Source organism: Mesorhizobium sp. WSM4819 (assembly GCF_055811215.1).
Genome location: NZ_JBVVQO010000032.1, coordinates 1 through 56,992 on the forward strand (window position 1 = coordinate 1; position 56,992 = coordinate 56,992).

A 56,992-nucleotide genomic window follows, 5' to 3' on the forward strand; every position below is an offset into this window, starting at 1 on the left:
TGCCCTAATTCCATACTTCCATAATGACCTAATGCCCTACTGCCATACTCCCCTATTCCCCTATTCCCCTATTCCCCTACTCCCCTACTCGAGCATCATGCCCTACCAATCCCCAATCTCCCCCGGCCGGTCCTGGTATGAGGACACGGCCGGTCCACGGCCCGAATACAAGGCGCTCGACGGTGACCTGAGCTGCGACGTCGTCGTCGTTGGCGGCGGTTTTACCGGCCTGTCGGCGGCGGTGCACCTCGCCAGGGCCGGCAGCAATGTCGTGCTGGTCGAAGCGCATCGTTTCGGCGACGGCGCATCGGGCCGCAATGGCGGCCAGCTCGGCACCGGTCAGCGCGCCTGGGCCGAGGAGCTCGAAGCGGAATACGGCTTTTCCCGGGCCAAGGCGCTGTTCGAACTCGCCGAAGAGGCCAAGGCGCATCTCCTCGAATTCGCCGCCGTCAACAAGATCGAGATCGACTACATGCAAGGCCAGATGTCGGTGGCGCACAAGCAGCGCTATGTCGACGACTACAAGGCGCATGCCGAGATCATGGCGAACCGCTTCGGCTATCCTCACATCAGCTTCATGGACGCCAGGGAGACGGCGGAGCGGTTGGGCTCGGCGCGCTATTTCGGCGGCACCCGCGACACCGGCACCGGGCACATCCATCCGCTGAAGCTGGTGATCGGCACGGCAAAAGTGGCGGCGCAGGCAGGCGCGCAGCTGTTCGAGCAGACGCCGGCGACCGCCATCGCGTCCGTTGGCGGCAAGGTCAGGGTCACGACGCCGAAAGGCACGATATCAGCCGAGAAATGTCTGATCGGCGTCAACGCCCATGGCGGCACGCTCGAGCCGATCAGTGCCGCGCATATCATGCCGATCGGCTCCTTCATCGGCGCGACGGTGCCGCTTGGGGATTCAAACGTGTTGCCGGGCGGTGAGGCGGTCGACGATTCCCGCTTCGTCGTGCGCTACTTCCGCAAATCGACGGATGGGCGGCTGCTGTTCGGCGGGCGCGAGATCTACGCGGTCAACGATCCGAAAGACATCCATGTCCACATCTGCCGGCAGATCGCCGAGCTTTACCCTGACCTCAGGGATGTCGAGATCACTCATGGCTGGGGCGGCTATGTCGGCATCACGATGCCGAGAAAACCGTTCGTGCGCGAGGTGATGCCCAATGTGATCTCGGTCGGCGGCTATTCCGGCCACGGCGTCATGCTGTCGAACTTTTTCGGCAAGCTCTATGCCGAAACCGTCGCCGGCAACCGGGACCGGCTGAGGCTGATCGAGGACCTGAACATCCCGGCCTTTCCCGGTGGCCGGCGCTTGCGCGCGCCTCTGCTGTTTCTTGCGCTCAACTGGTATGCCTTGAGGGACCGCATATAACCACAGGTTGCAAAATCCCTTGCAAGTTGCAGAATCGATCGTAAAGGTGCAGAATCCGCACCGCAAGGGCGCAGTGATGCCACAATCGCCGGCAAAGGATGCCGGTTCTGGGCAGTCGAAGGGGGATTTTGCGGGCCTGCCCGCGTTGGATTGGGACCGATGCCGACCAGATGCCGGTTTCCCGGCACAGGTCGTAAGAACGTTGGCCCGCAAATGGAGGTTGTAAGAGTGAGAGAGCCCTTCAGTTTCGGCGCGCCGGAACGACGGCGCTTTGCGATGCAGTTTGGCTACGACATGCAGCCCAGGTTCTGGCGGCAAATCCGGTCGAACCTGCATCTGGTCATCGCCGCGTTTGGAACAGCAGCGCTACTTGGCGTGGCAGCGATGGCGCTATGGCTGGCATTGCCGGCCACTGAGAGACAAGCGGTCGCGAGTCCCGAGCAGATCGTTTCCAGCATTCCGGTGAAAACAACAAGGATCGTGCCGGCCGCGGCCGCGGCCGCGAGGATAGAAGCGGCGCAGCAGGCTGCGAGCAAGACCGATGCGATTTCGTCGGCGGTGGTTGCAGCGAAGGCCGAGATAGCGGCGCTGGCGCCCAATGATCCCCGCTGGACAGGATCGGGACCGAAGACCACATCCGGCCAGACGGGGGGCGGCCAGACGGCGGGCCAGGCTGAAAAAGCAGACAAGCCGTCCACCGCGGCGGCATTCGCCGATCCGGCAGCGAAAACCAAAGTGGCAGCATTGATTGCCAAAGTCGCTGCTCCCGCCAAGGCGGCGACGGACGGTGCGCCAACCGCCGCCATCTCGACCCCGAAGCCGCTGCCGGCCGCGACACAGAAGGATGGCGCCCAGGCCAAAGTCGAGGCCAAGCCAGCGAGCGCGGCAGGACGTATCCTCAGGGGCGTCACCATGCGCACCGGTCCGAAGAACAGTGCGGCCGCCATCGTCACCATTCCCGCCAAGACCTCGGTTCAGGTGATGGGCTGCAAGAAATGGTGCCAGATCGTCTACAACGGCAAACGCGGCTGGATCTACAAGAGCTTCGTCAAGACCGGCGCGTAGCATCGGCCGTTCTTTGACGTTGCCCACGGCTCATTTGGCTGCCGCAATCAACCGCCCGCGAGCGAGGGACGGTCAGGTCAAACTTGAAACCGACAGGGCCGGACAGCTCAGATGCACCGTCCGCCGTCGACCTCCAGCGCCACGCCAGTGACGAAGGCCGCCTCGTCCGAAGCCAGCCAGAGCGCCGCGTTGGCTATGTCGAGCGGCGTCGAAAGCCGGCCAAGCGGGATCGACGCGCGGAATTTCTCGCGGATTTCGGGTGTGTCGGCGCCCATGAATTTCTCCAGCATGCCGGTCTCGCCGGCAACCGGGCACAGGCAGTTGACGCGGATGTTCTTCGGCGCGAGCTCCACCGCCATGGATTTGGTCGCGGTGATCGCCCAGCCCTTCGACGCATTGTACCAGGTGAGGCCGGGTCGCGGCCTGATGCCGGCGGTCGAGGCCGTGGTCAGGATGACGCCGCCGCCTTGCCTATCCATCACCGGCACGACCGCCAGAGCAGCGTGGTAGATCGCCTTCATGTTGACGGCCGTGATCAGATCGAAGGTCGTCTCGTCGACCTCGAGCATATCGCCGTTGCGATGGGTGTAGCCGGCATTGTTGACCATGATGTCGATGCGGCCAAAGGCACTCTTTGCGGCATAGACCATCTCGTCGAACTCGGAACGGGTCGAGACGTCCGTCTGGGTCCAGATCGCCGCCCGGCCGATCTCGTTGGCGACGCGTTCGGCGCCCTTGGCGTTGAGGTCGGCGACAACAACCTTGGCGCCCTCCTCGGCAAAACGCTTGGCCATGCCCTCGCCGAAGCCTGACGCGGCACCGGTGATGATGGCAACTTTGCTTTCCAGGCGCATGGCTTTCTCACTCATGATTGAAGACTCCCCGCTCCGGCAGCCTCCGGCAATGGCCGCCGAAAGATCAACATACTCTCGATTTCTCCTTTGGCTTTCGCCTCGATCCCGCTCTATGCTGCACCTGCGAAGGCCTCCCGGAACCACCTCGCCGACAAGCGTCCGGGTTGCGCCAGTGTCAAGGGCACACCTCAGGACAATCGGCACGCATCCGATTGGCCCCGGGGATGTGACGCCGTGTCACTGGAAAATCTAAATCGATTAGATTATATCCACGCGTACACCAGCGAGCGGCGTCAGAGCGGACAGACCATGACCAGCCAGATCATTCCCGTCGACCCTTTCGACTTCATCATCTTCGGCGGCACCGGCGATCTGTCGGAACGCAAGCTTTTGCCGTCACTCTATCATCGCCAGCGCGGCCATCAGTTTTCCGAACCGACGCGCATCATCGGCACGTCGCGCTCGAAAATGACCGACGAGGAATTCCAGGCTTTCGCCAGGCAGGCGATTTCCGACCATGTGAAACCGGCCGATATCGACGCCGCGGAATTGGAGACGTTCCTTGCCCGGCTTTCCTACGTCTCGGCTGACGCGACGACCGGCGCGGGCTTCGACAAATTGAAGACGGCGATCGGCGACAGCGAATGCATCCGTGCCTTCTACCTGGCGGTTGCGCCGGCGCTGTTCGGCGACATCTCACACAAGCTGAAAGAGAATGGGCTGATCACGCCGAACTCGCGCATCGTGCTGGAAAAACCGATCGGGCGCGATCTCGCCTCGGCGCGCCAGCTCAACGATGTGGTCGGCGACGACTTCCATGAAAGCCAGATTTTCCGCATCGATCACTATCTCGGCAAGGAAACGGTGCAGAACCTGATGGCGCTTCGCTTTGCCAATGCGCTCTACGAGCCGCTGTGGAATTCCGCCAATGTCGATCATGTGCAGATCACCGTGGCCGAGACCGTCGGCCTCGAAGACCGCGTCACCTATTACGACAAGGCGGGCGCGCTGCGCGACATGGTGCAGAACCATATGCTGCAGCTTCTCTGCCTCGTCGCCATGGAGGCGCCGTCGTCGATGGACGCCGACGCGGTACGCGACGAAAAGCTGAAGGTTCTGCGCGCGCTGAAACGCATCAACGGCAATGAAGCGCCCAAGCACACGGTACGCGGCCAATACCGTGCCGGGGCCTCGGCCGGCGGGCCGGTGAAAGGCTATGTCGAGGAGCTCGGCAAGAACAGCAACACCGAGACCTTCGTTGCGCTCAAGGCCGAAATCGGCAACTGGCGCTGGGCGGGCGTGCCGTTCTATCTCAGGACGGGCAAGCGGCTGGCGACACGCGTTTCGGAGATCGTCATCGAATTCAAGCCGATCCCGCATTCGATCTTCGGCGACAGTGCCGGGCCGATCTCGGCCAACCAGCTGGTCATCCGGCTGCAGCCCGACGAAGGCGTCAAGCAGTTCATCATGATCAAGGATCCGGGGCCTGGCGGCATGCGGCTGCGCCAGATCCCGCTCGATATGAGCTTCGCGCAATCCTTCGACGGCCGCGCCCCCGACGCCTATGAAAGACTGATCATGGACGTCATCCGTGGCAACCAGACGCTGTTCATGCGCCGCGACGAGGTCGAGGCGGCGTGGAAATGGATCGACCCGATCCAGGACGCATGGGAAGGCGCCAGGCAGGAGGCGCAGGGCTATACCGCCGGTACATGGGGCCCCTCTGCCTCGATTGCGCTGATCGAACGCGACGGGCGGACATGGCACGAGAGCAATTGAACAGCGACGCCTACAACTGGCACGCATTTGCCGAACGCCAGGATCTGGCGGCTGCACTTGCCGGCCACGTCGCAGGCCGCCTGACCACTGCGATTGATGAGCGCGGCACGGCATTGCTCGCCGTTTCCGGCGGCACGACGCCGGCGAAATTTTTCGCATCGCTTTCGAGCATCCCGATCGCCTGGAACAAGGTCACGGTGACGCTGGTTGACGAGCGTTGCGTGCCGGTCTCCTCGCCGCGCTCCAATGCGGGGCTGGTCGCCGCCAATCTTCTGCAACACGCCGCCGCAGCCGCACGTTTCGTGCCGCTCTACCAAGAGGCAGAAAGCGTCGGCAATACGTCGGAGGCCGATAGCAGGATGTTGCGGTCGCTGCCCTGGCCGCTCGATGTGGTCGTGCTTGGCATGGGAACCGATGGCCATACCGCGTCGTTTTTTCCTGACGCCGACAATCTGGAAACACTGCTCGACCCGTCCTCGGAAAGGGTCGTGCTCCCGGTTCACGCGACAAGCGCCGGCGAGCCGCGGCTGACGCTGTCGCTGGCGCGGATCGTCAGGGCCGGCTTCGTCGCGCTGCACATCGAGGGTGAGGACAAGCGCACGGCATTCGAATGCGCGATGGCATCGGAAACGCGAAAGCCCATTCGCGCCGTGCTCGACGCAGCCGAGAGACCCGTACAGGTTTTCTGGGCACCCTGATTTCAACTTGCCAAGGGGTCCCGCACGGACCGTGTTTGCGGAACTCGCCTGAAAGGACCGACGCCATGACCGCGAGACGCGACATCGAAGCCATCACCGAGCGCATCCGCCAACGCTCCAGACCGGGGCGCGAGGCCTATCTCGGCCGCATCGCCGAGGCATCGAGCCGCACCGCCAACCGGGCCGTGCTGTCCTGCGGCAACCTCGCCCACGGCTTTGCCGTGTGCAGCCCTTCGGAAAAGCTGGCATTGGGCGGCGACCGCGTGCCGAACCTCGGCATCATCACCTCCTATAACGACATGCTGTCGGCGCATCAGCCTTTCGAGACATTTCCGGCGCTGATCAAGGACGCGGCGCGCGAGGCCGGCGGCATTGCCCAGGTCGCCGGCGGCGTGCCGGCGATGTGCGACGGCGTCACCCAGGGCCAGCCCGGCATGGAGCTGTCGCTGTTCTCGCGCGACGTGATCGCCATGGCGGCGGCGATCGGCCTGTCGCACAACATGTTCGACGCCGCCGTCCATCTCGGCGTCTGCGACAAGATCGTGCCGGGGCTGGTGATCGCGGCGCTGACCTTCGGCCATCTGCCGGCGGTGTTCATCCCGGCCGGGCCGATGACGACGGGCCTGCCCAATGACGAGAAAGCCAAGGTCCGCCAACTCTATGCCGAAGGCAAGGCAGGACGGGCCGAACTGCTCGAGGCCGAGTCCAAATCCTATCACGGGCCGGGAACCTGCACCTTCTACGGCACGGCGAACTCCAACCAGATGCTGATGGAGATCATGGGCCTGCACACGCCGGGCGCCTCCTTCGTCAACCCCGGCACGCCGTTGCGCGACGCGCTGACCCGGGAGGCCACGAAGCGGGCGCTGGCCATCACCGCGCTCGGCAACGCCTACACGCCGGTCGGCCGGATGATCGACGAGCGCTCGTTCGTCAACGGCATCGTCGGCCTGCACGCCACCGGCGGATCGACCAATCACACCATCCACCTGATCGCCATGGCGGCCGCGGCCGGCATCGCCATCAGCTGGCAGGATATTTCGGACCTTTCGGAAGCCGTGCCGCTGCTGGCGCGGGTCTATCCGAACGGCCTTGCCGACGTGAACCATTTCCACGCAGCCGGCGGGCTCGGCTTCCTGATCCGCGAACTGCTCGACGAGGGAATATTGCACGAGGACGTCCAGACGGTTTGGGGCGAAGGGCTGCGGCCTTATGCGGTCGAGGCCAAGCTCGGCGCCGATGGCGGCGTGGTGCGCGAGGCCTCGCCCCGCGAAAGCGGCGACGAGAAGGTGCTGGCGCCGTTCAAGAAGGCGTTCCAGCCGACGGGCGGGCTGAAAATGCTGTCAGGCAATCTCGGCCACGCCGTCATCAAGACTTCCGCCGTGAAACCGGAACGGCGCATCATCGAGGCGCCGGCCAAGGTTTTCGACAGCCAGCAAGGGCTCAACGAGGCGTTCAAGGCCGGCACGTTGACCGGCGATTTCATCGCCGTCATCCGCTTCCAGGGCCCGAAAGCCAACGGCATGCCGGAGTTGCACAAGCTGACCACCGTGCTCGGCGTGCTGCAGGATCGCGGCCAGCATGTGGCGCTGGTCACCGACGGGCGCATGTCGGGCGCCAGCGGCAAGGTGCCGGCGGCGATCCATGTGACGCCGGAGGCGGTCGAGGACGGGCCGATCGCCAGGATCCATGACGGCGACATCATCAGGCTCGACGCCGACGCCGGTACGCTGGAAGTCTTGGTGCCGGCAGGCGATTTCGCGCTGCGCCGGGCGGCGGACAGCGATCTTGTCGGCAATGAATTCGGTTTTGGCCGCGAGCTTTTCGCCGGGTTGCGGCAAATGGTCGGCCGTGCCGACCACGGCGCCAGCGCATTCGGAAACAACGTGGCGGAATTCGCACTTCAGTGAAAAAGGGCGGCTCGCGGCCGTCTGACGCTGGCCGTCGATTGCTACGCTATTTTGCCTTTCGTAGCCGATGCAGGCGGGGGAGCGGGATCGAGGGCTTCTGCGTCTTCAGAAACGGCAAAGTCCGACCTAAAGCGGAAGCTCGTTCGCCCCGGCCGAATTCACGCCCATGGCCCTTTCGGGACATTCCGAGGCCTACTTTCCTTCACGGAACCGGACGTTAAGCGCACCTGTATTGATGACCCGTTCCAGACATAGTCGAATAGTGCCCCAGGCCAAGGTGGATGTGCAGGGCACGGTCACTTGGCGATCGAGAACGACCACGGATTGATGTCGTTGATCCAAAGGAACTCGTTCTCTCCGGCTGCGGTGCCGTTCGGATTGCGAAAGATGGCGGCGCATTCGGGGCCGAAGCTTTGCCATGAGATGCAGATGGCGCGATCGTCCACGGCGGAAGCCCATTCCTTGACATAGATCCCCGACTGCACACCGTCGGGGCGCGACAGGGCAGCGACGCCGTCATTAGAAAAGGCGGTCGAGGCCTTCATGCCCGGCTCCTCACCGATGTTGCGGTAGTTGAGCGTGTGCCCAAGGACGAGTGACCGGATCTCGTCTCCAGACAGCCGATCGCCCGACGCCGGATCGTAGGGCTCCGGCAGCTCCGCGACCCCGGCCTTCTGAAGACCTTCGCGGAGGCGACGGGCGTCGTCCGGCATCTTGAACGGAAACTTCTGGCCTGCCCACATGATGGTCCACGGCTCGCCCGCGCGGACCTTGACGTAGTGCGGCGCCGCCTCGGCCGGGCGGCCAAGATGCCCGTAGGTCGCGACCAGGAGAAGCCTGGCATCCGAATCGTAGGGATGGTCGGCGGCGCACTTTTCGAGTGTTGTGGCAGCTTCGTCGAGGCGATCTCCGGCAAATCGCAGAAGCCCCGCTACAACGCAGTTCGCTGCCTCCGAGCCGGGATCGAGCCCGATCGCAGTATCGATGCGCGCTTGCGCATCCGGCGCTCGGTCCGCGAGGATCAGCCATTTGGCAGCGCTCCACAGGTCCCCGCTGTTCTTCGGCTCGATCTCGACTGCGCGCTCCAGGTTGGCGATCGCCTCGTCGTGGAGCAGCGCGCCGCCGTGCGCGACCTCGGCGGCCGACCTGTAGGCCTGCGCCGGGGATTCCTCGCCTGCTCCCTTCACGACGGAGAACTCGAAGCGGCGCGACTGGTTGAACAGCAGGTACTCGTTCTTTTGAGCCGGGGTGCCCCCTGGGTTGCGGAATATCGCTGAACAGCTTCGTTGCCCGTGGGTCGGGATCTGGTTGAGACAGATGGTGTCACCCTCGATCGTGTTGGGCGCGTCGATTGTGTCCGGGCCGATCCTGATGTGGGCGAAGCCGTGGGCATCTGTCGTCCTCGAATATCGCTCCCCAGTGTTGAGCAGGCGTCCTTCAAACTGGTGGCCGAAGGTGAGCCTCCGGATCTCTTCGCCGGTGAGCCGGTCCTTCGACTTCGGTTCGAACCCGAAGGAGAGCTCGGGCACACCCGCCTTCCGCAGCCCCTCGAGCAGCCGCTTGGTATCGGCATCGTTCCTGTACACAAAGAATACCTGTGCCAGCAGACCGGTGAGCTGGCCATTGTCGGATTCCTTCAACATGGGATCGAGGCGCGCTCTGAGGGTGGCGACCTTGTCGGTCTGCCCAAGGTGACCGTAGGCCGATATCCCCAGCATCAGGCCATAGACGTTGCTCCAGAACCAGCCGTACTCGCCCGACCGCGGTTCGATCTTCTCGAGCGACGCAACGGCTTCGTCGAAGCGATCCATCGAGAAGTAAGCGAGGGCCACCAGGTAATGGCGCCAGCCGTTCCACGCCGGGTCGACACGCGCCGCTGCGTCGATGTAGCCACGCCCTTCCGCAGGCCGCCCGTTAAACGTCAACGCCGCGCTCATCGACTCGTAGTTCCAGGCGTCGCTCGAATCGAGCGCGATGGCCTTCTCCAACGCCACGATCGCCTCGTCCGATTTCTGCTGCCGAACGAGGTGCTCCGCCAGTATCTGATAGTAGGTTGGGGAGGGACGCTTTTCGGCCTCCCGCAAGGCTTCGTCGAGTTTGCGCTGGTTTTCGACCCAGGTGATGCCAAGCGCCGTTAGCTGCTCGGGGCCGGGGGTGCTCCAATGCAGCCAAGCGAGCGAAGCCCAGGCCCGCCCATAATCGGGGTCGAGGGCGACTGCCTGCTGGTAGTAGGTCGCCGCCTTCGCGACGTCTTCCGTCCCACGGCTTTCGAGCTCCAATCCCCGCAACCAAGCCTCATAGGCGGCGGGATTGCTCGTGCCGCCGGCGATCTGGGCGGCGCGCTGGCTTTCGACCAGCCGCAGCTTGAGCGCGGTCGCGATCTGCCCGACCAACTCGTCCTGCAGCATGAAAACATCGCCCCACGCGCCGTCGAAGCGTTCCGCCCACATGTGTCCGCTGCTCTCGCCGTCGATGAGCTGCGCGTTGATGCGAATGTCGTCGCCGACCCGGCGGATGGAACCCTCGAGCAGGTAGCGAACGCCGAGCTCCTTGGCGATGACGGTCGGCTGTACTGCCTTGCCCTTGTAGGTGAAGGCGGCATTGCGCGAGATGACGAAGAGCCCAGGGATGCGCGCCAGCTCGGTCGTGAGATCCTCGGTGATGCCGTCGGCGACGTAGCCCTGCTCCTTGTCGTCGGAAAGATTGTCGAACGGGAGCACCACGAGCGACGGTTTTTCCGAGGCCGTTGCGGCGGCGGGCGACGCAGACGCGGCGGCCGGGCCGGCTTGCTCCGCCGCAACGGGGGCGACCTCCGCAGCCGGCGGCGGCGGAAGGGAGAGCGCCCATGGCCGCCACCAGGCCGCTCCGCCCGCAAGCGCAATCACGAGGGCCGTCGCGACGGCCGGCCACAACCATCGGCGCGTCGCCACTTTCCCCGCGTGCGGGGCAGCGGCCGGCGCAGGGGAAGTCAAGCCGGTCAGAACGCCATAGACCCTAACCGGCTCGACGATGTTCTTCATCCGCTGCTCGCCGAGGTACTCGTAGCCCACGTCGAGCCGGTTGGTGACCTGGTCGTAGGCGGTCCCGGAAATCACGACACCGCCCGGCCGCGCCAAGGCCTGCAGGCGGTCGGCGATGTTGACGCCATTGCCGTGGATATCGTCGCCCTCGACGATTACGTCACCGAGATTGATGGCGATGCGGAACTCCAGCCGCTCATCGGCGGGCGCGCCGGCGTTTAGGTCGCCTTCCGCGCGCTGGATGTCGACCGCGCAGCGCAAGGCATTGATGACGCTTTGGAATTCCACCAGGATGCCGTCGCCCATCGTCTTGACGAGGCGGCCGTGATGGGCGGCAATCTTGGGCTCGAAAATGTCTTTGAGATTGGCCTGGAAGCGGGCGCGCGTACCCTCCTCGTCGACTTGGCTCAGACGGCCATAGCCAACGACGTCGGCGATCATCACGGCGGCTAGGCGACGGTCCATCCACCTGTGCAGCGCAAGCTGCCTCCGGGGCCAAGCCTACACGAGATCACTCGGGCGCGCCATCCGCCGGCCGAGCGTGGGGGATAGGGGCTGCCGAATTGGAGGTCGCTCAACCGGTCACCGCAATAGCGTCGTGCCGATGGGGAGCTCCTGGTGCGCGTGGCTCGTCCGACTGTCGGCGGTGTCGTGGGGGCGTAGGTCTTGCTTCCGCGACCTTCGCGCGATCTGAACCGGATAAGCCGAAGGGCGCATGGCCGGCGTGGCTGCATGTCACACTGATAGCACGAGGGTCACGGGCTAAGGGGATGTCCCCTGTTGGCGCGACCTGCTCGTTCTGGCAGAGGAGCCGAACAGCAGCGTCGCCGCGCGACATTCGCATCGCGGCCGCCTCAAACGGCTTGATGTCGCCTTATTTGGTGTTGGAGCAAGCTATCGTGCTAAGATCGCTGGTCGGCACCGTGCTACCTCTAAGGCAACGCGGCTGCAAGTGCCGGTTCGTACGCATGAGTATACTGCCAAGCTGACCGCAGAAGACAATGCATAGATTTTCTTGCCGCAGATTCTCGCAAAAGCAAGGAGACGTTCATGAGCGCAAGTGGCCGATATCTCCGGAGCCTGATGGCCTGCATGCTTGCCTGTGTCTTCTGGGTGGATACCGCTTCAGCGCAGTCGAATAACGCCGGCTGTACGTTCCGACTGGTAGCAGGGACGTCCCGACAAATTCTGAGATGCCGGCAAGGCCTTACCATCATTGCGGAAGACGGCGCTCGTTTTGCACTGGTGGACCGTGATCGAAATGGTAGTGCCGATGCGGTCAGATTACGGCGCAAGGCGCTGTTGCTCGATGCTCCAGCCGGCAGGGTCCGGGGTGGCTTCGCTGTCGTCACCCCGCAGGCGATCGCCGCGGTGCGAGGTACAAAATGGGCAGTCGACGTTGCCCGAGGCAAGACTTCTGTCTTCGTCGTCAAAGGTCGCGTCGCCGTGCAAAGGCCGGCGTCCAATGCTGGCGTAGTCCTCGGGCCGGGTGAAGGCGTCGATGTGGAGGCCGGAACAGGCACACTGACGGTCAAGCGCTGGCCCGCCGCACGTGTTTCGGCATTGATGGCGCGTTTCGGTCAGTAAGCTAAATGAGCGGGCGAGCGCTTCAGACGCTGATCGCGCTCGTCCTGGCGTGTCTTTGGGGGGCCGGGCTTGGCTTTGCGCACTGGCGCGGCAACATGTGGGGCCTCGATCGCGTCGAAGCAACGATGACGGATCTTCGAACGCTTGTTCGGGGAACCACAACGCCGCCGGAGCTGATTACCATTGTCGCGATAGACGACGAAGCGGTCCGAAACGAGGGCCGCTATCCGCTCAGCCGCGCCACGCTTGCCCGGATTGTCGACACGATAGCTCGCTTTGGGCCGAAAGCCATTGCGGTCGACCTGCTGCTGGTCGATCCCGGGACAAAAGATGATGATGAGGCGCTCGCGCGTTCGCTGCGTGGAACTTCAAGCGTAATCGCTGCTGCAGCGGTCTACTCGGGAGGTAAACAATCGATTGCAGTCGAGGGCGATGGCCCTCTCGCCCGAGTGCCGAATGCCAAGCAGTTTTTGTGGCCCCTGAAAGCGTTCTCGGATATCGCCGCGGTCGGCGTCGTGAACGTGGTTACCGACTGGACGGGAACGCCTCGGTTCGTCCCGTTGCTGTTTCGGGCCGGAGATCGGACGGAAGCGTCTTTCTCCCTGCGCGTTGCCGCCATGGCGGTGGGAGAGGATCCGGGAATAGCGCCCGGCTATCTATCTCTGGGCGGACAGCGGATTCGGACGGACATTGGTCACATACTCCCTCTGACATTCTATGGCCCCCGCGGCACGATCCGCACGATCAGCGCCACGACGGTGCTGGGCGGCCAAGTCGATGGCGGCGTTATTCGGGATCGAATTGTTGTGATCGGAGCAACTGCAACCGGCGCCGGCGATGTTTTCCCGACACCGTTTGATCCCGTGCTCCCAGGCGTCGAGGTCATGTCGACGGCCATTGCCCATCTGATGACCGGCGACGGCATAGTGCGAGATCAGTACGTTCGCCTTGCAGATGCCGGCTTTGCGGTGGTGCTGCCGGTGGTTCTTGTGGGGCTGTTGGCATGGCGTCGCAACGCCATCGGCCTTGCAGCGATCGTCGGCGTGGTTGTGATCTGGTTCGTGGTCAATATGACCGCATTCTCACACCATATCTGGCTGAGCGCGGCGTTGCCGATGGCCGCCGCCGTTCCACCGGCTATTTTGTTCGGGGCCGCGCAGCTTTGGTTGGGCCGGAACCAGGCCCAGTATTTCGCCACGCAGAGCGAATTGCTTCAACGAGTTCAGGCCCCGGGCTTTGAGGCGTGGCTCGCGAAGCATGGCGACTTTCTCCTGGAACCTCTCCGGAGGGACGCCGCCATCATATTCATTGACCTGTCCGGTTTCACCGGACTGAGCGAAACATTGGGGCCGAACGCCACACGCGAACTTTTGAACACGTTCCATGCGTTGGTGGACGAAGAGGTGACAAGCTGCGGTGGCGTTGTCACGAATTTCATGGGTGACGGAGCCATGATCCTGTTCGGTCTACCGGAAGCAGCGACAGATGATGCCTTCAATGCTGCCCGTTGCTGCGCGGCGCTCTCCAGCCGTACCAACAACTGGCTCGTCTCGTTGCCCGCATCAACTGCATCCAGGCTCGGCTTCAAGATCGGAGCGCATTACGGAACAATCGTTGCGTCGAGACTCGGTGGCAAAGGCCGTCAGCACATCGCGACTACGGGTGATACGGTTAACGTCGCCAGTCGCTTGATGGAGATCGCGGCCGGCCAAAATGCCGAAGTCGCAGTGAGCGACGAAATGCTGCAAGTCGCCGGCCGCGACTGCGAGTTGTTCAAATCTGGTGCTTTAAGAGGACCTGTGGAAGCACAGGTCCGCGGGCGTTCAGGCTCGCTCGCAATCTGGCTGTGGCAGAGTTCGCAGACGCTGCAGGATACCAGGCCCCGTGAACAATGATGGTACGGAATGTCTGAATGGCGCCCATTTGACCGCGACACTTCGAATCCTGCCTGAGGCCTCGGCCAACCCGAACGGGAGATTCTGAAAAGAAAAAATCCGCATTGACGGAAGGCAGCTTCGGGTCATGGGCGTGAATTCGGCCGGGGCGAACGAGCTTCCGCTTAGGGTCGCGAACGGCAGGTTTGGAGAAACGCAATGAAGGTCGTCAAATGGCGCTCCTAAGCCAAGCCGTTCGGCCGATCCCCGCCGAATGGCGATCTCCCCACCCGCAGCCGTCGTCTAGGCTGAACCGAAAGGGGGATTTCGATGCATCGCCTTCTCATCGGCTGGTCTGTAGTCAGGCAGGAACGTAGGTCAACCTGATGACTTCCCCGCCGATTCGCTCGCTGGCCACAAGGCGGAGCGGTGGCCGAGAGCCGGCGAAGAAGGGCTTGCCGCGACCAAGCACCACGGGGTGAAGGTAGAGGCGGTATTCGTCGATCAGACCCATTTCGGTCAGGCTTTGCGCCAACTCTGGTCCGGAAGCGGAAATCTCTCCTGTTAGCTTGGCCTTTAGCCTGCGTATCACTACCTCGACGTCATCCGCGAAAAGCGTGGCATTGGGACCGACCGACTTCAACGAGCGCGATACAACCCATTTCGGCTGGCGCCGCCACGCCGCCGCGAACTCGTGTTGCTCCGCACTCCACTCAGGACGGTCTTCGTCCCAATAGCGCATGGCCTCGTACATGCGGCGACCGTACACACTGCCGGTCAGGTCGCGCACGTGCTCTATCCAGTGACGAAAGGGCGCGGGACTTGGCGCAGGTAATTCCTCGTGGTCGACATAGCCGTCGAGGGACTGGTTCATTCCGAATACGATCTTCGCCATGCTGCAAGATCTCCCCGTCGCGTCAGGTATACAAGACGAACGACAGCCAAGCGCCCCGACACATGCCCGAAATTTTTTCTTGTGGGGTCGTTATCCGGTTCTTGTCGCAAAATTCCCGAGTTTTGAATCGGTTTCGCGACTGATATTTGCCACGTCGCAAAACCGGATGTTCTGCGACGATCCGGCGAACAGAATGTTTTTGCGGAAATTCTTACAGCAAGCTAAACCGCGCGAAACGTCCGCGCTGCAAGCGAATATTGCGCTGTAAGATACTTGGGTTCCACATTTGGGTCAGGGGCTGGGCTTCGCGCCCCCCCCTTTTTAGACGTCGAAATGTCCCTACTGCACCGTCAGCTCGGCTCGCTCGCCGGCTGTGATGGTCACCGTGCTTTCCTTCGAGCTGTTGTCCAGCTTTTCAGAGACGACGGCATAGTCGCCGGCCGGTAGCGCCGCCTGATATTTCTCGTCATAGGCGTAGCCGAGCGATTTGCGGTTGCCGTTGATGTCCTTCTTCGCATCGAAAATCTCGATCTTCGAAGCCCCTGGCGCGGTGATCGCCAGCACGCCGGCATTGATGGCGATCTTCAGATCCTGGTGCTCACCGGCCTTGACGCTGAACGGCTGCTCGACGACGGCAAGGTCGACCGTCGCCGTCAGCACATAGTCGTCGGGCGGCAGATCGAACTTGCTATCGGGGCCATAGGCATAAGCCACCTCTTGCCTCGTTCCGTCGATCTTCTTTTTTGCCTTGAACACCTTGAAGCCAATGCCCGAGCCGTCGGCCTTGTCGCCGCCGGCAATGTAGTAGGCGTTGGCCACGACACGGCCGACGCCGACGACGATATCCTTGTCGACGACCTTGCCGGCAGTGAGCGGGATGGTTTCGGTAACCTCGCCCTGCCCGATCCTGACCGTGACTTTCTGATCGCCGGCCGGCAACACCACCTTGGTGTCGCCATAATAGGTCGCAGGCATTTCAACGCCCGGAAAGGCGATCACGACAGCCGCGCCATCGGCCACATCCGCTCCCTCGCTTGGCCGCGGATGAATGATGAGCGTGCCGGCATCGAGCACGAACAGGGGTTTGTAGACCTGGCCCGCCTCGACCGTGATCTTCTGTTCGGTCCTGGCCTCGCCATGGCGCGCCACGACTGCGTAATCGCCCGGCTCCAGACTGCCTTTGTAGGCGCCGTATTCGGTGGCGACGTAATCGCCGCGCGTGCCGTCGGACTTTGCCTTGAATATCTCCCAGGAATTGCCGTCGGTGACGGGATCGCCGCCATCGGCGAGCACCACGGCGGGCATGAAGTTGAACTCCGGTTTTTCCGGCGCGGCCGGCGGCGGCGCAGGCGCTGGTTCGGGCGCCGGTGCAGGTGCGGCGGCGATGGTCTCGACCAGCGCGTCCTGCAGCGCCTTCTCATCCGACGCCTGGATGTATTTGCCGCCGGTGTTGTCGGCGAGGCAAGCAACCTGCTTGCCCTCGTCCGCGGTCAGGCCGAAGCCGACGACGTTTACGGTGAAGTCGACACCGGCAGCCCTCAGTTCCTTGCCGAGCGCGCAGGGGTCGCCTTTGCAGGTCTCGAGCCCGTCGGTGATCAGGATGACGGTGGCCTTGTCCTCGGTGTATTTCAGCGCCTCGGCCGCCCGCCTGACGGCTGATGTCAGCGGCGTCTTGCCGATGAATTTCAGGCTGTCGGCGGCAGTGGAAACAGCGCCTGCCGTGCCGGCTTGCGGCGGCACGATGAGCTCGATGTCCTCGCAACTGCCCTTCTCGCGATGGCCATAGGCCATGAAGCCGATTTCCTTGTCGGCGGGGACCGATTGCAGCACCGTTCGCAGCGATTCGCGGGCGATTTCGAGCTTCGGCTTGCCGTCGATCTGCGCCCACATCGAACCGGAGGCGTCGAGAACGATGACGACACGGTCGGCGGCAAGGCCGAGCGTCGTCATCCACAACAGGAGCGCCGCCGCAACGATGCTCCGTGCAAGTCCCGCCATGAAATCTCCCCCCAGTCAGTGGTCGCCAGTTCGTCGCAGCCAGTCAGCTTCTGCCAGCCAGTCCACGCGCCAGTCCGTGCCGCCGGGGGAAGCTATTTGACGTCGCGTCAGGATACAAGCCCGGGCGCGCCGGGGCACGTGAGGGGTTGGCGTGACTGCGCCAGACCCCTCAATATGTCGTGCGCCGCTCTTCGGAAGGCGGCCGGCCAAACTGCAGCCGGTAGCTCTGGGCAAAATAGGAGTGTGAGGTGAAGCCGGTGGCGATCGCCACGTCGAGGATCGGCATGTTGGTCTGACGCAGCAATTCGCGCGCCCGCTCAAGCCTGAGCCGCATGTAATAGCGGCCGGGCGTCACACTGAGGTGGCGAAGGAACAGCCGCTCGACCTGGCGCACCGACAGGCCCGCCGACTTGGCGAGCTGCACCGCCGACAGCGGCTCGTCGAGATGGTCGGCCATCAGCTCGACGATGCGGCGCAGTTTTTCCGATTTGCCGGTCAGGTCGCGCTCAGGGCCGACGCGCTGGCGGTCGCCGGCGGAGCGGATGCGCTCGTGCTGAAACTGGTTGGCGACGCCGTTGGCGAGGCTCGAGCCGAAATCGCCGCGCACGATCTCCAGCATCAGGTCGATCGAGGTGGTGCCGCCGGCGCAGGTATAACGCTTGCGATCGATCTCGAAGACATTGCCGGTGCAGTTGATGTCGGGAAACCGTTCGACGAAGCCGGCGCGGTTTTCCCAGTGGATGGTGCAGCGATAGCCTTCGAGCTGGCCTGCCTCGGCGAGCAGGTAGGAGCCGACCGACAGTGCGCCGAGCGCGTTGCCGCGCCGGCCCCAGCTGCGCAGCGCCGCCAGCACCTTGCTCTTGCCGGGAAACTCGGTGGTCAGCCCGACCGAGACGAAAAGAATATCGATCGGCGGCAGATCGGCGACAGCGTAGTCGATCTTGAGCGGCAGGCCGTTGGAGGCCATGACGGCATCGCCGTCGGCCGACACCGTCGTCCAGCCATAGAAGTCGTGGCCGAGCAGCCGGTTCGCCGACCGGAACGTGTCGATTGCGGCGGCCAGCGAGAACATGGAAAACTTGTCGACCAGCAGGAAGCCGAACTGCCGGCCGCCGTGAATGGGATCATTGGTGACCGGCCGCTCTGGGGGAACAGTGAGGTTCGGCAAAGCTTTGGGCTTTCCAGGTTCAGAAAGACGGCCGTTTCAATCCGGCCGCGAGATAGGCGGAAGCTAGCGTGTTGGCCATCAGCATGGCAATGGTCATCGGCCCGACGCCGCCGGGCACCGGCGTGATGGCGCCGGCCGTCCTGGCCGCTTCCGCAAAGGCGACGTCACCGACGAGACGGGTCTTTCCTTCACCCTTTTCTGGCGCCGCGATGCGGTTGATGCCGACGTCGATGATGGTGGCGCCCGGTTTGACCCAGTCACCCCTGACCATTTCAGCTCTGCCGACAGCGGCAACGAGAATGTCGGCGGTGCGCGCAAGTTCAGCCAGGTCCTTCGTACGGCTGTGCGCGATGGTGACGGTGCAGTTGGCGGCAAGCAGAAGATTGGCCATCGGCTTGCCGACAATATTGGAGCGGCCGACGACCACCGCATTGAGCCCGGAAAGATCCTTGCCGCGCACACGCTCGATGAGCAGCATCGAGCCGGCCGGCGTGCAAGGCACGAACGCCGTCTCCAGTTCGCCGGTGCCGAGCTTGCCGACATTGATGAAGTGGAAGCCGTCGACATCCTTTTGCGGCGCTATTGCCTGGATGACCTTGCCCGCATCGATATGGCCAGGCAGCGGCAGCTGCACCAGGATGCCGTTGATGCCGGGATCGGCGTTGAGTTCGCCGATGATAGCAAGCAGTTCCAGTTCGGACATCTCGGCCGGCAGCGTGTGCTGGACCGAATGAAAGCCGCATTCCTTGGCGGTGCGGGATTTGGAGGCGACGTAAACCTGGCTCGCCGGATCCTCGCCGACGATGACCACGGCGAGACCGGGTTTGTGCGCGCCCTTTTCCATCAGTTCGATCGTCAGGCCCTTGACGCGCCGCACCACGCTTTCGGCAACGCTTTTTCCGTCAATCAACTCGGCCATCAACCATCCTCGACATCGCTCTGCTTCGGGCGGCATTCTCACGAAAATCCGACCGGGCAATCCCGTCAAAGCGCCGTCTTATGCCGCTAACTCGAAACCGATGGCTTTTATTCTATTCGGCGCTCAGAAATAGCGCCGCGATCGGCTTTCGGTGAGTTCGCGAACCGCTTCGCGGAATTTGCGCAAGCTGGCTCGGATTTCCTCGATGGAGGCTTGCTGTTCAGCGGCTTTCGAAGCCTGATCTGCCTCCTCCGACGAGGCTCGCCGATACTGCTGCTGCGGATGAGGCACTTGTCCGGCATGGGGCGGAACGGGCGGCGACGCCTTGTATGCTTTGTCTTCAATGAGTGTCCGGCGCTCTTCTGTCCGGCGGCGCGGCCGCGAATCGGCAGTTTCGCGCAGGCTCGCATAAGCGCCGCGCATGGCGCCGAGGCCGACACCGGAAGCAAGCCCCGCCAGCAGGCCGGCAAGCACCGTCATGGCGCGCGACGGTCCGTTTGGCTCGAGCGGGGCGAACGCCCTGGAGATCACGTTGATGTTGGCGGTGTTGATGTCCTTCTGCTCGCCGGTCTCCCTGGCGCGGAGAAGATATTGCTCATAGACGGAGCGTTTGGCGGCGGCCTCGCGCTCCAGTTCGCGCAGCGTGACCAGGTCGCTGTTGACGTCGCCGCTACGGACCTTCAACTGTGCCAGCCGGGAGGCCAGATCCTGTTCGAGCTGCACGGCGCGCCTCAAGTCGACCTGCAGCGACGAGGCGATGCGGCGCAGTTCCCCGGCGATACGCTCGCGCGATCCGGCAAGCTGGGCATTGAGCGCCTGGAGTTCGGGATGGCGCGGGCCGAGCCGGATCGCGGCGCGGTCGGCCTCCTGCTTGAGCGTCGCATACTGCGAGCGCAGCTCGCTCATGGTGTTGGAGTTGATCTCCTCCGGCAAGGTGCCGCTCAGAACCGAATTCACGTCGATCGAGCGCGCCGACGCCGCGCGGGCGTTAAGTTCCAGCGTGCGCGCGCGGGCGATGGCCAGCTGCTGGTTGAGCTTGAGCATCTCGTCGTCGCTGATCAGGTGGCCTTGCGCGTCGACGAGGTCGTGCGCGGCCCTGAAATCCTCGACCTTGCGCTCGGCCACTTCCACGCCCTTGCGCAGCTCGTCGAGCCTGCCCGTCAGCTCGTTGGTCGCGCGGCCAGCGGTGTCGGACTGGATCTGACCGAAGGTCTGCAGAAAAACATCCGTCATCGTGTTGGCGATGAGCGCCGACTTCTCGCCATTTTGCGTGGTGGCGCTGACGGAGATGACAAAGGTCTTGCCGCCGCGCTCGACCGCAAGGCTCTCGGCCAGATTGGCGACGGCCAGCGCACGGCGGCGACCTTCACCGGCAGCCGGCCCGTCATTGCGCGACAGGACCGACCGGATGACCGTCATCATCCCCAGCCCATCGGAACCTTGCCCGTTGAACTCCGGATCATTGACGAGATTGAGTTTGTCCACGACCTTGTTCAGAACGGTACCGGAGGTGAGCACGCGAACCTGGTTCTCGACAATGGCCAGCGTCGCGTCGGACGCAACCACGGATTGCGTGAGGTCGCGGTCGGTGAGCTTCAGGTCGCGCGGGTCGACGATCAGCTCTGCGGTGGCTTCGTATTTCTTCGGCGTCGACAGCGCGATCCCGACGCCAAGCGTGGCGCCCAGTATCGTCATGGCGACGATCAGCAGCTTCGAGCGGGCAATGCCGCGGACGACCTGCATCGGATCGATCAACGGCTTCCATTCTTGTCTGTCGTCATCCTGACGGGAAGACCGCCGCCCGTCATCTGCATATCCGGGTTCGGGTGCGGCATATCGAGGTTCGGGTGCGGCGTGTCGAGGCTCAAACGCGGCGTATCGAGGCTCGAACGCGGCGTATCGGGGGTCGGCATCGGATCGGCGGTCCTCGGAAACAGCGGCAGCAACCGGCTCCTCCCGCGGCATGGCTTCCGCATGGTCCGCTTCAACGGGCTCGTCGGTCTCAGGTGGCATCCGCGCGGCCGAAGCCGATGCATCCTCGGCTTGAAACCGGCTTGTTTCATCGTTTGCCGGTAACTCCGGAGTCACCCAGCGTTCCGGGGTCGCCGTGGGCTCCGGGGTTGCCGAGAGGTCCGGATGCGCTCGCCCCTCGCGGCGTAAGCGCGCGAGACGATGGCGCGTTGCGGCATCGTTGCGCCATGACGGGTCTGCCCGGTCCCCGATCGCAACCAGCGATGGTTCTTCTTCGCCGCGCAACGCCTGGCCGAGCGCCAGCAAGGAGCGCTCGCGCTTCCAATCTTCACGTGTTTGCCTGTCGACCATTGTCGTGGAGCTTGCCCTTTGCGGCTTGGACGCGCGGTCAGCCATTCGTTAAACCACGCTAAACAAGTATAGGAAACAAAAGGTTAATTTCCCAGCCTTGAAGACACGGTTTCCCTCTAGGGTTGTGCCCTGCTTGAAAGCATCGAAAGCGCCCAGAACCGCGCGTTAAACTTTCAGGCCTATGCTGTCTCGACACATGACTCAGGCTGGCAACATCCCGCAAAAACGGCCTCTCGCCCGGATCGGCGCTTTCGTCGCCGAGCGACGGCGGCTGGTTCGCGACTATCTTTCGGCGATCAGTGGCGCGGGCGGGCGGCTGGTGTTTTCGCTCGCCTATTTCATCGCGCTGGCCAACACGCTGTCGATCGCCGAATTCGGCATGTTCGCCACCGCTTCGGCGGCCGGCGTGATGCTGTCGCGCATCCTGGCCTTCGGTTTCATCTCGGCGCTTTACCGAACCGCCACCATCCGCCCCAATCTGATCGGCACCTTCACGGCCGGCTTCCTGCTGTTTGGCGCGATATCGCTGCCGTTGCTGGCTGCCGCCTCCTACGGCGTCTACCTGGTCTTCTTTGCCGGCACCGTGCCGCTGTCGGTCTTTGCGGCGATCGTGTTTGCCGAGGCGTTGCTGTGGCGGCCGGTAGAGGTGGCGCTGATCGTCAACAACGGCCTCGGCAAATTCGGCCGCGCCGCCCTGCTGACGATCCTGGCGACGGCCTTGCGGGCGCTCGGCGCCGTGCTGTTCATGTTCGCGGCGCAGCCGACCATAGGAGCCTGGTCCTGGTATTACATCGGCGCCAACGCCGCCTCGCTGCTCATTGCCTTCGGATTTTTCTATCCGCGCCAAAGGCTGCGGCTGCGGCCGGCGCTCTATCTGCGGCGGCTCGCCGATTCCATCTACGTGGCCGGCGCAGAGGTGCTGTTCTACCTGCAGATGGAATTCGACAAGCTGCTGGTGCTGGCGATCGGCGGTCCGCACCTCGCCGGCATCTATGCCATCATCATGCGGCTGGTCGACCTGACGGCGATCCCGATCCGCACCTTCTCGATGATGCTGGTTCAGCGCATGATGCGGGCGCCGGAACTTTTGTCGCGCCTTTCGGTCAGGAGCGGCATCGAAGGCGGCGTGTTCGCGGTCTCGACGCTGGCGCTGGCGACACTCGGCATCGTGCTGCATTTCTTCCCCAACGCGCTCGGCAGGAATGTTGCGGAGGCCGCCCCTTTGGTGGCGCTGGCGATCTGTGTGCCGGGCCTGCGCAATCTGATCGAATACCAGGCCGAGCTTCTGTTCGCGCGCGGCCAGACGCTGGTGCGGGCGATCAACCTGGCGCTGCTTGCCGGGCTGAAGGCGGTGCTGCTGACTTATGTGCTGACAACGATCCTGGACACGCCCGATCTGGTGCTGTCGCTCAACGTCGTCTTCCTGCTGCTCTATCTCGCCTCGGCGCTGCTCACCTACTCGGCGATGCGCAGGCCGGCGAAGCCGGTCTAGGTCGACCAGCTGGCTGCCGTCGATGCCGAGATGGGATGGACACTTCGATTCGTTGGCAGTAGTCGCTGGCGATGGGACGCCACAAATGATCACGCGTGGTTTACAGGTGAAGGCCGTTATAGCAATCAAGCTCTAAAATGGGGGGAGTTCTACGAAGTGATCGGCGACGGCGGGGCAGTCGACGAGCCCGATTGGGGGGTTCTGTCGTCGGACAGTCCGACATCACGGCATTTCTTGTTCTATTTTCGAGATGAGACCATCGAGGTTGTCGCCCGAGACTGGTCGTTCACTCGAAAAATGCCGGGTGTCGGGTAGCGGCGAGCCTTGCCGCCGCTTCTCCAGAGCAACGTTCGCGCCACGACTGCTACCAGTTCGTTGCGGCCGTTTATCGTTCAGCCCGCGTCAGTTAGGCATCGCGCAGCAGTGTGCTATCGGGCAGATGAGCCGGGCCAACGGAGTGATGAGATGCGTCTGAGGAATTGCCACAACTTCCATGACTTCCGCAGCATGGCCAAACAGCGCCTTCCCCGACCGATCTTCAACTACATTGACGGTGCGGCCGATGACGAAGTCACTTATTGGCGCAACAGGGCTGCCTTCGATGTCTGCGACCTGGTGCCGAATGTTCTGCGCGGCGTGACCAATGTGGACATGTCGGTGACCGTCATGGGCCAGAAGCTAGCGATGCCGGCCTACTGCTCGCCAACAGCGCTCCAGCGCCTGTTCCACCATCAGGGCGAACGTGCGGTGGCGGCAGCGGCGGCGAAATATGGCACGATGTTCGGCGTCTCCTCGCTCGGCACCGTCAGCCTCGAAGAGGCGCGCCAGATCAGCAATGGGCCGCAAGTCTACCAATTCTACTTCCACAAGGACCGCGGATTGAACCGCGAGATGATGGCCCGGGCCAAGCAGGCGGGAGTAGAGGTGATGATGCTGACGGTGGACAGCATCACCGGCGGCAACCGCGAGCGTGACAAGAGAACGGGGTTCGCCATCCCCTTCAAGCTCAATCTCGCTGGCATCGCGCAGTTCGCGGTCAAACCGTCATGGGCGATCAACTACTATATGCATGAGCGGTTCCGGCTGCCACAGCTCGAAGGCCATGTCGACATGGGCGGCGGCGCGATGTCGATCAGCCGCTACTTCACGGAGATGTTGGACCCCTCCATGTCGTGGGGCGACGTTGCCGAGATGGTGCAGCACTGGGGCGGACAGTTCTGCCTGAAAGGCATCATGTCGGTCGAGGATGCCAGGCGTGCGGTCGAGATTGGTTGCACCGGAATTGTCCTCTCCAATCACGGCGGTCGCCAACTCGACGGCTCGCGTACCGCGTTCGACCAGCTTGCCGAGATCGTCGCTGCGGTGGGAGACAGAATCGATGTGATGATGGATGGTGGCGTGCAGCGCGGCACCCACGTGCTCAAGGCCCTGTCGCTGGGCGCAAAGGCCGTCGGATTGGGCCGCTACTACCTTTTCCCACTGGCGGCCGCCGGACAGGCCGGCGTCGAACGCGCACTGGAATTGATGCACATCGAGATTGAGCGTGGCATGAAGCTGATGGGCTGCACCTCGGTCAACGAACTCACGCGACGGAACCTGCGCTTCCGCCAGTAACAGGCGACTTCCCACCCTTTCATGACCTCCTGCCAGGAAGGTCGGGGGCCTAAGCCCGGTCGTTAAAGGGCGATGAGTTTTTATCCTCGGACTAATCGAGCCCGATCAGGCGGCGGATGCGGCCGACATCGGTGCCGATAAACGACTGCATGCCGATGGCCACCTGTTGCGGCGCCATGGCGGCGACGAAACGGCGGAACTCGTCATCCGACAGCGCCTCGCCCGTCCAGTGGACGCGGCAGAACTCCTCCGAGCCATGGAAATGGCCGGCGCCGGCGAGCACGTCGTCGACATAGCGGCCGTAGATCATGCATTCGGAGAATTTGCGCGCCGCACCGACGATTTCGACCCAGTTGCGGCCATGGATCGTCTCGATCCGCGCACACAGCGCCGTCACGGTTTGGCGGCGCCAGGCAATCAGCGTCGAAATGTAGTCGTGGGTCGAAACCTCCGATGGCTCGCCGAACCAGCATTGCGCGACCTCCGCGCTCCGTGCAGATCACGCATGAAAAGCTTTCGCATGAATCCCTGCAGCATTTTCCGACGCCGAAACTGCTAGATTCGTTTTTTTCAGAAGATTGGCCGTTTCGCAAGCATCGAGCCATCAGGCCCAATTCAAGGACAATTGCTCACACGCTCTGTCAATTTTGTCTTTGAGGCTTGTGCGTGGTACGATATGGTACAAAGAAGGTGATGTTTGTTTGGACATTACGCGGAGCAACGGTAATTTAGAGTCATCTAATGTATCAAGACTCCGCGCTCCAATCGCTCGAAGAGCACAAAAGTAAGAATGCGAAATTTACGCATTCTCTTGATTTTTCAACCTTTAGCTTTCAACCTCGCGAGCAATTTCCGGCTTTCCGTTTCGCCAATCGAGGCGTGATGGACTTGTCAGCCGTGCGGGATTGTCCTCAATCCTTTCCGGCCCGCCAAACGGTGTGGAACCTGGATAGACTCGCTTTTATGCGAACTGAGCTTCCAGGCGAAAATCATGCTCATCGCCAGAAGCATCTGAAAAATGCCGTTCTTGACCATTGGTATGTCACCCTGCCGTTTTGCTTGCCGGGTGAGTGGCATAAAGGCGAGAAAGCTGTGCCTGAGCTGCACTGCCTGGCCAGCCCGTTCGATAGACAAATCAATCACGACGGGGTCCTTACGCTCTTCATCCCAAACGATCTGTTTACCTCGACTGCCGGGCTCCATCGAATGTTGGATGCCAAGTTCGAAGGAGGGCTCGGTAAGCTGCTGGCAGACTACCTGCTTCTTCTCAACCGGTCGCTGGCGGATTTGCAGTCGCCGGAGATACCATACGTCGTCGAGGCAACACGAAGCCTTGTGGCCGTATGTCTCGCGCCCTCCCAGGATCGCTTGAGAGAAGCACAAACCCCAATCGACGCGACATTTCTAGGCCGAGCGCGACGGATGATTGACGGCAGACTTGTGGATCACCAATTGACATCCCAAACGCTGTGCGCGGAACTTGGCGTGTCCCGCTCCCGGCTATACAGAATTTTCGAGCCGCTTGGGGGAGTAGCTTCTTACATTCGGAGGCAGCGGCTACTGCGAACGCGGGACGCGCTCTCCGACATTGGCGATACGCGGTCCATATCCCGGATCGCCGAGCAATGGGGCTTCGTCGATGCTTCCAGCTACAGTCGAACGTTCAGGCACGAATTCGGCATTTCACCGAAGGAAGCACGGGATATCGGTTGGGCGAGTGATGGCTTCGTCGTGGCGCAGCAATGCCAGGCACGACACGAAGGGCCGCAAACGCTTTACCAGCTACTCCGCACTGTCGATGGAACCTGACCGGACCGAGCACGGCGGGACTAGTCCGCGCTAACGTCAGCTTAGCCGCCTCACGGCGCTCCCAGGCGAGCGACGGTCTTACCTGCAGCATCGACGAGCATCAGATTTCCATCCTGTACCGAATACGCCGCAGTTTGCGAAAGCGCTGCGTGGAAGACCGCCTCTTGAACGGACTTGGCATCCTCGCAGGCCATCATTGTCGATGCCAGCTGGCCAAATTTCATTGTCGTACCTTCTATGTTGACGTTGCCGCGAAAAGCGTTGCAGCCACCATTGCCGCTCACCGCGCCATCAGCATCAAAAATAAGCGTCGACGTCACGTTCGGATCGGCGCTCTTGCCGTCCAGCTCTAAAACCCTCCATTCGGTACCTGCCAGCGAGACGCCGGAAGCCTCCTCTGCGTTGTTACTGCCCGCCTGAACGAGGAGGATTGAAAACAATTCTCCCGCTCTCGCCAGATCGACCGGGGTCGGCTCGGCACTGGCGAACCAGGCGGAGCCGCCGACCTCAATGCGGGCCTGTATCGCATAGGCCTCTCCGCTCGACAGTTTGCTTGAATCGACAACCAGGCCAAAGGCAATGGGAACTTGTCCGGCCGGCGCCACGGTAGTTGCGGCCAGGGCGGTTTCTGGCTTGGCCAAATCTATGAATTCCACAAGGAGAGTGGCATCTGAGGGTAGCGCAATCCGCTCCCGGTAGAAGGCGCTGCCGGACAGTTTCACATCCGTAGCATACGCGCCATGCGACGCCAGGCAGCATATGGCTGCGGCAACAAGGGCTGACAGCAGCTTCACGGCGTTTCTCCTACTTATAACAATGACAAAACTGAGATTTATCCGCTGACAGGCGTCGCCCCACGCGTGATGAAAAGGACCTTCAGCCGAGCAATATGTTCAGGTGTAATGCTCGGCGGATCGGTTACGGCCAGCCACGCATCGATATAGTGCTGTGGTGCAAAGACATGGCCGTAACCCATTGGAGACGTCGTCGCTATTGCCATATCGACCGTCAGTTGCAGCATCGTGATAAGCGGATACCAGCGAACCTCTTCCGATACGTCGGGTCCGCGCGGCTCTTTCATCCAATCGGGTTCTCGATAAAGCGTGGCGACGTCGAAGAAGGTTATCGGATCACTGGCGTATTGAAGGTAGACTATCCGGATCGGTCCCCACTCTGCGTCTGGAATGTCCAAGGCACCGTTCTGATTGGTGAACCGGACGATCGAGCTGTTGCGAAAGCGGGGGAGCCATTCGGGCGATCCGGAATTGCGGCCGTCAGTAACGGATCGCCAGGTGCGGCTTGCGAAGGGTGGCCCGCTCCACAAAGCGCCTTGAAACGGATCTGCGACGACATCGTAAAGGTTCGCCGACTGTTCGGAGTTCATCGCCCCGAGGCTTAGGCCGTGCAAGTAGAGTTTCGGGCGGACGTCGCGTGGAAGCGAAGACCAGTAGGTGTAGACCTCTTGGAACAGCGCGTCGCCGGCCTCCGCGCCGTAGTCCGGCTCGACCAGGAGGGATAGCCAACTGGCGAGGTAGGAGTATTGCATTGCGACGCTCGCGACATTGCCCCTGTGAAGATATTCAACCGGGTCCAGCGCAGCCGGATCAATCATGCCGGTACCAGTCGGCACGATGATGATCAGTATGGACCTTTCGAACGCGCCGGTACGTTTCAATTCCTGCAAGGCCAGCTTCGCGCGTTCATCGGCAGTGTCGGCCGAACTCATTCCGACATACACCCGAATAGGGTCCACAGCCCCTTCCCCGAAGAAAGTTGCTATCTCTGCCGCCGTTGGACCGGAACTGACAAACCTGCGGCCCTGCCTGCCGAGTTCTTCCCATGACAGCAAGGAAGCCGCGCTCCCGGTCTTGATCGATTGCGCGGGCCTGCTGAGGTCATCTTCGATGAGAGCATCCATCTGCTTGAACGAAGAATCCAGGATCCGAAGCGTCAGCCTGAAGACCAGTCCCTCGACGACCGACCAGAACAGCGCGACCGCCAGCAGGCCGCCGACAAGGTGAGAGACCCGCCTCGGGACGAAGCGTCCCAGCCAGCCGGAGAACACCAGGAAGGTGTGCCTGAAGAGGTGCGCCAACAACATGAGTGTCGCAAATACGACGACAGCGACAATCCCTGTTTTGAGCGGACTCGCGGTGTCCAGCGGAGCGAGATCCATCAAAACGCGGATCGAATTCTGCCATTCCAGAGTTCTCCAAAGGAACACGGCGGCAATCACAACGCACGTGCCGGCGACTGCAATTCTCGTCGCCTTCAGGGTTCGGTCGCGTAGCTGCGGCAATTCGAGATAGGTCCACAGCGAATAAGCGACGAAGCCGATGCCGTATCCGAGAGCAGCTGAAAGTCCCGAAAGCACACCCTGGACCAGATAGGATCGTGGTATAAGGCTGGGCGTAAGAGAGGCCGCGAACGCAAGGGTCGCTACCAGTATCCCTGTCGCGAGGAGTGAATGTGCGAGCTTGGTCAGGATCGCGCGCAACCCATTGATCCTCAGCGTTTAGCGGACAGCAAATTTGTAAGGCCGGCGCAACAATCGAGGCCTTGGGCTGAGTCTAACGGCCTCCAGACCCTGGAAAGATAGCCCAAACAATTATCTTCTAATGCGACGCAGATCGACGACGCGGCCATTGTTCGCGCTCACTGCAATTTCGAAACGGCTTGCGCTGCGCCTGGCGCGATAGACGAAGAACCGCCCGCGGCAATCGACACGTCGAATGTCTCTGAAGCCGCGATTGCGCAAGATTCGCTCGCCATCACGACAAGTGATGGCACGGCCATTATTGAGGCTGGTGCCGATATTGATGTTTATCGTGACTGCATGGGCGGGCGTTGGCGAAGCTACAGGGACAGCGAAGCTGAGAGCAACACCAAAGCAAGCGAACAAAAGACGACGCATAAGGCTTCCTCCGTATCGACGGGCCCTTCGATAACAATTCGTCCTCGGCTGCCTTGTCAAGGCAAAGACGGTGCCGGTTCATAATTTAGAGACAACCAGACAAAAGTTCAGGACCCTTTGCTCATGACCACTCTCCATCGAAGCTAAGACCGAGATGAGTAGAAAACAAAACTTGCCTCCTGTCTGCGTGTTGCCGTCCTTGCCGCCACCGAACAGGGGGCAGGAGCGGGCGCCCTCGCAGGAGCCGGATGCGGAGCTGGCGCCTTTCTCGGCGCTGTCGTGGCGTACTCACTCTGGGTAAGTTTCACCGCCATCCGGCCCCGCCTTGTTGAAAAGGATGAATGCCAAAGGGTCGCCAGGCTCGGACGGTACTTCGCTGCGCTGGCCCGCAATCTCTCCATTAACGCTGCTTGTATATTCCGCGACCACTTCGCCGAAGCTGTTGCGCTGGATGGCCACCTTTTGTCCGGCTTCGACCTTGTCGTTGAGCTTGACCAGATGCTCGATAAACCCGCCCTGGGTTGCCACGACCGGAACCGCGCTGTTGCCTAAGAAAACACCCACGTCCTTGCCTGTCCGTCCCATTGGGCCGGCCAGGATGCCGTGATGCTTGAGGACATTCATCGTGCCCTCCACGAACAGGGGGATCATCTCGAGATCGAGGACGCGCGCAGCGCCGACCTCCGGGCAAAAAGACGGGATACCCACGTCGACAAACGCGTTATGCAGGACACCGGGATATGTATGATTGTCGAAGATCTGGCCGACCGGGTACAGTTCCACCATCGACCGTATCTCGGGCACATCCATGCTTGCAATATTGAATGCGGTGACTTCGAATCCGCTTGTCCCGGTATGGAAGTCGATCGCCGCGTCGGCGTTCGGCCGCAGCAGCCGGTTGAACAGCAGCCCGGCGTGCCGGCTGGGCGCGGTGAAGCCGTTCTCGTTCCCGGGCCATTCCCGGTTCATGTCGATCAGGCCGGCGCCCCTGCCCGAATTGGGCCATCTGCGCTGCATGCCCTCCATAGCCGGGCGGGCGATGTCCGTGACCGCCATCACCGTGCCCGACATTTCCGCTGGATCGAGCTGGTTCATCACGGTCAGGACCGTATGCACGGAACTCATCTCGTCGCCGTGCACACCGCTGGTCAGAACGACGCGCTTGCCCGGCTTTGCCCCCTTGGCGACCGCCACGGACACATACCAATACTGTCCGGTGGGCATCTGCACGCCCTGAAAGTACAAGAGGTGCTTCTGCCCGGCTTCCAGGTCGCTGACGTCGAGCGCACTTACGACCTTTTTCCCCTGGATCACTTCGCCGGTATAGACCGTTCCCTGAGACCCACCGGATGCGGCGTCGGCAGAGGGAGCCGCTACGTCCTGGGCATTTGCAGAGCCAGCGTTGGCCGCGAGGGCGGCCGCCGCGCCAACCGTCGCGATGGATGCTATTATCAGATCGCGACGGTCGAGGCCTTTTTTGGATAGGTCCGACATGATCAAGTCCGTTGTGTGTATCAAGGTCGCTTCGGCTTGAGCGGTCGTTGATGGAGAAAGGAACGCTCGGAGATCATCAGATGGACCGTGACTACAGCTTAGGATGCTTCCGCTTCCGTTGTTGACGATAGCGCCTTCTGGCCGCCTTGCCATTGGCCCAGAATTCCAAAACTGTGCCTCTCGTCCTACATCGGACGATATTCTCCAAAGCGCTCCTGTTCCCTCGGCCTATCGCCCGATTTCGCCAGCGACGCCGGCATGATGAAGCGTGAGGCCAAGTTAGTTGCCTCAGGCTGTGGCAAGACTGGAAACGGATTTGACATCAGTCAATCGATTCCCCGGCGCTGCGAAAAAGAGACATGGGGCACATAAGCAGGACTCCATGCCGATTTCTTCAGGTGCTGGACGCCCTAAAATATGGCACCCCCTACGCAGCCCTAATGGCTGCCGTCGACAGGAGCCTCCATGTCAACCCTCATCGTCATTGTTTATCCCACCGAGGCGAAGGCTGAAGAAGTCCGCCAAACCCTGCTCGGTCTACAGAAGGAATATGTGATCAAGCTTGGCGACGCTGTCATCGCCACCAAGACCGAGGCGGGAAAGGTCAAGCTGAACCAGCTTATGAACACCACGGCTACCGGCGCCGTTTCCGGCAGCTTCTGGGGATTGCTCATCGGGATTTTATTCCTCAATCCGCTTATAGGCGTGGCGGTTGGCACGGCTTCGGGTGCGCTTGGGGGCGCGTTGACCGATGTCGGCATCAATGATGCCTTCATGAAAGATCTGTCGGCAAGCATCGTGCCAGGCAATGCCGCGCTCTTCCTGCTGATCCAGGAGATGACCGAAGACAAGGTTCTGAAGCAGATCCAGGGCTTCGGTGGAATCGTCCTCAAGACCTCGCTCGACGAGACCAAGGAGCAGGTTCTGCGCGACGCCCTCAAGCGCCATTCCGCAGAAGCCGGTTCGGCGCCGTCGGCGTAGGCGGCATCGCCGCTCCCGTTCGTGCTGGAGAAAGTGACTGTTGTCCCCGACCGAAACTGTCATAGCCATCGCCATCGAGATGCTCTGCGGCGCGGCGGGGGCACTCGCTGTGCGGTGGTGGTGGCCCAGCGTTGAACTTACCAAGATCGCAGCCGTTCTGGCCGGCATGGCCGGAGGTTTTGCGTTGACCTTCGTAGCTGCGCAGATTCCCGGCATTGGCCACTTGGTTGGGCACGCTGAAAACGCCGCCGATTCCGTCATGCGCGGGCTGGGCGGGCTTACCCCTGCCGTCCTGATCGGGGTCGGCATATCGGGCCTGCTCGGTGGCGTCGTTCTGATGACTGTTCACGGTCTAATCCGAGCCCGCGTGAAAGGTTAATTTCCGGGGCTGGCTGCTCTTACTGTCCCTATCTACCTTGGGCGCTTCCCACCTCATCGTCAGGGGCGCCTAACAACTGGGCGAGCCACCTGGCCGACGGAGACTGGGCGCAGAAGGTCAGCACTGCAATTGCTATCGGGACCCCGATGAAGGCGCCGAACAGGCCCCAGAGGAACATCCAAAGGAAGACAGAAAACAGCACGAGAAAGGGCGACAGCGCCAACGCCTTGCCGGCCAAACGCGGCTCTACATAACTGCCGATCGCGAACTGGATGAGATTGAGGCAGGCAAAGACGAAAAGTGCGGAATACAGGGATTCGAACTGGGCCAGCGCGTAGAAGGTCGGCAGCAGCGTTGCGACGAACGGGCCGACGAAGGGGATGAAATTCAAAGTGAAGGCGATGACGCCCCACTCCGTGGCAAGCTGCAGGCCAAGCGCCAGGGTAAACACGTAGATCATGCCACCCGTTGCAATGCTCATGATCGTTCGGATCACCAGGTACCGGCGCATCTTGGCGGCTGTGCGTTCGCCGCCGACGATCAGGATGCGCGCAGCCTCGCCGCTGAAGATGCTGGGGATTTTACGCGCCAGCGGGCCGACCTCGAGCAGGCCGAGCAGCACGTAGATCAGTACCACGATCCAGAACGAGATCGTCGTGTTCAGCCGTGCTGACAGGCCCTGCATCGCCGCCACAGCCCAGCGCACATTGAAATGCTCCGCCCATAGGCCGGCAACGGCGATCCCGTGCGTCTCCAGCCAGGCTGTCGCCTGTTCGTAGAGCGCTTGAAGCCGCGGCGTCTCGGCGATGACGGATCTGCCGATCCGACCGAAACCCCAGGCCACGACGGACGCGAACACGATGAAGACCAGCATGACGAGCGTTACAACAATGGCGAGCGCCAGAAGCTGCGGCAGGCGTGCCTGCAGCCGTTTCTGAACCGCCAGACGATCGCGATGATAAAGAGCGCGCAGGCGACCGGCGCAATGATCGCGTCGGCGAAATAGAGCGCGGCCAGCAGGAGAATTGCGCAGATGATGCCCAGCAGTACCGGAACCCAGCGGGCATTCATGGTAATTCAGAATCTCCAGATCATCGGCACTATGAACACAGCCACGACAAAGAACCAGAGCATCAGCGGTAGACCAAGCTTCCAGTAGTCACCGAAAGCGTAACCGCCGGGGCCCATGACCATCAGGTTCGTGGGGGTTGCGATCGGCGTCAGGAATGCTGCGGCCGCCGCCACGGCGGTGCTCATGAGAACGGGACGGGGCGAAATACCCATGGTTAGCGCGGCTGCGACCCCGATCGGGATGACGATGAGAGCTGTCGCGGTGTTGCTGATGAGCTGCCCCATTATGGCAGTCAGCACGAACAGGCCGGCGAGCAGGGCAATGGGACCGGCGTCGCCGACCAGCGACACCAGATGTTCTGCCATCAGTTTCGCGGCGCCTGTCTCGACCATGGCGGTGGACAGCGGCATCATCGCGCCGACCAGGATCACGGTCGTCCAATCGATGGCTCGGTAGGACTGCTCGACACTCATGATCCCCGACAGGACGATCGCTCCGGCGGCGAGCAGGCCGGCTACCGCTGGCGGGGTGATGCCCGTGGCGAGGAGCACGACCATCGCGATCAGAATGGCAACGGCCTGGCGGGCACCCGGCCCCATCGGCACCGCCTGACGACGCACCAGTTCGGGCGAATTGACGACCAGGACATCCGGATCCTTGAGGCGGTGGTCGAGAGCTTTCCACGTTCCCTGCAGGAGCATCGTGTCCCCGGCCTGCAACACGATACCTCCTGCATCTCGTGTTGCGTTGGTGGCCACCATCTCTGCGCCGGCGCGCTGCACGGCAAGGACGATCAGGTCGCCGCTCTCGGTGACCATGCCCGGGAAAACGTTCTGGCCAATAAGGCCGGAGCGTGGCGGGATAACCACCTCGGCGAGGCCCGAGCTGCGGTTGAACAGCGTCTCCTCTCCCTGCCCTGGCGCCGCGGACTCGCTAAATGCGAGGTGTTTGTCGGCAGCGAACGCAGCGGCCGACTCGGCGTCGCCCCGCAGCAGCAGGTGATCCCCCTCGGCGATAACAGGTCTGCGAAGCGGGCTGGCCGTTTCACCCTCCTGAACGGCGACGACTTGCAGGTCGGGATAGGTGCCCAACTCGATCGCAGACGCGGGCATGCCGATAAACGGCGAACTTGCGCGCACGCGCATTTGGTACACGCCGCTGGCAAGGCCGTATTGCTCGACGAGCGTCTTCGCATGGCGGCTGAAGTCGGCAGGCATGGTCGCGCCGTTGCGTTCGGGCAACAGCCGTTTTCCGAACACTATGATGATGGCCATCGTTCCTGCCAGCAGCGGCAAGCCTACAAGCGCGAATTCGAAGAAACCGAAGCTGCCCACGCCGGCGTCGCTGCCCGCGTTCGACACCAACACGTTCACTGGCGATCCCGTCAGAGCCAACTTTGAGCCGGCATGCGCGGAAAAAACGAGAGGCAGGAGCAGCTGGGCCGAATTTCGCTTCAGGCGGACGGCGATGACGACCACCACTGGCAGGAGTGCAGCCACGGCGCCATTGACACTGATCAGCGCCGTAAGGAGCGCGACCATACTCATCGTCAGCAGCAGCAGGCGGGCGCGGCTCTCTTCGCCTGCGCCACGGATCAGAAGTTGCCCGGCCCATGCGGTGACGCCCGTCACGTCGAGGCCGGCGCTGACGATGAAGAGGGAGGCTATGAAGATCACCGCGGGATCACCGAAGCCGCCGAGCGCCTGATCAATCGTCAGGACGCCGGTTGCCCACAACGCGGTAGCCGTCGCCATCGCGACAACGACGACTGGCAGCCGGTTCCAGACGAACAGGACGACGACGGCTGCGATGATGGTGGCAGTGTACGCTATGGGGCTCAATCGCTTGGTTCCTCGCCGGCCCTACGGCCGACCCGCGGCATGACTGCTACTCTTCCAGTGTCGCCATAAGTACGCCCAGGCGGCAGCCCTTCTCGTATTCGGCAAGGTTCACATATTCCTTGATGGTATGGATCTCGGCCTGGCCCGCACCGATGGTGATGGTAGGGATGCCATGTTTGTCGAGCCAATTTGCATCCAGCCCGCCATTGGAGAAGAGACAGCGGGCCTCGATGCCCAGCATCTTCAACGCCTTGGTGGCCCGCGTCACGACTGGGCTGTCCTCTGCGAGTTTGAAAGGAGGGTAGGAGGTCTGGTGGCTGAACGTTACTTCTGCCGTCTGGCCCTCATGATCTCTGACCTGCCCCTTCGCCTTGCCGAAGGCATCTGCGTAACCCTTGGCGATCTTCGTTGCGAAAGCTGCCTCGGGGCTGCGAGCCTCTCCCTTGATGGATGCGTAGTCGGTAACGACATTGGTTGCATCGCCTGCGGGCTTTCCATCCCTCCCGCCGAAAATGCCGACATTGCTGGTTCCCCGGCCGTCGGGTTTCACAACCTTGCCGAACCAGCCTGCCTGCCGCGCCTCAGTCAAGGCGATCGCTCCTACCAGCGTCGCCGATATGCCCTTTTCGGGCGCCACGCCAGCGTGGGACGCGCGGCCCTTGATCTCGACTTCCCAGTTTTCCTGTCCGACCGCGCCGATGATCAGATCAGAGGCGAGTTGCCCATCGACATTGATGCACATGACCGGGCCACCGAGATCGGCGGGGTTCAACTCGCGCGCCCCGTGAAGCCCGCTCTCTTCCCGTACCGTGAAAAGCAGCGTGATCGGCGGACGCGGCAGCTTGTGCCTGATGAGCGTTTCGGCAAGCACAACCAGAAGCGCCACACCGGTACGAGCGTCGCCTCCGAGAGCTGTCGTGCCGTCGGAGACGATGCGATCGCCTTCCCTTCGGGGCTTCGCCCCGGCGCACAGCGGAACTGTGTCAAGATGGGTGGAGAAAAGCAGCCTTGGTGCGCTGCGCGTTCCAGGCAGATCTACGATCAGATTGCCAGTTTCGGTTGGCAACGCAATGCGGGTATTGGCGTCATCGAAGCGGATTGCCGAAGCTGACACGCCAACGGCCTTCAGTGCGTCACTGACAGCCGCCGCGATATTGGCCTCGTATCCGGTCACACCTTCGATCGAAAGGAACCGCATCAGGTGCTCTTCGGCGGCAGCGACATCGAGGGGAATCGGAACTTCGCTCATCTTACCTCCTCCACGGTTTGAGTGCTGTTTCGCATCGTGCTGGATCAGCCATTACAGGCCCCATGGGAGGCCAAACGCCTGCCAGCCCGCGAAGAGTGCCGTCCACAGGACGTACATCCACAGGACGTAGGGAAGCATCAGCGATACGATCGTGCCAACGCCTGCGGATTTGTCGTATTTTTGGGCAAATCCAACTACGAGAGCAAAATAGGCATTGAGCGGGGTAATCGCGTTCATCGGTGAGTCACCGACACGATAAGCCGCCAAAACAGCTTCCGGCTCGACGCCCAGTTTCATCAGCAAAGGTACGAAGACCGGAGCGAAGATCGCCCATTTCGCGATTGCTCCAGTCAACAGCAGATCGATGATCGCGACCACGAGGATGAAGCCGAGCAGAAGGGGCAATGCGCCTATGTTTGCAGCTTGCAGCGCACCCGACAGGCTCAGCGCCATAACCGTTCCGATGTTGGTGTAGGTAAAGTAAGCGACGAACTGGCTGAGCACGAAGAACAGAAAGATCGTCCCGCCCAGGTTCTTGATCGACTTTTCAATCGCGCCGATGACCTCGGTGAGGGTGCGCAGCGTGCCGGCTCCGATGCCGTACGACCAGCCGGTCACCAGGAAGATCAGCATGATCAGCGCGATCAGGCCGTTCATGAAGGGCGAGTTGCCGATCAGTTCGCCGGTTTCGGGGTTTCGCAGCGGCGCCCAAGACGGCAGTGTCAGGAAACAAAAGACGAGGATCAGGCCGATCAGCCCGTATAAGGCATAGCGCAATCCGCGGGATTCTCTTTCGGACAGTCCAGCACTCTGATCGGGAACCGTTCCATCCCCGGACTTCTCGGGCTTGTAAACCCCGAGCCGCGGTTCGATCATGCGGTCGGAGATGAACGCGATGATCACTGTCAGAAACAGCACGGATGCTATGGAGAACCAGACATTCGATGCCAAGCCGATCGATCTGTTGGGGTCGACGAGATGCGCCGCATCGTTCGTGAATTCGACCAGCACTGCATCAAGCGGCTTGATGAGCATATTGACTGTAAAGGCACCTGCCACAGCGGCGAAACCCAGGGCGAGACCGGCAAGCGGGTGACGCCCGACTGCGAGATAAGCGATACCGGCCAGCGGAATCAGGACCAGATAACCCGCGTCGGCGGCAACGCTGGCGATGATGCCGACGAAGGCGAGGATATAGGTCAGGGCCCAGGCCGGTGACACGACTACGAGCTTTCGGATCAGCGCGGTGACCAGGCCGGATTCCTCCGCCACGCCGGCGCCGACCATTGCTGCGATCATCAGCCCGACCGCAGTGAAGCTCATGAAGTTGGGAATGAGCGAGGCATACAGAAAGCGAATGCCTTCAATGCTCAGCAGGCTACGGATCTCGGTGGTCGCCGTTTCAATCTCATGCGTGTCCGCATTGATGCGTTCGAACGTCACCGCGGCGCCAAAGGCGCTCAGGAGCGCCGACAAGACGATGACGATTGCAATCAGGATCAGGAAAATGACGACCGGATGAGGAACCATGTTCCCCACTCTTTCGACTGCGTCGAGAAATCTTTGCATTGCGGTTTTTGGAACCGCATTCGCGTTGGGCATCTCGGCCTTCCTCTCTGCAGGACCCGCGCAGCGCGTCCCCCCGGCAATACTCAGATCAAACGGGCTTTGAGCTTAGTCCTCTACTGTGAGGAGTCATGAGCGCAGAATCCAAAGCCTTGGCCGCCTGTCCCGAAATCGCCCGTAAGTCTTTCACGCCCGATCGCCCTGACAATGAAACACAAGGAATGGAACGATCAGCGTAGACTCTGGACTTTAAGCGAATGTGTAAGAGCGGCGGCAATTGCTAGTCTCGGTCAAGGTTCTCGAAGAGCTATGAGCAGCCGTGATGCTTAAATACTTTGGGGTTCGGTCCCGGCATTGTCATGCAGAAGCGGGTCGAGGTAATCGCGCTTTTACCCCAGCACTAATCGAGCCCGATCAGACGGCGGATGCGGCCGACGTCGGTGCCGATGAACGACTGCATGCCGATGGCCACCTGTTGCGGCGCCATGGCGGCGACGAAACGGCGGAACTCGTCATCCGACAGCGCCTCGCCCGTCCAGTGGACGCGGCAGAACTCCTCCGAGCCATGGAAATGGCCGGCGCCGGCGAGCACGTCGTCGACATAGCGGCCGTAGATCATGCATTCGGAGAATTTGCGCGCCGCACCGACGATTTCGACCCAGTTGCGGCCATGGATCGTCTCGATCCGCGCACACAGCGCCGTCACGGTTTGGCGGCGCCAGGCAATCAGCGTCGAAATGTAGTCGTGGGTCGAAACCTCCGATGGCTCGATGGCAAGCGCCGAACCGGCATTGCGCGACCAGATGCGATGCTCCTCATGACCGTCACCAGACAGCACGCCGTCGCGGCGGAACAGCCGCACCTTGCCATCGCGCCAGAATGCGCTGCAGTCGAAAGGTTTTAGGAACGCCACGTCGGAATCGCAGAAGACCAGCACGTCTTCGCCGGCATGGGCTGATATCGCGATGCGGCGAAGCTGCTGCACATGCCAGCCGCGCAGCGGCTTGGTCTTCAGGCTGAGCCAGATGCGCCTGCGGAACAGGCTGAGCGGATCGTCGAAGGCATGCAGCCAGCGTGGCAACAGGTCCCGCTCGTCGACGATGGTGCGGCGATTGTTCTCCAACTGACGAAACAGCGCCACGTCACGATGCTCGACAAGAATATAGTGGTGCGCCACGCCGGAAACGTAGCGGTCGATTGTGTCGCACAGCAGGCGGCAGCGCTCCAAATCCGGCGCATAGCTTGCCGTCACGACCGCCGCCGTCGGCGCCCGGGGAAGGAAATCAGCCTCGGGATCAGGGCTCGGCACGAACCGGTTGTTCAATGATCTGCTCCGGGGCCTGCCCGGCGGCCTGATTTGGGGCGAGTTTTGCCAGCAGCGGGCCTGCGCAAGAATTTCTGGCCGATGACGCGCCACAGGAACAGGGGATTGCCGACCACATAGCGGCGCCAGAGACGGCCCGGTTCGATCCACAACCGAAACAGCCATTCGAGCCTGAGCCGACGCATCCACAGCGGCGCCCGCGGCACCGTGCCGCTCAGGAAATCGAGCAGCGCGCCGACGGCGATCGGCAGCGTGCAGTGGCGCGCGTCGATGTGGCGCGCGATCCATAATTCCTGGCGTGGCACGCCCATGGCGACAAGCAGCACGTCCGGCCGCAATCTGGCGATGCGATCGACGATTGCCGGCTCCTCGGCGGGAGAGAAATAACCGTCATGGATGACCACGAACCGGTGCTGCAACGCGAGCGCTGCCAGCTTCTCCGACGCCGCCTCGGCGTTGACCCGGGTCGCGCCGAGCAGCCCCACGGTCAGCGGCCTGGCGGACGCCTGCAGGAAGGCAGGGATGAAATCTGTGCCGTTGAGATTGTCCGGAAACGATGCTCCGTAAAGCAGTTTCGCCGCCAGATCGACGCCGACACCGTCCGGCAGGATGAGAAAATCGTCGAGCGCCTCGGCAACGACCGGGTCCGTATAGGCGACATTGGCGTTGTGAGCGTTGAGAAAGGTGACCTTGGTGAAGCGCCGCTCTGCAATCAACCGGGTCAGGTGCGCGACCGCATCGTCCCAGCGGATGGCAAGGACCGAGATGCCCAGGATCGATTTCAAGCTGTCGGCCCCGAAAACGGCGCGGGCGTTGTGCACATTCATGCAAACATCTCCTGGCCGACAGGCTCGAGCTTTTCCAGGCCGAGCCTGATTGCGGCATCGAGCGCCTTCAGCTGCCGGCGGTGGAAAGCGCTGCCGTCGACGTCCCCGACATCGGCCACTGCTGCTTCAAGGGCGCCGGCGAAGGCGACGGGATCATCGGTCACCACGCAATTGACCGGGCGATGGTCGATGCCGCGCAGCGAATGGCTGGTGGCGACGGAAGGCAGCCCAAGCTCGAAGGTTTCGATGGTCTTGAGCTGCACGCCGCTGCCGGAGGTGCTGATCAGCGGGATGACGGCGGCGCTGCGCACGAAAGCCTGCGCGTCCGGCACGCGGCCGACGAATTCGACGCCGGGATGCGCGGACGCGAGGCCCGACGGCATGCCGCCGGCAATCCTGACCCGGAAATCGGGCCTGAGATGCGGCACCACCTTTTCCAGGAACCAGTCGAGACCGATGCGGTTCGGCTGCCAGGTCCAGGTGCCGATCAGCGCCGCGTCGCAGTCGATGCGGCGCGGGGTTTTTTGCACCGGCGGCTCGGCGCAAGTCACCAGCGGCAGCACCGCCGAGCGGCCGTCGGAGGCGACGCCGAGCGCTGAGCGATCTTCCTCGGCCAGCGTGAAGACGAAGCGTGCCCGACGGCAGAGCCGTTCTTCCACAGTCTTGAGCAGCCTTGCCTCACGGCGAAACAGCAGGCGCTGGAAAAGGCCGCCGGCGGCAGCGGCGTTCTCACGCGCCGAACGATGCTCGACATTGTGGGCGACGAAGATCGACGGCCGGTCGCCGAAAAGCCTTTCGAAGGCGCCGGCGAACTGCACGGAATTCAAGACGTAGCCGTCGAAAGGGCCGGCGCGTTCGACGGCGGCGCGGACCTCGCTGTCGTTGACCACGCGCAGCTTGACCGACGCGAAAGTGAGGCCGGAGAGCATCGCCCTTGCAACCCAGGCGAGCTTTTGCAGCGATGAGGCGGTTTCGGTGCGCACATCGACGGCGCCGAGCACGATGGTGTTCTGCGGATCGCTCGCAGGCTTGCCCGGCCAGGTGAAGCCGATCACCGTGACCCGCGCGCCGGCGCGCCGCAACGCGGCGATGATCGCGGCATTGGCGATCTCGTAGCCCGAGGCAAGAGCCCCGTCGGGCACGATCGATGTGGCGAACAGCAGATGCATCTCACCTTTCCTAAGCGGATACAGCTAACAAAGCGCGGTGAAGCCTTGATTAAGTGAAGATATTTGGTGGCCCGGCGTTGCCGATTTGCGGGCTTGTCCACGAAGGTGATAAACGAAACGTTATCATCACGGATGCTATCGAGAGCCAAACTCACCAATCCCGGGCTGGACACGGATGATCCCTTTGCCATTGGACGGTTCGGTATCGATCGCAGGGCGGTCGCCGGGACTTGTCGCCGCTGCCGTCGAGGCGGTCGTTACGCTGCCGACCTTCAAACGGCCCGAGCAACTGCTGGCGACGCTGGCATCGCTCAAGGCCCAGGAAACCGGCAGACGTTTCGCAATCATCGTCATCGAGAACGAAGCCGAGGCGCGCGCCGGCGCCAAGGCGGCGCTGCCGCTGTTCGAGGGCGGCGACATTCCGGGCATGGTGATCGTCGCGCATGAGCGCGGCAATTGCAGCGCCTACAATGCCGGCTGGCAGACGGCTATCCTGCACTTTCCTGACTTCAGCCACCTGCTGGTCATCGACGACGACGAGATCGCCGATCCGCAGTGGCTCGAGCGCATGTGCCAGGCGGCCGAGACGATCGGTGCCGACATTGTCGGTGGCCCGCAAATGCCTGTGTTTGCCGACGCGGCCCATGCCAGTTGGGCCGAGCACCCGGTCTTTGCGCCATCTTATCGGCAGACCGGGCGGGTACCCGCGCTGTATTCCTCCGGCAATTTGCTGGTCGGCCGCAACGTGCTCACCGCCATGGGGCCGCCCTTCCTCGACTTGAAATTCAACTTCATGGGCGGCGGCGATTCCGATTTCCTGAGCCGGGCGGCACAAACAGGTTTTGTGCTTGGCTGGTGCGCCGAGGCGCAAGTGCATGAAACAGTTCCGGCCCGGCGCATCGAGGCCGACTGGATCCGTGCCCGCAGCCTGCGCAACGGCGTCATCTCGACACTGGTCGAGAAGAAGAAGCGGGCCGGCACGCCGTTCGCCGGCACCAGGGTTTTCTTGAAGAGCCTGGCGCTGCTTGCCGTCTCGCCGTTTCGCGGCGCGGCCAGGCTGGCGCGGACGGGGTCGATGGCGACGGCCTTATACCCAATCCATGTCGCTGTCGGCCGCGTGCTTGCCGAATTCGGATATGCCAATGAGCAATACCGGCAGCCTGAGAAGAACTGAACGCGCGCCGCTCTGCGCGGTCTTCACACGCGACGGTGTCGCGACCGCGGTCGCCGCGCTGCTGTTCACCGTCATCCTGGTGTCGTTCCGTCCGTTCCAGCCGGCCGGCGCCGCAACGACCGGCGATGGCGGCGACATCGTCAACCAGCTCGGCTTCGGCTCGCTTGGCGCGATCTCGGTCTTCTCGCTCATGGCTTTTGCCGACCCGCGCGTGGTGCGCTCGCTGCTCAGCCCGTCCTGGCTGCTGATGCTGGCTTTGCTGATGCTTTCGGTGGTGATGGCAACCGATCCGCCGTCTGCCATGCGCGCCGCCTTCTTCACGCTGATCGGCATTTTGACGATGGTGACGATCCTGGCGCTGCCGCGCGACGCCGAAGCTTTCTCGAAAGTCATCATCTTCACCATCGTCGTCGTAATGGGCCTGTCCTATGTCGGGCTCATCGTCTTTCCAAACGAGGCGCTGCACACTGCCGCTTCGCTGGAGCCGGAACATGCCGGCCTGTGGCGCGGCGTGTTCACCCACAAGAACATCGCCGGGCCCGTCATGGCCTGCTTCAGCTTCGCCGGGCTGTACCTCTACCGGCGCGGACAGCGGCTCTGGGGCGCATCGATCTTTTGCGCAGCGATGATCTTCATGCTGCACACCGGTTCCAAGACTACGGCCGGACTGGTGCCGTTTTCGATCCTGATCGTCGTGCTGCCGAGCCTGATCGGCATGCGGCTTGGCACGCCGATCCTGTTCGCGCTGGCCATCATCGCCGCAGCGATCGGCACGCTGGGCATCGTCTTCCTGCCGCCGGTGAAGCATCTGGCGGCACTCTATTTCCCCGACCTGACCTACACCGGGCGCACGACTCTTTGGGAGTTCGCCGGCGAGATGCTGGCGAAGCGGCCGTGGACCGGCTATGGCTTCGAGAGCTTCTGGGGCACGCCGCTGCTGTTGAACCAGGACCAGCCTTTCGACCGCGCCTGGGACATCAGAACCATCGTGCACGGCCATAACGGCTATCTCGACATCGCGGTGCTGATGGGCATCCCGGCGCTGTGCGTGGCGGTCTACACGTTCCTAGTCGCGCCGCTGCGCGATTACATGCGCATTCCCTTGCGCAAGGAGAACATCTATCTCGGCGACTTCTTCATGATGGTGGTGCTGTTCGCAGCGCTGAACGCCTTCCTCGAAAGCTTCTTCTTCCATCGCGCCGACCCGGTCTGGCTGCTCTTCGTGTTCGGCATGTTCGGCCTGAGGCAAGTGTCGCTGCGGCCGATGGCGGTTTGTGGTCCGTCCTGATCCTCCGTCCCAACAGGGCTTCCCCGCCTAGTCGCGAGGGTCTATGGGAGAACATCTTTTGGTTTGAGCATCGGATTTTGCCAAAACCGGTACCCACTTTTGGGCCCAATGCTCTGCGGAGGTTTTCCATGACGATCAGGCTTGTTCTCGCCGGCTGCGGCAATATGGGCTACGCCATGCTTTCCGGCTGGCTGAAATCGGGCAAGCTCCCTCCGGCGGCGGTTTTCGTTGTCGAGCCCAATGCCGATCTGCGCAAGCGCGCCGAAGCGCTGGGCTGCAGTGCTGCCTCGGATGCCGGCGGCATTCCGGCAGACGCGGTGCCGGCCCTCGCCGTCATTGCGGTGAAGCCGCAAGTGATCCGCGAGGTGACCGCCGCCTACAAGCGCTTCAACGATGGCCGCACCACCTTCCTCAGCATCGCCGCCGGAACGCCGGTCGCCACTTTCGAGTCCATTCTGGGCGATCGCGCGCCGATCGTGCGCTGCATGCCCAACACGCCGGCGGCGATCGGCAAGGGCATGATGGTGGTGTTTTCCAACCGGCTGGTGACCATCGATACGAAACGTTTCGTTTCTGATCTGCTCTCGGCGAGCGGCGAAGTGACTGATATCGAGGACGAAGGCCTGATGGACGCGGTGACGGCGGTGTCAGGGTCTGGCCCGGCCTATGTCTTCCATTTCATCGAAGCACTGGCGGTGGCTGCCGAGACGGCCGGATTGCCAGCCAAAACCGCCAGGCTGCTGGCCGTGCAGACGGTCTATGGCGCCGCCTCGCTCGCCGCCGAAAGCGGCGAAGATGCGGGCGTGCTGCGCCAGCAGGTGACCAGCCCCAACGGCACCACGGCCGCCGCACTTGCCGTGCTGATGGGCGAGGACCGGCTGATCCACCTGCTCACCGAAGCGGTGGAGGCGGCACGGCTGCGGTCGATCGAGCTGGGAAAGTAGTGGCTTGTCCGACGTCGCACCCAAGGTGCGGGATACAGCGCTCTACGGCGCCCCCCTCTGTCCTGCCGGCTTCAAAATTCTGCGCACTACCCCGCCCCGTACAGCATCTCGTCCTGCAGCCGGCGCAAGGCGAACAGCCTGGTGGTCGGGTCGGGCGCGGCATTGGCTGATGTCAGCAGCTCGCCCTTGCTGACCGGCCTCAGCACCTTGCCGCCTTCGAGCAGGCCGACCGGCACGGCGCGGTTGGCGCGGGCCTCCTCGACAGTCATCGTCCAGGAGCGGTAGCAGGTCTCGCCGATCGCGTCGAATGTCTCTCCCGCCGCCAGATCGCGCTTGGCCACGGCGCAGACCTCGGCAACTGGCCTCGGCAGCGGCACCATGTCCGGCTTGCCATAGAGCACGATGCGCGCGGCGGTGAGCGGCACTTCCAGCGAGGTCAGATGATAGGGCCGGAAGAAGCTGTAATAGGGTCCATGGCCGATATGCAGATCGTCCATGCGCTCGATGATGCGCGGATGCGTGGCCTCGACGATGACGAACACGCCGGGCGCCACGCCTTTGCCGATGGTGTAGTCGACGACGCCCTTCCTCGACAGGATGCCGCCGTCGGCGCGCGGGATGAGCACCTTGGCCAATTCATCGCGGTCGGCCTTGGGACCGTGCATGCCGGCAATGTCGGGCACCAGCCCGGTGGCGTTGGCGATGGCGCACATCTCGACCATGGTCTTCGAGCCATCGACGAACTCGACCAGCATGCGCGGGTTCATGTTGCGGCGCAGCGCTTCCGCGCGATAGTCGTCAGGGACGGCGTCGTGGTTGAGCGGGTTGTTCTTGCCCTTGCCGGCTGAGACGATGGTGTAGCCGAGCGCGGAGGCGAACTCGATCAGTTCCATGCAACTCGACGGCTCGTCACCGGCGCCGACCGAATAGACGACGCCGAGGCGGTCGGCCTGCTGCTTCAGATAACAGCCGATGGTTACGTCGGCCTCGACATTCATCATCACCAGATGCTTGCCGTGCTGCATCGCCATCAGGTCGAAATCGGCGGCGACGCCGGGCTTGCCGGTAGCGTCGATGACGATTTCGATCAGCGGATTGGTGACCAGCATCTCGTTCGAGGTGATGGCTATTTTTCCGCTCTCTATCGCCTCGCTGAGCTTCGACGGCGTATCGGCCTCGCGCGCCATCGCCTCATCGCCATAGGCGATGCGGATGGCATCACGCGCCGTGTGCGGGCGGCGGGTCGAGACGGCGCACACCGAAATGCCCGGCATCAGCATGCCTTGCGTCACCAGGTCGGTGCCCATCTCGCCTGAGCCGATGACGCCGATGCGCACCGGTCGGCCTTCCGCGGCACGCTTGGCGAGATCGCGGGCAAGCCCGGTCAAGGCGACATTGGTCATGCGCAAGTCCACTGCTTTTGATCTGAAGGGGAATAGCAGGGAACGGCAGCCTTTTGCCAACGAAACCTGCCGCCGTCGTCAATTTCTTGCGGCTGGCTTTCGCGCCGCGAGCGGATAGTCTTCCCAGTTACTGTTCAGAGATGAGGAGACCGCCCTGTCGGGCGGCGCCCCGACAGGGCTCTCAGGGAGGTTGAGATGACAAACGAGTTCACGCCGAAATTCGATCTGGCTGACAAGGTGGCGCTGGTCACTGGCGCCTCGCGCGGCATCGGGCGCGCTTGCGCGCTCGCCTGCGCCGGCTCTGGCGCCGACATGATCGTTGGCGTTCGCAGCGCTGCCGACGGCGCGGATATCACCGCCGAGATCGAGCGCATCGGCCGGCGCGCGCTGGCGGTACAGATGGACCTCACCGATCTGGCGACGGTGCGAAAAGCGGTCGCCGACGCCCACGCCGCCTTCGGCCGCATAGACGTTCTGGTCAACAATGTCGGGCTCGGGCCTGAAAACCTCGCGGAGAACGTGACCGAAGCGGATTTCGACCTCACCGTGAACGTCAACCTCAAGGGCACGTTCTTCACCACCCAGGCGGTCGGACGGCTGATGATCAAGCAGAAATCCGGACGCATCATCAACATCAGTTCGCAGGCCGGCACAGTGACGCTGAAGGGCGAAGCGATCTACTGCATGACCAAGGCGGCGATAAACCACCTCACCCGCTGCCTCGCGGCCGAATGGGCGCAGCACAAGATCACCGTCAACAGCGTCGCGCCGACCTTCATCTGGACCGACGGAACACGGCCCTCGCTCGCCGATCCGGACTTTCATGCACATGTGCTTGGGCACATCCCGCTCGGCCGCATCGGTGATCCGATCGATGTCGCCGGCACGGTGGTGTTCCTGGCCTCGCCCGCCGCGTCAATGATCACTGGCGCGAATGTACTGGTCGATGGCGGCTGGTCAGTGGCGTGAGCGAATGGGTCGTCTCGCTGATGGCTGCAAAGACACGTCTGGACAGTACAGCCAACGCCGCACTTTGCCCCGTCAGGTTGGCCGCGCTTATCCGTCAGGGCACCGGCAGGTGGCCGGGCATTACGAAGCGGCAACTTGACAACGGTCCAGCCTTTCAAATTGAGTGAAATCACGATTAACAGAGAACTGGCACAAGACAGATGGGCGAGACACATATGGCATGGGACGAAAGAAAGATCGGTTACGGCAAGGGCCACTATTTCATTCAAATGGGCCTTGCGCTGCTGGTGCTCGTCTTTCTCATCGCCCTGCCGCTCGCCTTTCTTCCCGAAGATATCAGGAAGTTCTACCTCAGCGAGGGCGGTCCCATCGAAGTCTTCTCGGCCGCCGGTTACCTGATCGTCGTGGCGACGCTTGTGCGGGAAATCCCCTATCGGGAGTTGCTCAAGCGCTGGTATCTCGTCGCCATAGCGATCGCGATGTGCCTGCGCGAGTTGGACTTCCATGCGCATTTCACCACCCACAACATCACCAAGACCACCCTCTACATTTCGCCTGACGTTTCGCTGTTGGAAAAGCTGATCGGCGCGACGGTCGTTATCGCCCTCGCCATTGCCTTCTATTTTCTCCTCAAAGACGGCCTCCGCAGCTTTGTGCAAGGGCTTCGCCACGGCGAGGCGACTGCCGTTGCCATTGCCGCCGCTATCGGTTGCGCCGTCCTTTCGAAGGTCATCGACGGGGCGCCGTCAAATCTCACATTTCTCGGCATCCATCTTGCCCGGAACGATACCTCGGCAGTTTTCGAGGAAATCCTCGAATTGGGGATTCCGATCTATCTGGCCATCGCGGCATTCGCGGCCTTCCCGACGCAGGACGGTCTCACAAAAAGAGCCGCCGGACAGGTCGCGCCAAACAAGCCAGGATCCGTCACCTGATTGCTCTGCCACGCCTTCGTCATCCTAGGGCGAAGCAAGGAGCGAAGCGACGCGGCGCAGAACCTAGGATCCATTCCGTGACATCGGCCGAAGAATGCAGCGGCCCAGAATTACGCTTGTATCCGCAACGGCGCCAGCTACCCTTCTCCCATGACCGGCTATGCCTACATGACCGCGAGCCAGAAGCGCGGCACGATCTACATCGGCGTCACCAACGACCTCGGCCGCCGCTTGCCGGAGCACAGATCCGGCCAGGGCTCGCGCTCTACCAGCCGCTACGGCGTGCAGCGCCTGGTTTGGTACGAAGAACTTTCGATATCCGTGACGCCATTTAGCGCGAGAAGTCGCTGAAGCGCTGGCCGCGCCAATGGAAGATCGAACTGATCGAGAAGACCAATCCAGAGTGGTTCGAGCTTTTTCGCAGAACGGGGTGGTAGCGTTCGGTTCTGGTCCGCTGCATTCTTCAGCTGGCGTAACGGCATGGATCCTAGGGTCTGCGCCGCGTCGCTTCGCTCCTTACTCCGCCCCAGGATGACGAAGTGGAGGGGTGTTTCAGCCAATCTCCTAGGTTTGCGACCTGCCACGCTCTGGTCCGCCGCGGTGCTGCCTCTATTTGCTTGAGAAGCAGGCGAGGCAAACATGTGGGATGTGGCGAAAGAGGCCTGGACACTCCTTAGGGAGAGCATCGTCGGCTTCATCAATGACAATGCCTTGAGCCACGGGGCGGCGATGGCGTTCTATGCCACGACCTCGCTTCCGCCGATCCTGCTCATCGTCGTCGCCATCGCAGGCATGGCCTTCGGAAACGATGCGGCACAGCTGGCGCTTTCGGCCCAGATGGCGGGCCTGATGGGTCCGCAGAGCGCCGAGCTCCTGCAAGCGACTATCGAGAACGCAGCACACAAGGAGGCGGGAACTCTGGCGAGCATTTTGGGGCTCGTCACGCTGCTGGTTACCGCATCCGGCGTGTTCGGCGAAATGCAGGTTGCCCTGAACGAGATCTGGAAAGTCCAACCGGGCGGCACATCGATTTCACGTCTCGTGCGGGCACGAGCTGCCAGCCTGGGTCTGGTCGCGGCGCTTGGCTTTCTGCTGCTGGTGTCCCTGGTCGTAAGCGCGGCGATATCGGCGCTTGCAAATATCATCAACGCATATCTGCCCTTTGGCACCCTCATCCTCAGCGCGATCAACGGCATCGTTTCGTTTGCGCTTATCGCGCTGTTGTTTGCGGCAATCTACAAGGTCCTGCCCGACCGCGCGCTGCAATGGCGCGACGTCGGCGTCGGCTCCGTAGCAACGGCGTTTCTCTTCACGATCGGCAAGTCGCTGATCGGCTGGTATATCGGCACCAGCGCCCTCGCATCGTCATACGGGGCAGCCGGCGCACTGCTCGTCGTGCTGCTGTGGGTCTTTTATTCATCCGAGATCTTTCTGTTGGGCGCCGAATTTACACGAGCTTATTCGGTTCGACACGGCAGCCGATCCGATCTGGAGGCGACCTTTGAAGCAAGCAAATCGCGAGCAGAAGCCGGCCACGGCGGCCATGATCGAAAAGTCTGAAAACGAAGTCTGGAATTATTTTCAGCCGGTTGCTCACTGCCTCCCCAAGCCACTTCCTCCATCAACGCCGGCGCTAAAACGCCCGGCGCGGCGCCCTGAGGCGAGCATGGCTTTGGCCGGTCGCAGCGACGCGCGAAGTTCCTTCGCCGCAGCCACCAGCTTGGCGCGGTCGCTTCCATATCTCCTGATCAACTGATGGACTTGCGCCGGGGTGATGCCGTTTTGCCGGGCAAAATGCCTTACCACATAATCCTCGCTGCCAGAAATCCGATCCCGGTGGCGAGGATAGAGCTTCGCCGCGTCGGCTGCCATGTTTTACTCTCCTTTGTCGCGTTTGCTGACGATGTATGATTGGCCAACGCGAAAGGGACGATTTCGTTGCCGCATGTGACACCAAAGCGCCTTTTCGCCGCAGCCCGGACGCATCGCCAAAGCAATCAGACCGAAGCACGCCTTTGGTTTAATCCAGACGTCGATTTTTCGAGACTCAGTCCTCTGGCGCGCGCATGATATGGGCGGGGAGAAAATATGGGCAGGGAGGAAAAAGCCATGCGGGAATTGCCAAAGAGCATTGACGCAGACGTTGTCATCGAAATCAGCAGGTTGCTCGACGACCGTGCGAAGTCGGCACCAGTGCCAGTCCACAAGCTTGCCTCAATGATCTCGAATAGTGTCGAGACCGACTTGCCGACAGCGTCCATCGAAGAGTTGATCGTTGAAATGGCCATGACCCGCCAACTCCCGATGCTGTTCGATCTACCGGGCGCGGATACGGACAACGTCATCTCGATAGCCTTGGCGCGCGCCACCTGATCGGCAGGGGAAGCTTCCCCTCGAGTGTGATTTCAAGACGCGGATCGTCTGCTCGAATTCGCCCCGCTGGCTTCGGCCGGCGGCTTTTGCTGCGTCGCCAATAATAATCGTCCCAATAAATAATCGTCCTGGCGGTCCGCCGTCGGGAACGTGTGGTGTCCGTTTGCATTTCCCTTTGAGCAGCAAAGGAGGAATTCATGAACTGGGATCAAATCAACGGAAAATGGATGCAGTTCAAGGGTAGGGCCAAGGAGCAATGGGGTGACCTCACCGACGATGACCTTGATCGCATCGAGGGCAATCGTGACCAACTCGCAGGCCGTATCCAGGAGCGCTATGGAATCGCCAAGGAAGAGGCAGAGCGCCAGGTGGATGATTGGTCCAGAAGCCTCACCTGAGTCTTCAAAATCCAGGCTGCGCCGTCGATCGGCGCAGCCTCGACATCATCCAAATTCACGCTCGCAAATGTGGTGCATGCTACGGTGGTGAGTTGATCTGCGCCAGCCGTCGCTCCCGGTTTTCGGAGCTAGCGCGCCGCTTGTCTCTTGGCTTGCACGGCGACGGCGGTAAGGAAAGCCGTTGCGGCAGTATCGCACGCCGCTCGGGACGGGCTATAGGCGAAAAGGATCAGTTCGGCAGCCCTTGTCGTAAGGCCGTGCTTTTTAGCGAAAGCAGTTATTTCGTAAGGCTTGTCGTGGTCTATGGCCAGTTCGTAGTCCTCATTCATTGCTTCCTCCCGTTTGCGACGTTCCTCGCCTTGGCCCCCTCCGCGGCGCAAGGATTAACTTCCCCGGCCTTGAGAGAGTCTACCAATTAGAGATTGCAAAAGGCCTGCGGCGCAAGTCCGCTGCTTTTTTCGCGGCCATTCTGCCAACGGAACCAAGAGCAGCGGGCCAGCATGGATGATCACTTCGGCGCTAGCCGTGTCGATCTGTTCATCAATCCGCCTGATACGGCCGTCTTGAGGGGCAGCCCCATTTTGTCCGCTGCACATCAAAAAAGATTATATGATGGCGCTGATATCGCAGGTGGTCGACGCAAGCCAATGCCGATCTTTTCAGTCAAGCACACGACCGTCTATCGCTATACGCAGCCGGTGACGTTCGGCGAGCACCGGCTGATGTTCAGGCCGCGCGACAGTTTCGATCAGCGACTTCTGGATCACGCCCTGTTTGTCGACCCCGAGCCGAAAGAGATTGGCTGGATCCATGACGTTTTCGGAAACTGCGTTGCGGTAATCGATTTCAACGGCTCGGGCGACGAACTGCGTTTCGTGACAGACATCCGGCTCGATCACACGCCGCAGCATGCGCCTGATTTCCGTATCGATGACGCAGCACTCAGCTATCCATTTTCCTATGATCCCGACGAGGCAACCGACCTCAGCCAAACCATCGAGCGCCATCACCTCGATGACGGCGACGAGATCGGCAAATGGGCACGACAGTTCGTGAGCGCCAAAGGGCGCACCGAGACCGGCAAATTGCTGATGACGCTTTGCTACGCGATCCACGAGAGCTTTGTTTATTCGCGTCGAACTGAATCAGGGACGCAACCGCCTCTGATGACCTTGCACCTGCGTCGAGGCACATGCCGGGATTTTGCGCTGTTCATGATGGAAGCGGTTCGTTCGCTCGGTTTTGCCGCCCGTTTTGTGACCGGATATGTCTATGTGCCGAACCGCGACAGCGGTTCTGTCGTCGGCGGCGGGTCGACGCATGCCTGGTGCCAGGTCTATTTGCCTGGCGCGGGTTGGGTCGAGTTCGATCCCACCAACGGCATTGTCGGCAACCGGGATCTGATCCGGGTGGCTGTGGCCAGGCATCCTGGGCAAGCCATCCCACTTTCGGGAAGCTACTGCGGCAGCGCGTCGAGCTTTCTCGGCATGACGGTGGAGGTCAAGGTGGTGAGGGGGGCCGGCAATCACCAGCATCGATAAAAATCAGCATCTTCCAATATATTCGGAACTGTTCGCGGGAGTTTGCTCGCCGGTGTCTGTCGGGATTTTACGCATTTCGCAATTCCACCCCGTTGCATGACTGTTCCAGCGCGATATTGCACCTTCTATCTCTGCCATCGGGATATCGGGAAGGCGCCAGCCCGCCGCGCCTTTCGGCATGACGGGCTTCAGCGCGAGGGGTCACGTCAGTCGTAGACCTTCACAATCTTGCGGGTACCTGGATCGACCAGGACAGTTCGGCCCTCGATTACGACGTAGCGGTACTGAACGTCCGGCACCTCGTAAAGCTCGACTGTTTCGGGCAAAGCTGTGCCGATGTTGAGTTCGACGCCAGGAAGGCTGAGTGATGCCACCGGTTTCTTTTTCACGTATTCGCGGATCACGGTGTCATGCTCGGGTTGAATAATGACGTCCTGAGCGGCAGCGGCGCTGACACCGACGAGCAGAAGCATGCCTGCCGCAGCCAATGTAAGTTGCTTTCCCATAATAGCCTCCAAGCAACCTTTAGCTGCGGTGCTTGATTGCTGCCGCGGCGGGTTGCCTAATCATCTCAACGATGCGGAGCAATTCTTGTTCCACCGGCGGTGCGCGAACCGGCTGCCACGGCCTATCGACGCCGATGTTTGGCGGCGCCCGGGAACGCCCGCTCAAGGCCTGGTTTCTTCTTGGCGGCGCGTTTGGGACTGGACAATCTGACTGTGGCCATTCTTCACACGCAGAGGGCCTGTCGCCGGCGTCGCCATAACGTTCCACGAGTTTTGCGAAGCCGTAGGCGAAGGCGGAAAGCAGCGCCAGGATAACCACTATGCGAGCGGCCATACGGGATTATAGCAGGCTCCCGCTCAGGATGATCCAGCATAAGCTGCGCTCGGCAGGCCGGCGACGCGCAAGTCCGCTCGGGAACCTGCGGCCCCATCGTCGCGGACGATGTGCGCTACCAGCCTGGTTCCGCCGTGAGACCGAGGCGCCGCTATGCTGCTGCCCAGAGGCGTCTAGGGGGCCGCATCGAAATCGATCGCAAATCCCGCGTCGATGGCGCTTCGCGCAATGAGATCGCCAATTTGCCAATCCGTGAGTTCGCAAAGTGGAAACATCTTCTTTACGGCGATGGTCACTTCGACTATCGAGACGCTCGGATTGTCGACATGATCGATCAGGTAGCGGACAATCGCCTGCCGAACATCCAATGAATTTGGCTTCTGCAGCGGCGCGGACATTTCCGGCCTACGAATGGAGCCGTGGTTCTGGGCCATCAGCTGTTTTGGCGTCGAAAGCGACGGGCACACCGTGCACCACGCATGCTGCCGCCAGCATCTCCTCCAACTCGTGGTTTGTGGCCTTGCAAGCCGGCATGAGTGTTCGAATGGCGCGGATCGCCTGCGCGATCGAGAGATACCGAGCCTTGCCTCTGGAAAGGACATAGGCCTCCGCCGCGCCTTCAACGGTGACTGTGTGAAAAGTGTGGCTCATCAACAGTTCCTCCCTGCCAACACTACGACTTTCGTCTAACATGCGGCGGCCTTCAAGCTTATGTCTGATTTCGGACAATCAGGCAGAGCGCGTCGCGTTTGACCGGCCCCCATGCGACGCGCGTCAGGTTGTTGTTTTCATGCATGTGGTAATCGGAAAACCGCTGCACGCCCTTGGGTCAGGCCCTCAGTCCCGGAGGGGCATGCTTTTGCGCGACATGCATTAGCCGAAGTGACGATGCTCCTCGTCGCCATAGGCACCGTGTGTGAGCTTTATCATTCCGGCACGGTCGACGATCGTGATCTCGCCGCGCTTGGCGTGAACCAGCCCCCGATATTCCAGCATTTGCAGGGCGGTGGTAACGCCGGGGCGCCGAGAGCCGAGCATGGTCGCCAGAAATTCATGCGTCAGCTGGATTTTGTTTCCCTCGGTCCGGTCGTGGACCATCAGCAACCAGCGGGCCAGCCGTTCCTCGATCTTGGAATGGCCATTGACCAGTGCCGTCCGCGACGACTGGACAAGGAAGGCGTGGGCATAGGCAAGCAGCGACGCGCCAAGCGACTGGCTTTTTGCCACCTCAGACCGAAGATTCTCAACCGGCAGGCACCACCCATTGCCTGCGACCTGGATGTAGGTCTCATTGGGAGAGCTGTCCTGGCCGAGAATGACGGCAACGCCTGTCATGCCATCATAGCCAATGATCCCGACTTCACTCTGCCGCCCTCCAGTCATGGTGGCGACCACCGAAGCGATACCCGCTTCTGGAAAATACACATGCTCAATCGGCTGATACGGAACCTCCAGCTGGGCTTTGAGGTCCAGTTGGACATGATGCATCGACGGCAGCAGCAGCGCGAAATCCTCTGCGGAGAGGGCTTTCAGCAGATGATTGCGAGGAAGCGACACGGCTCTCTCCCGGACGGGCAAGAGCACGTACCCTCTTACTGTCGGCTGCATCCGCAGCACTGGCGGCCGATATCGAAGCATAGGCTGCAAACACGCGATTGGCAAAACCTTCGCCACCCGCGGCCGAACTCCAAACTGAGACAAGGTGGCGGCGGTCGATCCGGCGCACCCGCGCATCCCCGCACGCTGGCCCCGCGCAGCTGCGCACAGGGCGGCATAGAAGCCCTTCCAGAAAGCCTTGAAACTGGTGCTGCGAGAGAGGATTGAACTCTGAGTTGCTGTAGTGGAATCAACAGCTTACGAGCTTTTTGTAACACTGTGACGTTCATCAAATGACCCAGGCATCAGATCGAACGCTGAGCGGCGCGAACGCAAACCGAGGCGGTATGAGCATCTGCCACCCTTACAAGAACCTTTTGATGGCGGCCGAAATTTCGGCGGCTTTGTCTTCATATGTCCTGCCCCGGGGCGGTTGGATGACAAGATACAAGTGGCTTGAGGCCAATGCCTCCGGCATGCGTTTGCGGCAGCTCCGCCGGGCGCAATCACTCTCCGGCCGGCCAGTTCATGTTTCGTCACTGCATCGAAGCCGACATCCACGTCTGATGCTAGGATGTTGCTCGAGCGGCTCGCCGGCAACAAATGAAAAGCCCGCGTCACGTAAATATCGGATCTCCTCAACTGCAACTTGGCGAGAACGATTTCAAAGACTTTGTTGAATGGCATTTCGGGAAGGTAACCGAGCGGTCCGAGCTGGCGCTGCTTGGCCGCGTTCAATCGTTATGACGGTCAATCGGAACAACAACGCGGAACGCTCGCGTCCCGAATTTTTTCCAATTGCATGGCCGGAGTGGTGGACGAGGAAGAACTTCTGTCGGCTTCGAAAGAGCGCTGGGGCGGCAAGCGACTGGCATGACCGGAAATGAGAGCCGGTCAGAGAACTCGATCGAGCCGCCGCTGTGACCCCGCCTCTACCAAACACGTGAGCATCCCCTAATTTACCCCTAATGGGTCTTCTCTGGTTCTCTCCCCCTGTCTACGTGAAAGCGAACCGTCCGGGCATTCGCCATGGGGTCAGCCACGTCGAGGGAGCCGCCGAGGAACTCATGGCGTGGGACACAAAGGGGCCGAGGTGGACGAAAGCGGTCCAATCATGCGTTGACGCGTTCGAGGGCAGAGTGTCCCCCCAAGAGGTCCGTGAAGCCTTTGAGGCGGCGGCCAAGGAGGCGAGCGTATATCTCTCGCCTGAGTAGGAGGTATCATGGCAACCCTTTGGTTCGTCCCTCCGGTGTTCGTGAAGACTGAAACGGACGGTGCCAGGCATGGTTGCAACAATGCGAGGGCAGCCCTTGAGCAGCTCAAGACGTGGACCCGGAGAGGACCTCACTGGCACAAGGCGTGGACCCTCTGCCTGTCAGCACTGGAGGGCGATCCGATTGACCCTCACGTGATCCGAAAGGCTTTCGTGGCTGCCGCTAAAGAGGCGGAGATGTATCTCTCGCCTGAGTAGGAGGTATCATGGCCATCCATTGGTTTCACCCTCCGGTCAACATCGAGACCGACCGACTTGGGCTGACATACGGCTGCAATAACGTCTAGGGTGCCGCTGCGGAATTCATGAAGTGGACCAAGCGGGGACCTAAGTGGAAAAAGGCAGTTAAGGCCTGCATGGCCGTCCATGAGGGCGAGGGCACAGCCGACGACGTAAGGAAGGCCTTCGAGGTTGCTGTCAAGGAGGAGGGTTTGCTACGCTCCTCCTCATTAGCTCACTTTGCGTGGACGCTGTTGAACACCGGATGCCGCAGAGTGAGCTGCGCTATTTGCGTGCGAGCACGACGTGAGCCTCTTGGGGGAACATCAGCTCCCCTCCAGTTGAATAGATTGCCAGCGAACAACTTACATCACCCATAATCGCTGCGATGACTGCGTCGCGGTGTCCGGCATCCATTCCGCTGACCAGCCCTGCCTGCGGAGTCGCTGCCAGCTGTAGTCGCACATATTCCTTTGACGAGGGGAATCGGATGTTCTGAGTCGTCGTGTGGATGGTCACCTGACGAAATCCCGCCCCGGCCACCAATCGGTAAAGCTCGTCCGCATCGGCGAGTGAATGCTCGGACCGTTTCGTTGCCGAAGCGCCTGGACCGAGGTGTCGATCCAAGGCGTCCACCAGCGCCTTTGCCGCAGGAGTGCGCTCAATAGCGCTGAAAACGCTAAGGCCAGTCGGCCGTCAGGCACCAGCACCCGGAACATCTCACGCAGCGCACTCGACCGGTCCGGGAAAAACTGCAGTCCGAGCTGGCAAAGAACCAGATCGAAGGTGGCGTCAGGGAACGGCATTTCGAGCGCGCTTCCCTCGTGCCAGTCGATAC

Annotated in this window: 50 protein-coding genes and 3 pseudogenes (1 of these 53 cut by a window edge); 26 read left to right on the forward strand and 27 right to left on the reverse strand. The window is 61.8% G+C overall.

What is annotated here, in order from left to right; translation table 11 throughout:
- The first annotated feature begins 97 nt into the window (after positions 1-97).
- Positions 98-1,381: an NAD(P)/FAD-dependent oxidoreductase gene (locus AC0L18_RS24115; protein WP_473494470.1), complete on the forward strand. Its 1,284-nt coding sequence runs from the start codon at positions 98-100 to the stop codon at positions 1,379-1,381.
- A 228-nt stretch (positions 1,382-1,609) separates the two neighbouring features.
- Positions 1,610-2,446, forward strand: coding sequence for an SH3 domain-containing protein (locus AC0L18_RS24120; protein WP_473494471.1), 837 nt, complete (start codon positions 1,610-1,612; stop codon positions 2,444-2,446).
- 107 nt (positions 2,447-2,553) lie between these two features.
- On the opposite strand, the gene AC0L18_RS24125 is transcribed toward AC0L18_RS24120, so the two are convergent.
- Positions 2,554-3,300 carry an SDR family oxidoreductase gene (locus AC0L18_RS24125; protein ID WP_473494530.1) on the reverse strand — a complete coding sequence of 249 codons (747 nt, stop codon included), beginning with the start codon at positions 3,298-3,300 and terminating at the stop codon, positions 2,554-2,556.
- A 309-nt stretch (positions 3,301-3,609) separates the two neighbouring features.
- Here AC0L18_RS24125 and zwf point away from each other — a divergent pair, with 309 nt between their 5' ends.
- From zwf to edd, 3 genes are all read left to right on the forward strand, one after another.
- On the forward strand, positions 3,610-5,079 hold the full coding sequence (gene zwf, locus AC0L18_RS24130) for a glucose-6-phosphate dehydrogenase (protein WP_023800301.1): 1,470 nt from the start codon (positions 3,610-3,612) through the stop codon (positions 5,077-5,079).
- Positions 5,061-5,777, forward strand: coding sequence for a 6-phosphogluconolactonase (pgl, locus tag AC0L18_RS24135; RefSeq protein ID WP_473494472.1), 717 nt, complete (start codon positions 5,061-5,063; stop codon positions 5,775-5,777). Before zwf ends, pgl begins: the two co-directional genes overlap by 19 nt.
- Before the next feature lie 65 nt (positions 5,778-5,842).
- Positions 5,843-7,687, forward strand: a complete 1,845-nt coding sequence (edd, locus tag AC0L18_RS24140; protein WP_473494473.1) for a phosphogluconate dehydratase — start codon at positions 5,843-5,845, stop codon at positions 7,685-7,687.
- A 2,414-nt stretch (positions 7,688-10,101) separates the two neighbouring features.
- On the opposite strand, the pseudogene AC0L18_RS24145 reads toward edd, so the two are convergent.
- Positions 10,102-11,172 (reverse strand): annotated as a pseudogene (locus AC0L18_RS24145) (adenylate/guanylate cyclase domain-containing protein); the annotation flags it as partial.
- A 585-nt stretch (positions 11,173-11,757) separates the two neighbouring features.
- Between AC0L18_RS24145 and AC0L18_RS24150 the strand changes: the two are divergent.
- On the forward strand, positions 11,758-12,294 hold the full coding sequence (locus tag AC0L18_RS24150; RefSeq protein ID WP_473494474.1) for a FecR domain-containing protein: 537 nt from the start codon (positions 11,758-11,760) through the stop codon (positions 12,292-12,294).
- Between the two features lie 5 nt (positions 12,295-12,299).
- Complete coding sequence (locus AC0L18_RS24155) at positions 12,300-14,189, forward strand: CHASE2 domain-containing protein (protein ID WP_473494475.1); 1,890 nt, start codon at positions 12,300-12,302, stop codon at positions 14,187-14,189.
- Positions 14,190-14,529: 340 nt separating this feature from the next.
- Here the strand turns inward: AC0L18_RS24155 and AC0L18_RS24160 are convergent, their stop codons facing one another.
- The 5 genes from AC0L18_RS24160 to AC0L18_RS24180 all read right to left on the reverse strand — a co-directional run bounded on the left by AC0L18_RS24160 (position 14,530) and on the right by AC0L18_RS24180 (position 21,470).
- Positions 14,530-15,063 (reverse strand): dihydrofolate reductase family protein, encoded by a 534-nt coding sequence (locus tag AC0L18_RS24160; RefSeq protein ID WP_473494476.1) that lies wholly within the window; start codon positions 15,061-15,063, stop codon positions 14,530-14,532.
- Positions 15,064-15,402: 339 nt separating this feature from the next.
- Positions 15,403-17,061, reverse strand: a complete 1,659-nt coding sequence (locus AC0L18_RS24165; protein WP_473494477.1) for a vWA domain-containing protein — start codon at positions 17,059-17,061, stop codon at positions 15,403-15,405.
- A 169-nt stretch (positions 17,062-17,230) separates the two neighbouring features.
- Positions 17,231-18,229, reverse strand: a complete 999-nt coding sequence (locus AC0L18_RS24170; protein WP_473494478.1) for a GlxA family transcriptional regulator — start codon at positions 18,227-18,229, stop codon at positions 17,231-17,233.
- Positions 18,230-18,248: 19 nt separating this feature from the next.
- Positions 18,249-19,148, reverse strand: coding sequence for a bifunctional methylenetetrahydrofolate dehydrogenase/methenyltetrahydrofolate cyclohydrolase (locus tag AC0L18_RS24175; protein WP_473494479.1), 900 nt, complete (start codon positions 19,146-19,148; stop codon positions 18,249-18,251).
- A gap of 123 nt (positions 19,149-19,271) precedes the next feature.
- The gene (locus tag AC0L18_RS24180; protein ID WP_473494531.1) at positions 19,272-21,470 is read right to left on the reverse strand and encodes a GumC family protein; all 2,199 of its coding nucleotides are present in this window, start codon (positions 21,468-21,470) and stop codon (positions 19,272-19,274) included.
- Between the two features lie 196 nt (positions 21,471-21,666).
- On the opposite strand from AC0L18_RS24180, the gene AC0L18_RS24185 reads away from it, so the two are divergent.
- A complete protein-coding gene (locus AC0L18_RS24185; protein ID WP_473494480.1) occupies positions 21,667-22,962 on the forward strand; it encodes a lipopolysaccharide biosynthesis protein in 1,296 nt (431 codons plus the stop codon).
- Between the two features lie 465 nt (positions 22,963-23,427).
- Complete coding sequence (locus AC0L18_RS24190) at positions 23,428-24,576, forward strand: alpha-hydroxy acid oxidase (RefSeq protein WP_473494481.1); 1,149 nt, start codon at positions 23,428-23,430, stop codon at positions 24,574-24,576.
- Positions 24,577-24,667: 91 nt separating this feature from the next.
- Here AC0L18_RS24190 and AC0L18_RS24195 read toward each other — a convergent pair.
- Positions 24,668-25,036, reverse strand: a pseudogene (locus AC0L18_RS24195) (DUF6492 family protein); the annotation flags it as partial.
- A gap of 281 nt (positions 25,037-25,317) precedes the next feature.
- On the opposite strand from AC0L18_RS24195, the gene AC0L18_RS24200 reads away from it, so the two are divergent.
- Positions 25,318-26,385 (forward strand): helix-turn-helix domain-containing protein, encoded by a 1,068-nt coding sequence (locus AC0L18_RS24200; RefSeq protein ID WP_473494482.1) that lies wholly within the window; start codon positions 25,318-25,320, stop codon positions 26,383-26,385.
- Positions 26,386-26,435: 50 nt separating this feature from the next.
- On the opposite strand, the gene AC0L18_RS24205 is transcribed toward AC0L18_RS24200, so the two are convergent.
- The 4 genes from AC0L18_RS24205 to AC0L18_RS24220 form a co-directional block, all read right to left on the reverse strand.
- Complete coding sequence (locus tag AC0L18_RS24205) at positions 26,436-27,179, reverse strand: META domain-containing protein (protein WP_473494483.1); 744 nt, start codon at positions 27,177-27,179, stop codon at positions 26,436-26,438.
- Between the two features lie 38 nt (positions 27,180-27,217).
- Positions 27,218-28,882: an alpha/beta hydrolase gene (locus AC0L18_RS24210; protein ID WP_473494484.1), complete on the reverse strand. Its 1,665-nt coding sequence runs from the start codon at positions 28,880-28,882 to the stop codon at positions 27,218-27,220.
- A gap of 111 nt (positions 28,883-28,993) precedes the next feature.
- Positions 28,994-29,299, reverse strand: coding sequence for a hypothetical protein (locus AC0L18_RS24215; RefSeq protein ID WP_473494485.1), 306 nt, complete (start codon positions 29,297-29,299; stop codon positions 28,994-28,996).
- Between the two features lie 288 nt (positions 29,300-29,587).
- A complete protein-coding gene (locus tag AC0L18_RS24220; protein WP_473494486.1) occupies positions 29,588-30,793 on the reverse strand; it encodes a M14 family metallopeptidase in 1,206 nt (401 codons plus the stop codon).
- Positions 30,794-31,258: 465 nt separating this feature from the next.
- Here AC0L18_RS24220 and AC0L18_RS24225 point away from each other — a divergent pair, with 465 nt between their 5' ends.
- Both AC0L18_RS24225 and AC0L18_RS24230 read left to right on the forward strand, forming a co-directional pair.
- Entirely contained in the window at positions 31,259-31,774 is a 516-nt protein-coding gene (locus AC0L18_RS24225; protein ID WP_091595172.1) for a DUF1269 domain-containing protein, read from the forward strand.
- A 40-nt stretch (positions 31,775-31,814) separates the two neighbouring features.
- Positions 31,815-32,153: a hypothetical protein gene (locus AC0L18_RS24230; RefSeq protein ID WP_473494487.1), complete on the forward strand. Its 339-nt coding sequence runs from the start codon at positions 31,815-31,817 to the stop codon at positions 32,151-32,153.
- Positions 32,154-32,181: 28 nt separating this feature from the next.
- On the opposite strand, the pseudogene AC0L18_RS24235 reads toward AC0L18_RS24230, so the two are convergent.
- The 7 genes and pseudogenes from AC0L18_RS24235 to AC0L18_RS24265 all read right to left on the reverse strand — a co-directional run bounded on the left by AC0L18_RS24235 (position 32,182) and on the right by AC0L18_RS24265 (position 41,201).
- Positions 32,182-33,224, reverse strand: a pseudogene (locus AC0L18_RS24235) (AI-2E family transporter).
- Between the two features lie 6 nt (positions 33,225-33,230).
- Positions 33,231-35,066, reverse strand: a complete 1,836-nt coding sequence (locus tag AC0L18_RS24240) for an SLC13 family permease (RefSeq protein WP_473494488.1) — start codon at positions 35,064-35,066, stop codon at positions 33,231-33,233.
- Between the two features lie 46 nt (positions 35,067-35,112).
- Positions 35,113-36,315, reverse strand: coding sequence for a M20/M25/M40 family metallo-hydrolase (locus AC0L18_RS24245; protein ID WP_473494489.1), 1,203 nt, complete (start codon positions 36,313-36,315; stop codon positions 35,113-35,115).
- Between the two features lie 51 nt (positions 36,316-36,366).
- Complete coding sequence (locus AC0L18_RS24250; protein ID WP_473494490.1) at positions 36,367-37,917, reverse strand: AbgT family transporter; 1,551 nt, start codon at positions 37,915-37,917, stop codon at positions 36,367-36,369.
- A 364-nt stretch (positions 37,918-38,281) separates the two neighbouring features.
- The gene (locus AC0L18_RS24255; protein ID WP_473494491.1) at positions 38,282-39,205 is read right to left on the reverse strand and encodes a DUF6492 family protein; all 924 of its coding nucleotides are present in this window, start codon (positions 39,203-39,205) and stop codon (positions 38,282-38,284) included.
- A complete protein-coding gene (locus tag AC0L18_RS24260) occupies positions 39,202-40,032 on the reverse strand; it encodes a WecB/TagA/CpsF family glycosyltransferase (RefSeq protein ID WP_473494492.1) in 831 nt (276 codons plus the stop codon). Before AC0L18_RS24260 ends, AC0L18_RS24255 begins: the two co-directional genes overlap by 4 nt.
- Positions 40,029-41,201 (reverse strand): glycosyltransferase, encoded by a 1,173-nt coding sequence (locus tag AC0L18_RS24265; RefSeq protein WP_473494493.1) that lies wholly within the window; start codon positions 41,199-41,201, stop codon positions 40,029-40,031. Before AC0L18_RS24265 ends, AC0L18_RS24260 begins: the two co-directional genes overlap by 4 nt.
- Positions 41,202-41,376: 175 nt before the next feature.
- Here AC0L18_RS24265 and AC0L18_RS24270 point away from each other — a divergent pair, with 175 nt between their 5' ends.
- The 3 genes from AC0L18_RS24270 to proC all read left to right on the forward strand — a co-directional run bounded on the left by AC0L18_RS24270 (position 41,377) and on the right by proC (position 44,607).
- Complete coding sequence (locus AC0L18_RS24270) at positions 41,377-42,375, forward strand: glycosyltransferase family 2 protein (RefSeq protein ID WP_473494494.1); 999 nt, start codon at positions 41,377-41,379, stop codon at positions 42,373-42,375.
- Positions 42,344-43,663 carry an O-antigen ligase family protein gene (locus AC0L18_RS24275; protein ID WP_473494495.1) on the forward strand — a complete coding sequence of 440 codons (1,320 nt, stop codon included), beginning with the start codon at positions 42,344-42,346 and terminating at the stop codon, positions 43,661-43,663. The genes AC0L18_RS24270 and AC0L18_RS24275 overlap by 32 nt, the downstream gene beginning before the upstream one ends.
- A 128-nt stretch (positions 43,664-43,791) precedes the next feature.
- A complete protein-coding gene (gene proC, locus AC0L18_RS24280; protein WP_473494496.1) occupies positions 43,792-44,607 on the forward strand; it encodes a pyrroline-5-carboxylate reductase in 816 nt (271 codons plus the stop codon).
- Positions 44,608-44,693: 86 nt separating this feature from the next.
- On the opposite strand, the gene AC0L18_RS24285 is transcribed toward proC, so the two are convergent.
- Entirely contained in the window at positions 44,694-46,010 is a 1,317-nt protein-coding gene (locus AC0L18_RS24285) for an NAD(P)H-dependent oxidoreductase (RefSeq protein ID WP_473494497.1), read from the reverse strand.
- A gap of 195 nt (positions 46,011-46,205) precedes the next feature.
- Between AC0L18_RS24285 and AC0L18_RS24290 the strand changes: the two genes are divergently transcribed.
- The 4 genes from AC0L18_RS24290 (at position 46,206) to AC0L18_RS24305 (ending at position 49,474) form a co-directional block, all read left to right on the forward strand.
- A complete protein-coding gene (locus AC0L18_RS24290; RefSeq protein WP_091595146.1) occupies positions 46,206-46,979 on the forward strand; it encodes an SDR family NAD(P)-dependent oxidoreductase in 774 nt (257 codons plus the stop codon).
- 215 nt (positions 46,980-47,194) lie between these two features.
- Positions 47,195-47,914: a hypothetical protein gene (locus tag AC0L18_RS24295; RefSeq protein ID WP_473494498.1), complete on the forward strand. Its 720-nt coding sequence runs from the start codon at positions 47,195-47,197 to the stop codon at positions 47,912-47,914.
- Between the two features lie 168 nt (positions 47,915-48,082).
- A complete protein-coding gene (locus AC0L18_RS24300) occupies positions 48,083-48,265 on the forward strand; it encodes a GIY-YIG nuclease family protein (RefSeq protein ID WP_473494499.1) in 183 nt (60 codons plus the stop codon).
- A 288-nt stretch (positions 48,266-48,553) separates the two neighbouring features.
- A complete protein-coding gene (locus AC0L18_RS24305; protein ID WP_473494500.1) occupies positions 48,554-49,474 on the forward strand; it encodes a YihY/virulence factor BrkB family protein in 921 nt (306 codons plus the stop codon).
- A gap of 33 nt (positions 49,475-49,507) precedes the next feature.
- Here the strand turns inward: AC0L18_RS24305 and AC0L18_RS24310 are convergent, their stop codons facing one another.
- Positions 49,508-49,786 (reverse strand): DUF3606 domain-containing protein, encoded by a 279-nt coding sequence (locus AC0L18_RS24310; RefSeq protein WP_473494501.1) that lies wholly within the window; start codon positions 49,784-49,786, stop codon positions 49,508-49,510.
- Positions 49,787-50,002: 216 nt separating this feature from the next.
- Here AC0L18_RS24310 and AC0L18_RS24315 point away from each other — a divergent pair, with 216 nt between their 5' ends.
- Positions 50,003-50,287: a hypothetical protein gene (locus tag AC0L18_RS24315; protein ID WP_236473004.1), complete on the forward strand. Its 285-nt coding sequence runs from the start codon at positions 50,003-50,005 to the stop codon at positions 50,285-50,287.
- A 197-nt stretch (positions 50,288-50,484) separates the two neighbouring features.
- Positions 50,485-50,685 carry a CsbD family protein gene (locus AC0L18_RS24320; protein ID WP_473494502.1) on the forward strand — a complete coding sequence of 67 codons (201 nt, stop codon included), beginning with the start codon at positions 50,485-50,487 and terminating at the stop codon, positions 50,683-50,685.
- 128 nt (positions 50,686-50,813) lie between these two features.
- Here AC0L18_RS24320 and AC0L18_RS24325 read toward each other — a convergent pair whose 3' ends face one another.
- On the reverse strand, positions 50,814-51,014 hold the full coding sequence (locus tag AC0L18_RS24325) for a hypothetical protein (RefSeq protein WP_473494503.1): 201 nt from the start codon (positions 51,012-51,014) through the stop codon (positions 50,814-50,816).
- A 318-nt stretch (positions 51,015-51,332) separates the two neighbouring features.
- Between AC0L18_RS24325 and AC0L18_RS24330 the strand changes: the two genes are divergently transcribed.
- Positions 51,333-52,226 (forward strand): transglutaminase family protein, encoded by an 894-nt coding sequence (locus tag AC0L18_RS24330; protein ID WP_473494504.1) that lies wholly within the window; start codon positions 51,333-51,335, stop codon positions 52,224-52,226.
- A gap of 206 nt (positions 52,227-52,432) precedes the next feature.
- Here AC0L18_RS24330 and AC0L18_RS24335 read toward each other — a convergent pair whose 3' ends face one another.
- The 4 genes from AC0L18_RS24335 to AC0L18_RS24350 all read right to left on the reverse strand — a co-directional run bounded on the left by AC0L18_RS24335 (position 52,433) and on the right by AC0L18_RS24350 (position 54,623).
- Positions 52,433-52,732, reverse strand: a complete 300-nt coding sequence (locus tag AC0L18_RS24335; RefSeq protein WP_077379707.1) for a DUF1236 domain-containing protein — start codon at positions 52,730-52,732, stop codon at positions 52,433-52,435.
- A gap of 507 nt (positions 52,733-53,239) precedes the next feature.
- Complete coding sequence (locus AC0L18_RS24340) at positions 53,240-53,464, reverse strand: hypothetical protein (protein ID WP_473494505.1); 225 nt, start codon at positions 53,462-53,464, stop codon at positions 53,240-53,242.
- A gap of 7 nt (positions 53,465-53,471) precedes the next feature.
- Complete coding sequence (locus AC0L18_RS24345; RefSeq protein ID WP_287056042.1) at positions 53,472-53,717, reverse strand: hypothetical protein; 246 nt, start codon at positions 53,715-53,717, stop codon at positions 53,472-53,474.
- Between the two features lie 222 nt (positions 53,718-53,939).
- Positions 53,940-54,623 (reverse strand): Crp/Fnr family transcriptional regulator, encoded by a 684-nt coding sequence (locus AC0L18_RS24350; protein WP_473494506.1) that lies wholly within the window; start codon positions 54,621-54,623, stop codon positions 53,940-53,942.
- A gap of 763 nt (positions 54,624-55,386) precedes the next feature.
- Between AC0L18_RS24350 and AC0L18_RS24355 the strand changes: the two genes are divergently transcribed.
- The 4 genes from AC0L18_RS24355 (at position 55,387) to AC0L18_RS24370 (ending at position 56,534) form a co-directional block, all read left to right on the forward strand.
- Entirely contained in the window at positions 55,387-55,539 is a 153-nt protein-coding gene (locus AC0L18_RS24355; RefSeq protein ID WP_473494507.1) for a hypothetical protein, read from the forward strand.
- Between the two features lie 91 nt (positions 55,540-55,630).
- Positions 55,631-55,876: a DUF982 domain-containing protein gene (locus AC0L18_RS24360; protein ID WP_473494508.1), complete on the forward strand. Its 246-nt coding sequence runs from the start codon at positions 55,631-55,633 to the stop codon at positions 55,874-55,876.
- Positions 55,877-55,884: 8 nt separating this feature from the next.
- Positions 55,885-56,133 (forward strand): DUF982 domain-containing protein, encoded by a 249-nt coding sequence (locus tag AC0L18_RS24365; RefSeq protein ID WP_353682288.1) that lies wholly within the window; start codon positions 55,885-55,887, stop codon positions 56,131-56,133.
- A 107-nt stretch (positions 56,134-56,240) separates the two neighbouring features.
- Positions 56,241-56,534 carry a DUF982 domain-containing protein gene (locus tag AC0L18_RS24370; RefSeq protein ID WP_473494509.1) on the forward strand — a complete coding sequence of 98 codons (294 nt, stop codon included), beginning with the start codon at positions 56,241-56,243 and terminating at the stop codon, positions 56,532-56,534.
- A gap of 135 nt (positions 56,535-56,669) precedes the next feature.
- On the opposite strand, the gene AC0L18_RS24375 is transcribed toward AC0L18_RS24370, so the two are convergent.
- A protein-coding gene (locus AC0L18_RS24375) for a methyltransferase domain-containing protein (RefSeq protein ID WP_473494510.1) crosses the window boundary here: on the reverse strand, positions 56,670-56,992 show its 3' portion. Its footprint extends 271 nt past the window's final position; 323 of the gene's 594 nt are visible here — the last part of the coding sequence; the start codon falls outside the window, past its right edge; it ends in the stop codon at positions 56,670-56,672.

What these genes read in the sequence shown, in the direction of transcription:
- AC0L18_RS24115 (WP_473494470.1), top strand. Translation starts at nt 98, where the DNA reads ATGCCCTACCAATCCCCAATCTCCCCCGGCCGGTCCTGGTATGAGGAC.
- AC0L18_RS24125 (WP_473494530.1), bottom strand. Translation starts at nt 3,300, where the DNA reads ATGCGCCTGGAAAGCAAAGTTGCCATCATCACCGGTGCCGCGTCAGGC.
- zwf (WP_023800301.1), top strand. Translation starts at nt 3,610, where the DNA reads ATGACCAGCCAGATCATTCCCGTCGACCCTTTCGACTTCATCATCTTC.
- pgl (WP_473494472.1), top strand. Translation starts at nt 5,061, where the DNA reads ATGGCACGAGAGCAATTGAACAGCGACGCCTACAACTGGCACGCATTT.
- edd (WP_473494473.1), top strand. Translation starts at nt 5,843, where the DNA reads ATGACCGCGAGACGCGACATCGAAGCCATCACCGAGCGCATCCGCCAA.
- AC0L18_RS24150 (WP_473494474.1), top strand. Translation starts at nt 11,758, where the DNA reads ATGAGCGCAAGTGGCCGATATCTCCGGAGCCTGATGGCCTGCATGCTT.
- AC0L18_RS24155 (WP_473494475.1), top strand. Translation starts at nt 12,300, where the DNA reads ATGAGCGGGCGAGCGCTTCAGACGCTGATCGCGCTCGTCCTGGCGTGT.
- AC0L18_RS24160 (WP_473494476.1), bottom strand. Translation starts at nt 15,063, where the DNA reads ATGGCGAAGATCGTATTCGGAATGAACCAGTCCCTCGACGGCTATGTC.
- AC0L18_RS24165 (WP_473494477.1), bottom strand. Translation starts at nt 17,061, where the DNA reads ATGGCGGGACTTGCACGGAGCATCGTTGCGGCGGCGCTCCTGTTGTGG.
- AC0L18_RS24175 (WP_473494479.1), bottom strand. Translation starts at nt 19,148, where the DNA reads ATGGCCGAGTTGATTGACGGAAAAAGCGTTGCCGAAAGCGTGGTGCGG.
- AC0L18_RS24180 (WP_473494531.1), bottom strand. Translation starts at nt 21,470, where the DNA reads ATGGTCGACAGGCAAACACGTGAAGATTGGAAGCGCGAGCGCTCCTTG.
- AC0L18_RS24185 (WP_473494480.1), top strand. Translation starts at nt 21,667, where the DNA reads ATGACTCAGGCTGGCAACATCCCGCAAAAACGGCCTCTCGCCCGGATC.
- AC0L18_RS24190 (WP_473494481.1), top strand. Translation starts at nt 23,428, where the DNA reads ATGCGTCTGAGGAATTGCCACAACTTCCATGACTTCCGCAGCATGGCC.
- AC0L18_RS24200 (WP_473494482.1), top strand. Translation starts at nt 25,318, where the DNA reads ATGTATCAAGACTCCGCGCTCCAATCGCTCGAAGAGCACAAAAGTAAG.
- AC0L18_RS24215 (WP_473494485.1), bottom strand. Translation starts at nt 29,299, where the DNA reads ATGCGTCGTCTTTTGTTCGCTTGCTTTGGTGTTGCTCTCAGCTTCGCT.
- AC0L18_RS24220 (WP_473494486.1), bottom strand. Translation starts at nt 30,793, where the DNA reads ATGTCGGACCTATCCAAAAAAGGCCTCGACCGTCGCGATCTGATAATA.
- AC0L18_RS24225 (WP_091595172.1), top strand. Translation starts at nt 31,259, where the DNA reads ATGTCAACCCTCATCGTCATTGTTTATCCCACCGAGGCGAAGGCTGAA.
- AC0L18_RS24245 (WP_473494489.1), bottom strand. Translation starts at nt 36,315, where the DNA reads ATGAGCGAAGTTCCGATTCCCCTCGATGTCGCTGCCGCCGAAGAGCAC.
- AC0L18_RS24250 (WP_473494490.1), bottom strand. Translation starts at nt 37,917, where the DNA reads ATGCCCAACGCGAATGCGGTTCCAAAAACCGCAATGCAAAGATTTCTC.
- AC0L18_RS24260 (WP_473494492.1), bottom strand. Translation starts at nt 40,032, where the DNA reads ATGAATGTGCACAACGCCCGCGCCGTTTTCGGGGCCGACAGCTTGAAA.
- AC0L18_RS24265 (WP_473494493.1), bottom strand. Translation starts at nt 41,201, where the DNA reads ATGCATCTGCTGTTCGCCACATCGATCGTGCCCGACGGGGCTCTTGCC.
- AC0L18_RS24270 (WP_473494494.1), top strand. Translation starts at nt 41,377, where the DNA reads ATGATCCCTTTGCCATTGGACGGTTCGGTATCGATCGCAGGGCGGTCG.
- AC0L18_RS24275 (WP_473494495.1), top strand. Translation starts at nt 42,344, where the DNA reads ATGAGCAATACCGGCAGCCTGAGAAGAACTGAACGCGCGCCGCTCTGC.
- proC (WP_473494496.1), top strand. Translation starts at nt 43,792, where the DNA reads ATGACGATCAGGCTTGTTCTCGCCGGCTGCGGCAATATGGGCTACGCC.
- AC0L18_RS24285 (WP_473494497.1), bottom strand. Translation starts at nt 46,010, where the DNA reads ATGACCAATGTCGCCTTGACCGGGCTTGCCCGCGATCTCGCCAAGCGT.
- AC0L18_RS24290 (WP_091595146.1), top strand. Translation starts at nt 46,206, where the DNA reads ATGACAAACGAGTTCACGCCGAAATTCGATCTGGCTGACAAGGTGGCG.
- AC0L18_RS24295 (WP_473494498.1), top strand. Translation starts at nt 47,195, where the DNA reads ATGGCATGGGACGAAAGAAAGATCGGTTACGGCAAGGGCCACTATTTC.
- AC0L18_RS24300 (WP_473494499.1), top strand. Translation starts at nt 48,083, where the DNA reads ATGACCGCGAGCCAGAAGCGCGGCACGATCTACATCGGCGTCACCAAC.
- AC0L18_RS24305 (WP_473494500.1), top strand. Translation starts at nt 48,554, where the DNA reads ATGTGGGATGTGGCGAAAGAGGCCTGGACACTCCTTAGGGAGAGCATC.
- AC0L18_RS24310 (WP_473494501.1), bottom strand. Translation starts at nt 49,786, where the DNA reads ATGGCAGCCGACGCGGCGAAGCTCTATCCTCGCCACCGGGATCGGATT.
- AC0L18_RS24315 (WP_236473004.1), top strand. Translation starts at nt 50,003, where the DNA reads ATGGGCAGGGAGGAAAAAGCCATGCGGGAATTGCCAAAGAGCATTGAC.
- AC0L18_RS24320 (WP_473494502.1), top strand. Translation starts at nt 50,485, where the DNA reads ATGAACTGGGATCAAATCAACGGAAAATGGATGCAGTTCAAGGGTAGG.
- AC0L18_RS24325 (WP_473494503.1), bottom strand. Translation starts at nt 51,014, where the DNA reads ATGAATGAGGACTACGAACTGGCCATAGACCACGACAAGCCTTACGAA.
- AC0L18_RS24330 (WP_473494504.1), top strand. Translation starts at nt 51,333, where the DNA reads ATGCCGATCTTTTCAGTCAAGCACACGACCGTCTATCGCTATACGCAG.
- AC0L18_RS24335 (WP_077379707.1), bottom strand. Translation starts at nt 52,732, where the DNA reads ATGGGAAAGCAACTTACATTGGCTGCGGCAGGCATGCTTCTGCTCGTC.
- AC0L18_RS24340 (WP_473494505.1), bottom strand. Translation starts at nt 53,464, where the DNA reads ATGTCCGCGCCGCTGCAGAAGCCAAATTCATTGGATGTTCGGCAGGCG.
- AC0L18_RS24345 (WP_287056042.1), bottom strand. Translation starts at nt 53,717, where the DNA reads ATGAGCCACACTTTTCACACAGTCACCGTTGAAGGCGCGGCGGAGGCC.
- AC0L18_RS24360 (WP_473494508.1), top strand. Translation starts at nt 55,631, where the DNA reads ATGGGTCTTCTCTGGTTCTCTCCCCCTGTCTACGTGAAAGCGAACCGT.
- AC0L18_RS24365 (WP_353682288.1), top strand. Translation starts at nt 55,885, where the DNA reads ATGGCAACCCTTTGGTTCGTCCCTCCGGTGTTCGTGAAGACTGAAACG.
- AC0L18_RS24370 (WP_473494509.1), top strand. Translation starts at nt 56,241, where the DNA reads ATGAAGTGGACCAAGCGGGGACCTAAGTGGAAAAAGGCAGTTAAGGCC.